This is a genomic window from Noviherbaspirillum soli (assembly GCF_015352955.1).
Classification (GTDB): domain Bacteria; phylum Pseudomonadota; class Gammaproteobacteria; order Burkholderiales; family Burkholderiaceae_D; genus Noviherbaspirillum_A; species Noviherbaspirillum_A soli.
This window is the reverse complement of record NZ_JACYOX010000002.1, coordinates 280127-337797: the sequence shown is the minus strand read 5'-3', so window position 1 is coordinate 337797 and position 57671 is coordinate 280127. Positions and strand designations below refer to the sequence as shown.

47 protein-coding genes and 1 tRNA gene (2 of these 48 running past the window's edge) are annotated in these 57671 nt (G+C 62.0%); 22 read left to right on the top strand and 26 right to left on the bottom strand.

The window, feature by feature from the left end; translation table 11 throughout:
* The 9 genes from IGW04_RS03835 to rfbB form a co-directional block, all read right to left on the bottom strand.
* On the bottom strand, positions 1 to 468 hold the 5' portion of the coding sequence (locus IGW04_RS03835; protein WP_194711694.1) for a glycosyltransferase. The gene continues 261 nt to the left of window position 1, outside the view; 468 of the gene's 729 nt are visible here — the first part of the coding sequence; the start codon lies at positions 466 to 468; the stop codon falls past the left edge of the window.
* A 268-nt stretch (positions 469 to 736) separates the two neighbouring features.
* A complete protein-coding gene (locus IGW04_RS03830) occupies positions 737 to 2695 on the bottom strand; it encodes a glycosyltransferase family 2 protein (protein WP_194711693.1) in 1959 nt (652 codons plus the stop codon).
* Positions 2688 to 5183, bottom strand: coding sequence for a glycosyltransferase (locus IGW04_RS03825; protein WP_194711692.1), 2496 nt, complete (start codon positions 5181 to 5183; stop codon positions 2688 to 2690). The genes IGW04_RS03830 and IGW04_RS03825 overlap by 8 nt, the downstream gene beginning before the upstream one ends.
* A 61-nt stretch (positions 5184 to 5244) precedes the next feature.
* Positions 5245 to 6657: an ABC transporter ATP-binding protein gene (locus IGW04_RS03820; RefSeq protein ID WP_194711691.1), complete on the bottom strand. Its 1413-nt coding sequence runs from the start codon at positions 6655 to 6657 to the stop codon at positions 5245 to 5247.
* Entirely contained in the window at positions 6647 to 7477 is an 831-nt protein-coding gene (locus tag IGW04_RS03815; RefSeq protein WP_194711690.1) for an ABC transporter permease, read from the bottom strand. Before IGW04_RS03815 ends, IGW04_RS03820 begins: the two co-directional genes overlap by 11 nt.
* Before the next feature lie 180 nt (positions 7478 to 7657).
* Positions 7658 to 8527, bottom strand: a complete 870-nt coding sequence (rfbD, locus tag IGW04_RS03810) for a dTDP-4-dehydrorhamnose reductase (protein WP_194711689.1) — start codon at positions 8525 to 8527, stop codon at positions 7658 to 7660.
* Positions 8524 to 9069, bottom strand: coding sequence for a dTDP-4-dehydrorhamnose 3,5-epimerase (rfbC, locus tag IGW04_RS03805; protein WP_194711688.1), 546 nt, complete (start codon positions 9067 to 9069; stop codon positions 8524 to 8526). The genes rfbD and rfbC overlap by 4 nt, the downstream gene beginning before the upstream one ends.
* A 45-nt stretch (positions 9070 to 9114) precedes the next feature.
* Positions 9115 to 10014 (bottom strand): glucose-1-phosphate thymidylyltransferase RfbA, encoded by a 900-nt coding sequence (gene rfbA, locus IGW04_RS03800; RefSeq protein WP_194711687.1) that lies wholly within the window; start codon positions 10012 to 10014, stop codon positions 9115 to 9117.
* Complete coding sequence (gene rfbB / locus IGW04_RS03795; RefSeq protein WP_194711686.1) at positions 10011 to 11093, bottom strand: dTDP-glucose 4,6-dehydratase; 1083 nt, start codon at positions 11091 to 11093, stop codon at positions 10011 to 10013. The genes rfbA and rfbB overlap by 4 nt, the downstream gene beginning before the upstream one ends.
* 194 nt (positions 11094 to 11287) lie before the next feature.
* On the opposite strand from rfbB, the gene IGW04_RS03790 reads away from it, so the two are divergent.
* Entirely contained in the window at positions 11288 to 12106 is an 819-nt protein-coding gene (locus IGW04_RS03790; RefSeq protein ID WP_194711685.1) for a symmetrical bis(5'-nucleosyl)-tetraphosphatase, read from the top strand.
* 40 nt (positions 12107 to 12146) lie between these two features.
* Here the strand turns inward: IGW04_RS03790 and IGW04_RS03785 are convergent, their stop codons facing one another.
* From IGW04_RS03785 to IGW04_RS03760, 6 genes are all read right to left on the bottom strand, one after another.
* Complete coding sequence (locus IGW04_RS03785) at positions 12147 to 12881, bottom strand: lysophospholipid acyltransferase family protein (RefSeq protein ID WP_194711684.1); 735 nt, start codon at positions 12879 to 12881, stop codon at positions 12147 to 12149.
* A gap of 31 nt (positions 12882 to 12912) precedes the next feature.
* Positions 12913 to 14196: a dihydroorotase gene (locus tag IGW04_RS03780; RefSeq protein ID WP_194711683.1), complete on the bottom strand. Its 1284-nt coding sequence runs from the start codon at positions 14194 to 14196 to the stop codon at positions 12913 to 12915.
* An 80-nt stretch (positions 14197 to 14276) separates the two neighbouring features.
* Entirely contained in the window at positions 14277 to 15236 is a 960-nt protein-coding gene (locus tag IGW04_RS03775; protein ID WP_194711682.1) for an aspartate carbamoyltransferase catalytic subunit, read from the bottom strand.
* Positions 15229 to 15735, bottom strand: a complete 507-nt coding sequence (gene pyrR / locus IGW04_RS03770; protein WP_194711681.1) for a bifunctional pyr operon transcriptional regulator/uracil phosphoribosyltransferase PyrR — start codon at positions 15733 to 15735, stop codon at positions 15229 to 15231. The genes IGW04_RS03775 and pyrR overlap by 8 nt, the downstream gene beginning before the upstream one ends.
* Positions 15722 to 16111: a Holliday junction resolvase RuvX gene (gene ruvX / locus IGW04_RS03765; RefSeq protein ID WP_194711680.1), complete on the bottom strand. Its 390-nt coding sequence runs from the start codon at positions 16109 to 16111 to the stop codon at positions 15722 to 15724. Before ruvX ends, pyrR begins: the two co-directional genes overlap by 14 nt.
* A gap of 36 nt (positions 16112 to 16147) precedes the next feature.
* Complete coding sequence (locus tag IGW04_RS03760) at positions 16148 to 16798, bottom strand: YqgE/AlgH family protein (protein ID WP_194711679.1); 651 nt, start codon at positions 16796 to 16798, stop codon at positions 16148 to 16150.
* Positions 16799 to 16909: 111 nt separating this feature from the next.
* Between IGW04_RS03760 and IGW04_RS03755 the strand changes: the two genes are divergently transcribed.
* Positions 16910 to 18406, top strand: a complete 1497-nt coding sequence (locus tag IGW04_RS03755; protein WP_194711678.1) for a cryptochrome/photolyase family protein — start codon at positions 16910 to 16912, stop codon at positions 18404 to 18406.
* 99 nt (positions 18407 to 18505) lie between these two features.
* Positions 18506 to 19816 (top strand): IS4 family transposase, encoded by a 1311-nt coding sequence (locus tag IGW04_RS03750; RefSeq protein ID WP_194711677.1) that lies wholly within the window; start codon positions 18506 to 18508, stop codon positions 19814 to 19816.
* Positions 19817 to 20000: 184 nt separating this feature from the next.
* Here the strand turns inward: IGW04_RS03750 and IGW04_RS03745 are convergent, their stop codons facing one another.
* From IGW04_RS03745 to IGW04_RS03735, 3 genes are all read right to left on the bottom strand, one after another.
* Entirely contained in the window at positions 20001 to 21284 is a 1284-nt protein-coding gene (locus tag IGW04_RS03745; RefSeq protein ID WP_194711676.1) for a TRAP transporter large permease, read from the bottom strand.
* On the bottom strand, positions 21281 to 21850 hold the full coding sequence (locus IGW04_RS03740) for a TRAP transporter small permease (protein WP_194711675.1): 570 nt from the start codon (positions 21848 to 21850) through the stop codon (positions 21281 to 21283). The genes IGW04_RS03745 and IGW04_RS03740 overlap by 4 nt, the downstream gene beginning before the upstream one ends.
* A 102-nt stretch (positions 21851 to 21952) precedes the next feature.
* A complete protein-coding gene (locus tag IGW04_RS03735; protein WP_194711674.1) occupies positions 21953 to 22957 on the bottom strand; it encodes a TRAP transporter substrate-binding protein in 1005 nt (334 codons plus the stop codon).
* 152 nt (positions 22958 to 23109) lie between these two features.
* Here IGW04_RS03735 and IGW04_RS03730 point away from each other — a divergent pair, with 152 nt between their 5' ends.
* The 4 genes from IGW04_RS03730 (at position 23110) to IGW04_RS03715 (ending at position 27445) form a co-directional block, all read left to right on the top strand.
* Positions 23110 to 25131: a sensor histidine kinase gene (locus IGW04_RS03730; RefSeq protein ID WP_194711673.1), complete on the top strand. Its 2022-nt coding sequence runs from the start codon at positions 23110 to 23112 to the stop codon at positions 25129 to 25131.
* 90 nt (positions 25132 to 25221) lie between these two features.
* Positions 25222 to 25812 (top strand): response regulator transcription factor, encoded by a 591-nt coding sequence (locus IGW04_RS03725; protein ID WP_194711672.1) that lies wholly within the window; start codon positions 25222 to 25224, stop codon positions 25810 to 25812.
* A gap of 30 nt (positions 25813 to 25842) precedes the next feature.
* Positions 25843 to 26475 (top strand): HAD hydrolase-like protein, encoded by a 633-nt coding sequence (locus tag IGW04_RS03720; RefSeq protein ID WP_194711671.1) that lies wholly within the window; start codon positions 25843 to 25845, stop codon positions 26473 to 26475.
* Positions 26476 to 26554: 79 nt separating this feature from the next.
* Positions 26555 to 27445 carry an AEC family transporter gene (locus tag IGW04_RS03715; protein WP_194711670.1) on the top strand — a complete coding sequence of 297 codons (891 nt, stop codon included), beginning with the start codon at positions 26555 to 26557 and terminating at the stop codon, positions 27443 to 27445.
* On the opposite strand, the gene queG is transcribed toward IGW04_RS03715, so the two are convergent.
* On the bottom strand, positions 27428 to 28567 hold the full coding sequence (gene queG, locus IGW04_RS03710; protein WP_194711669.1) for a tRNA epoxyqueuosine(34) reductase QueG: 1140 nt from the start codon (positions 28565 to 28567) through the stop codon (positions 27428 to 27430). The two genes, IGW04_RS03715 and queG, sit on opposite strands and share 18 nt — an antisense overlap.
* Positions 28568 to 28575: 8 nt before the next feature.
* Between queG and tsaE the strand changes: the two genes are divergently transcribed.
* On the top strand, positions 28576 to 29061 hold the full coding sequence (gene tsaE / locus IGW04_RS03705) for a tRNA (adenosine(37)-N6)-threonylcarbamoyltransferase complex ATPase subunit type 1 TsaE (protein WP_194711668.1): 486 nt from the start codon (positions 28576 to 28578) through the stop codon (positions 29059 to 29061).
* The gene (locus tag IGW04_RS03700; RefSeq protein ID WP_194711667.1) at positions 29025 to 30380 is read left to right on the top strand and encodes an N-acetylmuramoyl-L-alanine amidase; all 1356 of its coding nucleotides are present in this window, start codon (positions 29025 to 29027) and stop codon (positions 30378 to 30380) included. Before tsaE ends, IGW04_RS03700 begins: the two co-directional genes overlap by 37 nt.
* A 76-nt stretch (positions 30381 to 30456) precedes the next feature.
* Here the strand turns inward: IGW04_RS03700 and IGW04_RS03695 are convergent, their stop codons facing one another.
* Positions 30457 to 31101: a VTT domain-containing protein gene (locus IGW04_RS03695; RefSeq protein WP_194711666.1), complete on the bottom strand. Its 645-nt coding sequence runs from the start codon at positions 31099 to 31101 to the stop codon at positions 30457 to 30459.
* A 134-nt stretch (positions 31102 to 31235) separates the two neighbouring features.
* Between IGW04_RS03695 and mutL the strand changes: the two genes are divergently transcribed.
* The 3 genes from mutL to IGW04_RS03680 all read left to right on the top strand — a co-directional run bounded on the left by mutL (position 31236) and on the right by IGW04_RS03680 (position 34244).
* Entirely contained in the window at positions 31236 to 33137 is a 1902-nt protein-coding gene (gene mutL, locus IGW04_RS03690; RefSeq protein WP_194711665.1) for a DNA mismatch repair endonuclease MutL, read from the top strand.
* A 1-nt stretch (position 33138) separates the two neighbouring features.
* On the top strand, positions 33139 to 34098 hold the full coding sequence (miaA, locus tag IGW04_RS03685) for a tRNA (adenosine(37)-N6)-dimethylallyltransferase MiaA (RefSeq protein WP_194711664.1): 960 nt from the start codon (positions 33139 to 33141) through the stop codon (positions 34096 to 34098).
* Between the two features lie 69 nt (positions 34099 to 34167).
* A tRNA-Met gene (locus IGW04_RS03680) sits at positions 34168 to 34244 on the top strand.
* A 109-nt stretch (positions 34245 to 34353) separates the two neighbouring features.
* On the opposite strand, the gene IGW04_RS03675 is transcribed toward IGW04_RS03680, so the two are convergent.
* Together IGW04_RS03675 and IGW04_RS03670 are read right to left on the bottom strand one after the other, a co-directional pair.
* Entirely contained in the window at positions 34354 to 35745 is a 1392-nt protein-coding gene (locus IGW04_RS03675) for a carbohydrate porin (protein ID WP_194711663.1), read from the bottom strand.
* A gap of 85 nt (positions 35746 to 35830) precedes the next feature.
* Complete coding sequence (locus IGW04_RS03670; RefSeq protein WP_194711662.1) at positions 35831 to 36988, bottom strand: substrate-binding domain-containing protein; 1158 nt, start codon at positions 36986 to 36988, stop codon at positions 35831 to 35833.
* Between the two features lie 123 nt (positions 36989 to 37111).
* Here IGW04_RS03670 and IGW04_RS03665 point away from each other — a divergent pair, with 123 nt between their 5' ends.
* The 4 genes from IGW04_RS03665 to msrA all read left to right on the top strand — a co-directional run bounded on the left by IGW04_RS03665 (position 37112) and on the right by msrA (position 41852).
* On the top strand, positions 37112 to 37894 hold the full coding sequence (locus tag IGW04_RS03665; RefSeq protein ID WP_407672031.1) for a substrate-binding domain-containing protein: 783 nt from the start codon (positions 37112 to 37114) through the stop codon (positions 37892 to 37894).
* 332 nt (positions 37895 to 38226) lie between these two features.
* Positions 38227 to 39015, top strand: a complete 789-nt coding sequence (locus IGW04_RS03660) for an alpha/beta fold hydrolase (protein ID WP_323744805.1) — start codon at positions 38227 to 38229, stop codon at positions 39013 to 39015.
* Complete coding sequence (locus IGW04_RS03655) at positions 39012 to 41186, top strand: bifunctional diguanylate cyclase/phosphodiesterase (protein WP_194711661.1); 2175 nt, start codon at positions 39012 to 39014, stop codon at positions 41184 to 41186. Before IGW04_RS03660 ends, IGW04_RS03655 begins: the two co-directional genes overlap by 4 nt.
* A 60-nt stretch (positions 41187 to 41246) precedes the next feature.
* The gene (gene msrA, locus IGW04_RS03650) at positions 41247 to 41852 is read left to right on the top strand and encodes a peptide-methionine (S)-S-oxide reductase MsrA (RefSeq protein ID WP_194711660.1); all 606 of its coding nucleotides are present in this window, start codon (positions 41247 to 41249) and stop codon (positions 41850 to 41852) included.
* Between the two features lie 67 nt (positions 41853 to 41919).
* Here the strand turns inward: msrA and IGW04_RS03645 are convergent, their stop codons facing one another.
* The 3 genes from IGW04_RS03645 to IGW04_RS03635 form a co-directional block, all read right to left on the bottom strand.
* Complete coding sequence (locus IGW04_RS03645) at positions 41920 to 42603, bottom strand: SDR family NAD(P)-dependent oxidoreductase (protein WP_228526807.1); 684 nt, start codon at positions 42601 to 42603, stop codon at positions 41920 to 41922.
* A gap of 315 nt (positions 42604 to 42918) precedes the next feature.
* On the bottom strand, positions 42919 to 45048 hold the full coding sequence (gene pbpC, locus IGW04_RS03640) for a penicillin-binding protein 1C (RefSeq protein WP_194711659.1): 2130 nt from the start codon (positions 45046 to 45048) through the stop codon (positions 42919 to 42921).
* On the bottom strand, positions 45048 to 50750 hold the full coding sequence (locus IGW04_RS03635) for an alpha-2-macroglobulin family protein (RefSeq protein ID WP_194711658.1): 5703 nt from the start codon (positions 50748 to 50750) through the stop codon (positions 45048 to 45050). The genes pbpC and IGW04_RS03635 overlap by 1 nt, the downstream gene beginning before the upstream one ends.
* Before the next feature lie 119 nt (positions 50751 to 50869).
* Here IGW04_RS03635 and IGW04_RS03630 point away from each other — a divergent pair, with 119 nt between their 5' ends.
* The 6 genes from IGW04_RS03630 to lnt all read left to right on the top strand — a co-directional run bounded on the left by IGW04_RS03630 (position 50870) and on the right by lnt (position 56719).
* Positions 50870 to 51208 (top strand): hypothetical protein, encoded by a 339-nt coding sequence (locus IGW04_RS03630; protein ID WP_194711657.1) that lies wholly within the window; start codon positions 50870 to 50872, stop codon positions 51206 to 51208.
* 6 nt (positions 51209 to 51214) lie between these two features.
* Positions 51215 to 52543, top strand: a complete 1329-nt coding sequence (gene miaB, locus IGW04_RS03625) for a tRNA (N6-isopentenyl adenosine(37)-C2)-methylthiotransferase MiaB (protein WP_194711656.1) — start codon at positions 51215 to 51217, stop codon at positions 52541 to 52543.
* 35 nt (positions 52544 to 52578) lie between these two features.
* On the top strand, positions 52579 to 53622 hold the full coding sequence (locus tag IGW04_RS03620; protein WP_194711655.1) for a PhoH family protein: 1044 nt from the start codon (positions 52579 to 52581) through the stop codon (positions 53620 to 53622).
* Positions 53606 to 54064 carry an rRNA maturation RNase YbeY gene (gene ybeY / locus IGW04_RS03615; protein ID WP_194711654.1) on the top strand — a complete coding sequence of 153 codons (459 nt, stop codon included), beginning with the start codon at positions 53606 to 53608 and terminating at the stop codon, positions 54062 to 54064. Before IGW04_RS03620 ends, ybeY begins: the two co-directional genes overlap by 17 nt.
* A 99-nt stretch (positions 54065 to 54163) precedes the next feature.
* Positions 54164 to 55057, top strand: coding sequence for an HlyC/CorC family transporter (locus IGW04_RS03610; protein ID WP_194711653.1), 894 nt, complete (start codon positions 54164 to 54166; stop codon positions 55055 to 55057).
* Positions 55058 to 55159: 102 nt separating this feature from the next.
* Positions 55160 to 56719: an apolipoprotein N-acyltransferase gene (lnt, locus tag IGW04_RS03605; protein WP_194711652.1), complete on the top strand. Its 1560-nt coding sequence runs from the start codon at positions 55160 to 55162 to the stop codon at positions 56717 to 56719.
* A gap of 575 nt (positions 56720 to 57294) precedes the next feature.
* On the opposite strand, the gene IGW04_RS03600 is transcribed toward lnt, so the two are convergent.
* A protein-coding gene (locus tag IGW04_RS03600) for a tripartite tricarboxylate transporter substrate binding protein BugE (protein ID WP_194711651.1) crosses the window boundary here: on the bottom strand, positions 57295 to 57671 show its final stretch. 595 nt of this gene lie beyond the right edge of the window; 377 of the gene's 972 nt are visible here — the last part of the coding sequence; its start codon lies beyond the right edge, outside the window; the stop codon is at positions 57295 to 57297.

The following is a 57671-nucleotide window of genomic DNA, read 5'->3' as shown; positions in this document are numbered from 1 at the left end:
TACCATGATGAACATGCCGGCAACCCAATCCGGGTTGAGCAACATGGGCCCCACAGATTTCACCCGTTCAATCGCAAGCGTAAAACCAAAAACCTTTCTAAAAAGCTTTTTCATTAGAAACCAAGGCGATGGAAAGCCGCGAGCACTATCTTCAATTTCGCCTTTTGGATTGAGAATTTTAGGCGCGCAAATGGATCGCCCATATTTTTCCAAAACCGCAATAAGCGAATCAAAAGGATCATGCGGCAGCCTGATGTCTGGGTTCAAAAAAACAAAAAAACTGCCTTTAGACGCTCTAAACGCCGCATTATGATTTTCCGCAAACCCTTTTGGCTTATCATTGTAAATTATCGTCAGTGGGAACGCATAAATTTTTAAATCAATATTCCATTCTTCCCGCACATTAAATGTGAGAATTACTTCAAAGTCATTTCTTTCAAACGCGTTCAAATCCTGCAGCAAAGACAAGACATGCCTTAGATGGCCGTGACTAACGATCGAAATGGAAAATTCAGGTAGACTCACTTGGCTATAGCGCTTTCAACTTCGTGCAGATTATTTTATCTGACCTCCGTTGCCATTCAAAAATATAATACTTTTATCCTACTAGCCAGTCAGCATTCAGAAAAACGAGCTAATGCTTCACATTTTTGGGCGGCGCAGATAAATACTTTTAAAATCCTAAAAAATGGCAGCAATGCCCAGCCACTATTGCCGGGCAACATGCAACCACTGATTAACTTTTTTCCTTCAATATTTCATGCGACCAGAGGTAACCAATAAGTGCACTTGGCACCGCCGGATCGCACCAACGAATCGCGTCGAAATAAGAATTAAATTCGCGTATAAAATTCACCGCTGGCAGGTCATGGGATTGCATAAAGTCAAAACAGCATCTCTTTCCCTGCCTCCAAGATTCCTTTAAATCGTCCAGAGACGGGACACTGGAAGAATCAAACCAACGAGTCGATTCTGCGCCATTTTCTTCATTCGAAGAAGGTCGTTGCCAGGATTTCCCTCCGCTCGTCCACAACCATTTTTTTGCAAAAATTCGACGTAATTCATTGGTCTTTCTAAACTGAGATACATGCTCCGACGAGGTCACGGAGTTTTCATGTATTCGATGCCGATATAATGCTTCAGGAAGATAGAAAAAATTGCCGAACTCGGCAATTTTCAGCGCCAGTTCCCAATCTTGACAACCGGTAAATTGAGCACCAGTTCCACCAGCTTCCTGATAAATCCGACGACGAATTACTTTCAGATGCGATGCGATCATTCCGTCGAGCAGATCGGCCCGTACTGGCCTGGCCGCATTGTGGCTTATATTATGATAACCACCATACTTGGCTAATCGGATTACATTTCCGGCGTGGTCGATGTCGTAGCGATCGGTGAACAGATAGTCGATCGTCCCATCCAATTCAAGCTTATCAGCGACTTGTTTGAGAGCATTGGGCACAAGAGCGTCATCACAGTCGAGAAAGGCGATGTATTCCCCTTTCGCGGCATTTACCGCCTCGTTTTGAGTTTCCGAAATCCCAGTATTGACGGAATGATCAATCACGACAAAATTCTTGACGCTTTCAGCAATTTTTCGCAGCAGCGGAGAAATTCTTTGGTCAGTAGATGCATCATTGACACAGACGATTTCTAAGTTATTAATTCCTTGTTTGCCTAGGCTTGTGAGACACTGCAGAAAATGCTCGTAATGGTTATATACAGGAATGACGACTGAAATGGACGGAAGCCTTTCCTCTGCGCCAATGTTGACAAGAGATTTTATAACTGAATCGGCATCGTCGCTGAAAGAAACCGGCAATGGTATGGGCTTATTTATGCCCCCGGATTGCTCGTGCCGGGCACCAAAATTACGAAGCTCTTCGTTGTACAGGGGATTGCTGCGATAACACTGCTGGAACCAGGACAAGGCTGACTCGAAAAAATCAGGGTGTTGCTTGCCGATTATCTGATCAATTTTCAATGCAGCAAAAAGCCATGTTTTTCCCATTGAAACATATGACCTCCTCATGCTGGATGCATGCTGTCGGTAAATTGCAAAATGCCTGTTTATATAAGAGAGCCGTGCTCCGCCGGAAACGATCCTACACCAGAAAAGCCAGTCTTCTTTCGCTCTAGCACTTTCATCGAAGGGATTATTTGCAAGGAGGTCACGTCTGAATAATGCGCAGTGTATAGGAATGACAAATCCACGCTCCCAGCAATAAAGAAAATCTTCAATTTTCAGGGAAAAATTTGCGATTGCTTCGTCTGGCTTGGAGAAAACATCACGCCTATCATCACATAGCAAAAAATTTCCGACTGAGACATCTAGATTTTCCGCAACGAGAAAGTGTGCAACCTGACTGTCAATCTTTTGGGGAACCAGAATATCGTCGCTGTCAAGTAACTGTATAAACTCTCCGGTTGCCAGAGAAATTCCTGTGTTACGAGCACCGGATAAACCGAGATTTTTCTGGCGAACGACCTTGACGAAATCCCCCAAATTTTGCGCCTCTTTCAACCAGCGCTCAATTTTCGGTTCCGTACTGCCATCATCGATGATGATCACCTCAAGCGGGCCTGAATAGGCGAGCTTGGCAGATATAACGGCCTCTGCAAGATAGCTTCCCTGATTAAAGCACGGAATAATTACCGAAACTTTTGGAAGAGGAAAGTTCGCCATATCACGCATATTCGCTGCCGTTTTTATTAAAATATTCGGGAATCTGCTTAGCGGCTTCTTCGAAGGCCGACCAGGAATGCCGCTCTTCAATCAAGGCAAGAAGATTTCTTGCCTTGATTGAAGCAGCAACAGGATCTGCCTGGACTTTTCGCAATGCATCCAGATAGTCTGCTATCGCAGGTCGCTCCGGCAGAGGATATCCAGTCTCGTCGGTAATGAGTTCGCCTACTCCGCCTACGGTAGTAGCGACTACAGGGATCGCAAGTGCGCCAACTTCCAGAAGGATATTTGGCATTCCTTCCCAGCGTGAGGTAAAAATAAAAGCATCGTAAATAGTATTGTCGACAAGTTCTTCGGGCGTACTGAAAGCGCCTTTGTATTGAGCGTTCGGAAATTCAGGAAGCGCCGAATCGCGCGTCATTACACGGTCACCGTACACGTCAAAGTCCGCGAAATCACAATTCCCGATCAACTCAAAAAGCAGGTCAATGCGCTTTTCCTCATCTAACCTTCCAGCCCAAAGGATTTTAAGCCGTCTAGAGCTTTGCCTTGTGGAGATTTCAGCAAGTCGCGCATGAACATCGGGAGACAGACGGGAGCGTTCCACCCTGACCGGATTATATATTGCATGCATTTTCGCCCGATCTGCGTCGGGAAGGGAATATTCGTCCGATGCATCATGAATAAATCGCTTGTTATCACTTAGGAGGCCAGTTAAATGGCGAATCCCGGGCTGCAGAAAGTATGCAGCGTATCCGATCTTGCTTTTTCCGTCTGGAGAGAATTGAAATGCAAAGATGCTGGCAAACAACTTCGTTATTTTTGCAAGACGTTCACCTTTGGATAAATACAAATTCCAAGCGACTTCGCTATTGATATTGTGGGTGACTTTTGGACGCAAAGCAGTTAACAAGTCTTCGAGAAGCTGCTGTTTCTCTGTATAACTACTCTCTCCTTCGAAAAAGGCGTCAAGAACCAGCAATTGAGCGCCGAAGGGCAATATGACTCTATCGCTTACCAGACCCCGGTCTGCTATAACGATCAGGACAGTCGACCCCGGATTGGCATTTCTAGCTGCCTGGGCATAGTTGAGTGCGACCCGCTCAGCTCCGCCAGTGGCAAGAAAAGGCAAAACGATCACATGGCAGACTGGTCCGGAATCTTTAATATTGACGCTGAGTTCACGCAGGGCAGCATCCAGCGCTGCCTCCCTTCGACCGCCCCATCCTAGTTGGTTTCGGCTTTCCTTTAGCGCGGCTACGACTGAAGAAACAGGCCGGCCGTCACTAACATCCATCGCGGCACGCAGAAATGGGCTAACCATCCGCCGGAGTTTCATTTTGTTGGCTGCAGTTAGCGGAAGCGCATGATAAATGCGGCGACCGACCGCATACAATTTTGCCGAACGTTGAACTTGGGCGCTTTCAACAGACGTCTGCGTTAACTCGTGCGCCGACGGCTTTCCTAAGTGGTTGAGCACAGCAGCCTTCACGAGGCCGAATTCACCTCGTGCGATTCTTCCCGTTAGACGTATAGGCTTGGTAACGCGCCAAGATCGCGACTGATAAATTCGCGAAAGTTCAGCTTGTGCGCCGGCAGCATTTCCAGCCATCGCCGCGCCATATTCCCTGGCGAGTGATGCCTGATGCTGCAAGTCTTTTATAGCCGACTCAAAATCACGCGACTGTGCATGCAACTTCTCCTCAACTTCCCTCACACGGTGATTTAGGCACCCTATATATTCATCACGCGCTAAAACCACTTGATTAAGTGCGTTTATTGTCCGATCGCGCTCTGTAATAGTTTCCTGCATGGAAACAACGTGGATTTCCATTTTTTCCAACTTTGACTGCAGTGCAGCGCGCTGTATCTGAAAAGAGTAATCAGTCCTAGCGGGCGACTGCCCAGCCTTTATGCCCCAGAAATAGAGATCATGCGTTTCATTATTGATAGAAAAAGCATATTTTGAAAAAACCGAATCGATGTCGATAATTTCCCGAATATCGCTTTCTTCAAGATTTTTGTAATAGTCTGACCATTCACCGAAGCCTTGGATCAAAGGCGCATCATGTGGCGTGGTACGTCGAGTCCCGTGTTCCGGACGGCCGGTGGTTGCACAACTGAATAAAAACATGCCACCCGGCTTAAGCAGACGAATAATGTTTTTTAGTGTTCGTTCGTAATACTGATCATGTTCAAAACATTCGGTAGACACAATTGTGTCGATACTTTCGTCTGGTAATGCTAGCGCATGTCCTGGCGAAACAAAATCCACATTACGGCCTGGCGCTACATCAACGCCAAGATAAAGGCAGTTGGCGAACAGATACTGGTTATTACCGTTAATATCAAGCGAACCAATGTCGATGACAATACGCTCGGAAAAATAAGTCGGAAAGGTTTTTCTTACGGATAGGCAGAACTCTGCCTGCTGGACATGTGCCATAATTTTACTATGAATTAAACTTGAAATGCGATTCGACGTTATCACTACCATTAAGGCAAAAAGTCCTTAAACAACATCTGCACCAAAACCTCAACATTGAAAACCTTCCCAATCAACCATGTTGAACTGATTGAGGCAATTCATTTTCCTCTACTGCAACGACAATATTTTCCATTGGAATACCAACCAGTCCCGTACTTACCGATGAAGAAATCGACCTAAGCACAACAGCATCGTGAATCCAGTGGTGCTGAACATGATCTTCTTGTGTTCCATCGGCAACTGCTGCGGATATTGTGTAATCACCGGGCGGCAAGATAGGCATTTGAAAACTGAATTCAGCATTGAACACTTTACCGGCCGCTACAGGTATGGGACTGGTTCGAGTGCTAATATAAGTATTATCTCCAAACAAAACCTGCCCTAATCTATCTTTTACGGAAAATCCGACAATAGGGTTAGCAATGTCCGCTAAGGCCAGCACGTTAATGCGTACAATAACGTCTTCGCCACCAATAACATAGGACAATTGCTGGTTTTCACCAACTTGGATGACGTCGACTTTTCTGATCTGGGCAGCGCCGGCACCAAAACTCGAACTGCTATTCGGATCGAATTCAAATACCTCGATATCGTTGCGAAGATTGGAAGCCAATATTTCTTCCAATCGGAAATCAGCTTTGCGCGCTGTTTTTTCTTTTGAAGCACGCGCCGGCACCATTTCCGTTATTTTCTTTTCTGATTTTGGGCTTCCCTCAGTCGAATTGTCATAAAGTGACGCCAGATAAGCTTCAGAAACCTCTTTTGATGGGCCATACGCGCGGGGCACCCCTCTATCAAGCCACAGGGCATTGTCACATAAACCCGTTACTGCTCCAGAATCATGGCTCACAAAAAGCAATGTCCCGTTTTCTTTGAAACGTCGCAGGAAACGCATGCATTTTTGGGTGAACAGCGCGTCACCTACCGCCAAAGCTTCGTCGATAACTAGTATATCGGCATCTACATGTGCCGCTACGGCAAATGCCAAACGTACATACATGCCGCTTGAATATGTCTTGACAGGCTGCTCAATGAATTGGCCAATCTCAGCAAATGCGGCAATACTTTCCAGACGCTCGTCTATTTCAGATTTTGTCAACCCCAGCAAAGTTCCCTGCATGTACACATTCTCAATGCCAGAAAATTCAGGGTTAAATCCTGCGCCTAATTCAAGAAGAGCAGCTATCCTTCCATTGATATTCACTTCCCCAAGAGTTGGCGTCAGCGTTCCGCATAAGACCTGTAACAACGTTGATTTTCCAGACCCGTTCCGACCTATAATTCCTAATGTTTCGCCTTTTTTTACCTGAAACGATATATCTTTCAGCGCCCAGAATTCATCATAATAATTAGTGGTTTGGCCGCCAGCTATTCTTTTCAGCTTGGGAAAGAAAAACTGCTTCAGTCTGTCATGGGGTTTTTTATATATCTGGTAACATTTTCCCAGCCCCGTCACCGAAATAACAACATCGTTAGATGACATCCGAAAACCCCTTTCTTGTTTTCTGGAACCAAGCGTAGCCGAGATATGCAAGGACAACGCTTGCAGCGAGCAAAACACCCAAGTGATCAAAGTTAACCACCTTACCAAAAATCAGGGTATTTCTTCCCTCTTCGATAATGATTGTTAGCGGGTTGATTTTCAGCCATGTTTGGTACTGCGGCGGCAAAGCGGAAATGGGATAAAAAACAGGCGATAAAAATAGCAGCGCAGTAGTGAATATCCCCGTCACTTGGCCTACATCCCGCAAATATACTCCTAAAGCAGCGAGAAACCATGCAATGCCTAGTGTAGCGAATACCAGAGGCAACATCACAAGTGGAAAAAATATTGCTGTCCAAGGAATACTTTTCATGATCAGAAGTTGCGCAGCCAATAAGACAAACAAACTGATCAAACTGTGAAAAAGCGCGGATCCAAAAGCTACAATCGGTAAAATTTCGAGTGGAAAAACCACTTTCTTCACATAATTGACATTCGACAAAATGAGGCTAGGGGCACGATTCACGCACTCAGCAAACAACCCGTGAACAAATAGACCCGCAAAAAGAATAACAGTAAAGTTTCCTTTTGTTTCCTCTACCGTTCCGCCCCAGCGGGATTTGAATACGACTGAAAACACGAACGTGTAGATGAAGAGCATGAACAATGGATTAAAAAAAGACCAAGCCATACCCATGATAGAGCCGCGATAACGACCCAAGACTTCCCTCCTTATCAAGGCTAGAATCAAGCCTTTGTTTCTCCAGAATGAAAGAAACATGCTGTGTGGCGAGGTGCCGATGTTTTGATAGGGGTTCATTTAATTTTCCAAAGTGACATGTGTGTTATTTAAAAACAGCGCATGTCAACCGCGCTAGCGAACACGCGAACCGGAGCGGGAGTATTTAGATGACAACGGATCCGCGCGCGACTTTGCGAATCTGCATTAGACAAACATAGCCGCTAATTTGATAAAGGAGAAAATCTTTTCTTCAAGGCATTACATCATGCATAAATCCAGGGCATCATCCCATTTCGGAAGAGCGCAGAACTTCGTCTTGATTCGCTGACAGTCGAGAAGGGAATTCGCCGGACGCTGGGCTGGTAACGGGTACTCTTTGGTAAAAATTGGATGCACAATCGGACTGGTTTCAGAATTCATGCGAGAAAATATTGCATCTGCAAATCCCGCCCAACTTGTTTGGCCCTGAGCTGCAAGGTGGTAGATGCCACTGTTCTTTTCCCACCATTCTTCAGGAGTTTTACTCGCATAAGCGTGAACCAGTACATTTGCAGTGGTATCCGAAATAGTCCGGCACCATGTCGGGCCACCTATCTGATCACTTACAATACGCAGTTCTTTTTTTTCCTTACCCAACCTCAACATTGTCAGTAAAAAGTTTTTTCCCCGCGTACCGTATACCCAACTCGTTCGAAAGATTAGATGGGGCACACCACTGTCCTGCAGAGCCCTTTCACCAGCCAGTTTTGTTTTGCCATATATATTAATGGGGTTTGGGATGTCCTCCTCGACATAGGAACCAATCTTTGTTCCGTCAAAAACATAGTCTGTCGAATAATGAATAAATTTTGCATTGAGTAATTTTGCCTCTTCCGCCATCACTCCTACAGCTTCTCCATTGATTCGCATCGCCACGTCCGGCTCTTCCTCTGCCTTATCGACTGCAGTGTAAGCGGCAGGATTTACAATAAGATCAGGCTTGATGTCCCGAATAACTTGGCGAATCCGACTTAAATCAGACAAGTCCATCTGCTTGCGATCGACACTGGCCACCGTTCCTAGGCTTTGCAGGCTACGCTCCAGTTCGTACCCGACTTGCCCCGTTTTTCCAGTAATCAGAATCTTCATAAAAAAATCTCTGCATCTTTCAGCAATAAAGCATTTTTGTCTTTTATAGACAGGATGGGAGCATCGGTCAGTGGCCATTCGATAGCAATCTCGGGGTCGTCCCAAGCAATGGACCGCTCATGTTCAGGTGCCCAATAATCGGTAGTTTTGTATAGAAATTCAGCATAGTCGCTCAAAACCACGAAACCGTGCGCGAATCCGACCGGAATCCATAATTGGCGGTGATTGTCAGCCGATAGGTGTACTCCGACTGCTTTGCCGAAAGTAGGCGAACTCCTCCTGATGTCCACGGCGACGTCGAAGACTTCTCCCTGAACTACCCTGACGAGCTTTCCCTGCGGTTGGCGAATCTGGTAATGAAGGCCCCGTAATACATTTTTGGCCGATCGGGAGTGGTTGTCCTGCACAAAGGAAGTTGCCACACCACTCAATTCGGAGAACTTTTTCTGGTTAAAGCTTTCGTAAAAAAAACCACGCTCGTCACCAAATACCTTGGGTTCGAAAATCAGTACGTCGGGAATGGATGTTTTTTGTAGGTGCATGATTTTTTAAAAATCGCTTACGGATATTTCGAGATTTTATATGGCTTAGAAAACGTTATCTTGCAGTAAGCGTAACAAATATTTTCCATAACCATTTTTCTTGTATGTTTGCGCCAAGCGGTCCAGTTGTTCGGCATTGATATAATTGCGCCGGAAAGCAATTTCTTCCGGACAGGCAACCTTCAAGCCTTGACGCTTTTCGATAGTGGCAATGAAATGCGAGGCATCCAGAAGGGAATCATGGGTTCCGGTATCGAGCCAAGCCATGCCGCGTCCCATCAATTCGACAGTAAGCTCGTTACGTTCAAGGTAGATACGATTAACATCAGTGATTTCGAGTTCGCCACGCGGCGATGGACGGATTGAAGCAGCGATGTCGCAGACTTGGTTGTCATAAAAATACAAACCTGTCACTGCGTAATTGGATTTTGGATTTATCGGCTTCTCTTCAATGCTTACCGCTCGCTTGTCATCATTGAATTCAACGACACCATATCTTTCGGGATCCGTTACGTGATAGGCAAATACAGTCGATCCGTTTTCCTTGACAGACGCTTCCCGCAATTGTCCCTCAAAATCATGGCCATAAAAAATATTGTCGCCGAGAATGAGCGCTGAAGGCGAATTGTTCAGGAATTCGCGACCGATAATAAATGCTTGGGCCAAGCCGTCTGGACTGGGTTGCTGAGCATATTGAAGATTGAGTCCCCACTGGCTACCGTCTCCGAGCAATTCGGCGAAACGTGGCGTATCCTGCGGCGTCGAAATAATCAGGATATCTCTGATGCCTGACAGCATGAGTGTTGACAGGGGATAGTAAATCATGGGCTTGTCATACACCGGCAGTAATTGTTTCGAAACTGATGTTGTCACGGGGTAGAGCCGTGTGCCGGAGCCGCCCGCCAAGATAATACCTTTTCGACTCGTTCCGTTCTGTTCTGTCATGCTTGCTCCTCGACATTGTCGCGCTGACTATAGTTGCGCTCCATCCATTTCATGTAATCGCCAGATTGCACACTCCTCACCCAGGCATCATTGTCGAGATACCACTGTACGGTCTTGCGCAGGCCGGTCTCGAAGGTTTCGAGAGGTTTCCAGTTCAGTTCCCGTTCGATCTTCCGTGCATCGATCGCATACCTGCGGTCGTGCCCAGGACGATCAGCCACATAGGTGATCTGTTGACGGTAGCTACCACCGGCAGGACGGGGATCCATTTCGTCGAGGATATCGCAAAGGGCATGAACAACATCAAGATTGGCTTTTTCGTTCCAGCCACCAACGTTATAAGTTTCACCGAAGCGACCGTCCGATAGTACCCGGCGAATGGCCGCGCAATGGTCCTTGACATACAGCCAATCGCGAATTTGCTGGCCGTCGCCATAAATAGGCAACGGTTTGCCAGCACGCGCATTGGCGATCACCAGCGGAATCAATTTTTCCGGAAAATGATACGGGCCATAATTATTCGAGCAATTTGTGGTCAATACAGGGAAGCCATACGTATGGTAGTACGCACGAACCAAATGGTCGGATGCCGCCTTGGAAGCCGAGTAGGGACTATTGGGCTGGTAAGGGTTGGTTTCGCTGAACGGCGGATCGGAAGGGCCGAGTGAGCCATATACTTCGTCGGTCGAAACGTGCAGGAAACGAAACGCATCGCGCGCTTGGCCGACAAGAGTGGACCAATAGGCACGTCCGGCATCAAGCAAGTTGAAAGTACCATTGATGTTAGTCTGAACAAAGGCGGCAGGTCCATGAATTGAACGGTCGACATGGCTTTCAGCAGCGAAATGTACAATTGCACGCGGCCTGTGTTCATTTAAAAGGCGGTCAATCAGTTGACGATCGCAAATATCGCCCTGTACAAACATATGCCGCCCGTCGCCGCGTAACGAAGCAAGATTGTTGAGATTACCCGCATAGGTCAGCTTGTCGAGATTCAGAACGCTTTCGTCTCCGGTGGCCAACCACTCCAGGACAAAGTTGGACCCAATGAACCCAGCACCTCCCGTTACCAAAATCATACTATTGCCCCTATACAATATAACAATATCCTGTGAGGGCCGTATTTTACGTGAATTGCAGTGACCAGTTGCCGCAATGCCCGCCTCCATAGAATTTAAATCCGTAAAAAATGTTTATCTTTTGCATTGATGTTTTTGAGTAATAACCATCGTAACCATCGTCACCTTTGCTTAGATCAAATTAATACAACTCCATGACCACCTACGCCATCGGCGACATTCAAGGCTGCCACGTGCGCGCCATCGATCTGATCCACAGGATTCAATCCCGTACTCCCAACGCCCGCCTCGTCTTCGTCGGCGACGCCGTCAACCGTGGGCCGCAATCCCTTGCCATGCTGCGCCTGGTGCGCGAACTCGGCGACCGGGCCGAAATGGTGCTGGGCAACCACGACCTGCACCTGCTGGCCGTATCTATCGGTATCCGCAAGCCCGGGCGCGGCGATACGCTGGACGATATCCTGGCAGCACCCGACTGCGCCGAACTGCTCGACTGGCTGCGGCACCGGCCGCTCGCGCTGCGCGAGGATAATTATCTGATGGTGCATGCCGGCCTGTTGCCGCAATGGACAGCCGACCAGGCATTGGCCCTGGCTCAGGAGGTGGAAGCAGCGTTGCGCGGCCCAGACTGGAAGGATTTCCTGCGCGGCATGTACGGCAATGAGCCGGCGCGCTGGGACGATCAGTTGCAGGGCGCCGACCGCCTGCGCTGCATCGTCAACGCGCTGACGCGCATCCGCTTCTGCAGCGCCGACGGCACCATGGATTTCCATACCAAGGATGGCACTGGCGAAGCGCCGGCCGGCTTCATGCCATGGTTCGACGTGCCGAGCCGGCGCTCCTCCGACGTGACCGTCGTGGCCGGGCACTGGTCGACGCTGGGACTAGTGGTCCGCCCCGACTTCATCGCGCTCGATACCGGCTGCGTCTGGGGCGGCAAGCTGACTGCGGTGTGCCTGGATGACCGGGAAATCGTACAGGTCGATTGCCCGCAGTACCAGCAGCCGGGTTAGCGCATCGTCGGCCAGCCGACCATGCCAAGCCGAACATGCATTACGCGGTCGCCTTTTCGGCGCCCAGAGAGCCGGCAATCGCATCGTGCGCCGCCGCAGCCAGTTCGCGGCGATGGGCACCGGCGCTTGGCAGCGTCGGCAGCAGCAACAGTTCGGCGCGGATGTCGCGGTGGCGCAGGATGGTCAGCATGCTTTGCACGAAGGTGGTGTCGCCGACGTACTCCACCGCCGGATGCGGCCGGCCGTGGCGGTCCAGGTAGCGTAGCGCGTAGGGCTGCACCGGCACGTCGGCATCGATTGCGGCTTCGAACAGGTTTGCATGGAATGGCAGCACCGTGCCCTGCAGGGACACCGTGCCTTCCGGGAAGAAGGCCACCCGTTCGCCGGCATGGATGCTGTTGACCAGGCCCTGGAAAATCCGCCGCACGTCGCGCTGGCGGCCGCGGGCAATGAAAATCGTACCTGAACGCTCGCACAGCCAGCCGACCAGCGGCCAGTCACGGATGTCAGATTTTGCAACGAAGCGGCAGGGCCGCAGGCTGTTGATGGCAAAGATGTCCAGCCAGGAAACATGGTTGCAGACGATCAGCGCCGGTGTGTCCGACAGCACGCCGCTGACGGAAAGCCGCACGCCACAGATTCCCAGCAGCTTCGCCGACCAGCTGCGTATGCAGCGCTCGCGCAGTGCCGGGCCGGCCAGCGGGAACACCAGCGCACAGGTTGCCAGCCCCTGCAGCAGGTGCAGCACCACCCGCACCAAGTGCAGCGTCTTCATGCCCTGCCCTTTCCCGGCCAGCCGCCTTTGATCATGAGCGGCTGAATACGACCTGGCCGGCGACGATGGTATGCCTAACCTGGCCACGCAGTTCATAGCCGAGGAAAGGCGTGTGCTTGCCCTGGCTGGCCAGCGCTGCGGCCTTCACGGTCCAGCGCGCTTCCGGATCGAAGATGCAGAGATCGGCCGGCGCGCCCTCTTCCAGCCGGCCGCCGGCCAGCCCGGCCAGCTGCGCCGGCGCCGGGCTGATCTTGGCGATGGCCTGCGACAGGCCGTCGCCCTTGCCGTCTTCCTCGGCCCACTTCAGGGCCAGCGACAGCAGCAGTTCCAGCCCGGTGGCGCCAGGCGAGGCCTCGCCGAACGGCAGCAGCTTCTCGTCGTCGTCCACCGGCGTATGGTCGGAGCAGATCGCGTCGACGGTGCCGTCCATCAGCCCCTGGCGCAGCGCATCGCGGTCGCGCTGCGAGCGCAGCGGCGGCGTCAGGCGGGCGTTCGAGTCGAAAAAGCCGATGTCGGCATCGGTCAGGTGCACATGATGGGCGGAAACGTCGCAGGTTAGCCGCAGGCCTTCCTTCTTCGCCGCGCGCACCAGCGCAACGCCGGCGGCGGAGGAAATGCGGCACAGGTGGACCCGGGCGCCTGTCGAGCGCATCAGTTCGAATATCGTGTACAGCGCAATGGTTTCCGCCATCACCGGCACGCCGGACAAGCCCAGGCGCGAGGCGATCGGGCCGCTGTGGGCGATGCCGTTGCGGCCAAGGTGCGCATCCTGGGCGCGCAGCCAGACGGTGTAGCCGAAGGTCTGCGCATATTGCATTGCGCGCATCAGCACCGTGGTGTCCAGGACCGGCTCATCAGCCTGGGAAAAGCCGACGCAGCCGGCATCGGTGAGTTCGGCCATCTCGGTCAGCGACTGGCCCTTCAGGCCGACGGTCAGCGCGCCCAACGGATAGACATGGGCCTGGTTCATGCTGCGGGCGCGGTGGCGCAGCATTTCGACCAGGCCGGGCTCGTCCAGCACCGGGTCGGTGTCGGGCGGGCAAACCAGGCTGGTCACGCCGCCCTGGATCGCTGCCTGCAGTTCGGATTCCAGCGTGGCCTTGTACTCGTAGCCGGGTTCGCGCAGCCGCGCCGACAAATCGACCAGGCCGGGCGCCACCACCAGGCCCTGCGCATCGATGGTCTGGTCGGCCTGGAAGCCGGCCGGCGCGGCGCCGACCGCGGCGATCCTGCCATCGGCCAGGTAGAGGTCGCGGCTGGCGTCTATCCCATTGGCCGGATCGATCAGCCGGCCATTCTTGATATGGAGTTTCATAAGTTCCTAGTTCTGCGGCCAGGCATGGCCTGGCGATCTCTTTTCTTTTGCTCTGCTGTTCTTCGGCGTTGATGCGGGCATCAATTGCCGGCGAGGATGCTCATCACCGCCATCCGCACCGCGATGCCGAAAGTGACCTGCGGCAGGATCACCGCCTGGGCGCCGTCGGCCACCGCGGACTCGATTTCCACGCCGCGGTTCATCGGGCCGGGATGCATCACGATCGCATCCGGCTTGGCCATCGCCAGCCGTTCGGTGGTCAGGCCGTAGCTCTTGAAGTATTCCTGGGCCGACGGCAGCAGCGCGCCGCTCATGCGCTCGTTCTGCAGGCGCAGCATGATGATCACGTCGACATCCTTCAGGCCTTCGCGCATGTCGGTGAAGACCCGCACGCCCAGTTGCTCCAGCCCGCTGGGCAGCAGGGTGCGCGGGCCGATGGCCCGCACTTCCGGCACGCCCAGCGTGGTCAGCGCATGGATGTCCGAGCGCGCCACCCGGCTGTGCAGGATGTCGCCGACGATGGCGACCGTGAGGTTGGTGAAGTCCTTCTTGTAGTGCCGGATGGTGTACATGTCCAGCAGGCCCTGGGTCGGATGCGCATGGCGGCCGTCGCCGGCATTGACCACGTGCACATGCGAGCGGCCGGTGTCGGTCAGGTGCTTGGCGATCAGGTAGGGCGCGCCCGACTGCGCGTGGCGCACCACGAACATGTCGGCATGCATCGCCGCCAGGTTGTCGATGGTGTCGAGCAGCGACTCGCCCTTGCTGGCGCTGGAGGCGGAAATGTTCAGGTTGATCACGTCGGCCGACAAGCGCTTGGCGGCAATCTCGAAGGTGGTGCGGGTGCGGGTCGAGTTTTCGAAGAACAGGTTGAAGACGCTCTTGCCCCGCATCAGCGGCACCTTCTTGACTTCGCGGTCGCTGATGCCGACGAAGGAGGAGGCGGTGTCGAGGATCTGGTTGACGATGGCCCTGGGCAGGCCTTCGATGGTCAAGAGGTGCTGCAGTTCGCCATTCTTGTTCAGTTGCGGATTATGCATGGTCTACGGTGAAGGAAAGTTTGCCGTCGTCGGCGCGTTGCAGTACGAGGCGCTCGCCGGGGGCCAGCGCAAGGGTGTGGGCGACAAAGTCGGCGGCGATCGGCAGCTCGCGCTCGCCGCGGTCCACCAGCGCGGCCAGCATGATGCGCGCCGGGCGGCCATAGTCGAACAGCTCGTTGATGGCCGCCCGCGTGGTGCGGCCGGTGTAGAGCACGTCGTCGACCAGCAGGATGGTCGCGCCGTCCACGTCGAACGGGATCTGGCTGGGCTTCACATCCGTCGGCAGGCCTTTTTCCGCATAGTCGTCGCGGTAGAAGGAGACGTCGATGTAGCCCAGGCGGCCATCGACATCGAGTTCCGTGGCCAGCCGGTCGGCCAGCCAGGCGCCGCCGGAGTAGATGCCGACCAGCGCGACCTTGTCCACATTGGCCAGCGCGTCTTTTACCTGCCGGGCGAGCGCGGCGTACAGCGCCTCGGCGTCGAGTTCATGATGGGGCATATTCGTCAAAGTATTGTTGCAGGATGATTGCGGCGGACTGGTCGTCGATGCGTTCGCCGCGGCGCTGCGACAGCACCGCCGACGAGTAGCGCTCGTCGACCAGCACGGTGTCGACGCCGTAGCGGCCGTGCAGCTGGTTGGCGAAGCGGCGGCAGCGCACCGTCATTTCATGCTCGGCGCCGTCCGGATGGCTGGGCAGTCCGACCACGCAAAGCGCCGGCTGCCATTCGGCGATCAATGCGCCCAGCGCGGCGAACTTGCCGTCATTGGTGGGCGCATCGATGATCGACAGCGGCTGGGCCTGGCGCAGGCCGGTATTGCCTACCGCCACGCCGATTCGCCTGAGTCCGAAGTCAAAGCCGAGCACCGTCTTCACGCGGCCGCCGTGCTCAGCGGCGCCGTACCCGGCGGTTTATGCATGCCCGGCCTCGCCGCTGAGCATCATCGGGTCGATGCCCAGCAGTTTCAGCGCGGCGGAAAAGCGCTCCTCCACCGGCAGGTCGAAGATGACGGCCGGGTCGGCCTTTACCGTCAGCCAGCCGTTGCGGGTGATTTCCTCTTCGAGCTGGCCGGCGCCCCAGCCGGCGCAGCCCAGCGTGACCAGCAGGTGGCGCGGCCCGCCGGTGGCGGCCACGGTTTCCAGCACATCCTTGGAGGTGGTCAGCACGATGTCGTCGGTGACTTTCATCATCGAGGAAAAGTCGCCGAACGGCGCATGCAGCACGAAGCCGCGCTCGACCTGCACCGGGCCGCCGAACAGCACCGGCTTGTCAGCCATCTGGCTGGCGTCGATGTCCAGGGAAAGGTCGATGCGCTCGAACAGCGTCGGCATCATCATGTCGGTCGGCTTGTTGATGATCACGCCCAGCGCGCCGTCTTCATTGTGCTCGCACATGTAGACCACAGCGCCGCCGAAGATCGGGTCGAGCATGGAGGGCATCGCGATCAGGAAGTGATTGGCCAGATGCAGGCCGGGCTCGGCCGCGAAAGCCGCATCGCTGCGCGCCTGTGCCGTGCCGCGCGATCTGGAAGAAGGGTCTGGAGTATCGCTTTGCTTGGCCATAATCCGCGCATTTTATCAGTTTTGCCCAGCCGGATGCCCGATCTGGCATCATGGCAACTCTTTGCGAGGCGACCTGGCCGCCCTGCTCCATTCTCCGCAATTTTCCCCGTCATGAGCTTATTCAACACATCACTCGTCTGGTTCCGGCGCGACCTGCGCACGTTCGATCAGGCCGCGCTGCACGAGGCGCTGAGCCTGTCGGCCACCGTGCACTGCGTCTTCATTTTCGACCGTGAAATTCTCGATCCGTTGCAGGCGCGGGCCAACAAAGCCGACCGCCGGGTCGATTTCATCCACCAGAGCCTGGCCGAACTGGATGCCGAACTGCGCATGCACGGCGGCGGGCTGATCGTGCGCCATGCCCATGCGTCGACCGAGATCCCGAAGCTGGCGGCGCAACTGGGCGTGGAAGCCGTTTTTATCAACGAAGACTATGAGCCGGCCGCGGTGGCGCGGGATGCAGAGGTCGCCGGCGCGCTGATGGCCGATGCCCGCCGCCTGGTTCTCTGCAAGGACCAGGTCATCTTCGAGAAATCGGAAGTACTGACCCAGGCCGGCCGGCCGTTCTCGGTCTTCACGCCCTACAAGAATGCCTGGATGAAAACCCTGATGGCGGCGGCCGATCCGCATGCGGACCATCCCTTGCTGCACAAATATGCAACGGCGCCGGATTATCGCCGCCTGGCCGCTGCGCCGGCGGGCATGCCATCGCTGGCCGACCTCGGCTTTGAAACCAGCGACCTGGCCAGCCTTGGCATTGCCGCAGGCATGAGCGGCGGGCAAGACCTGGTCGACGAATTCATGGACCGCATCCGCGACTACGACACAGCCCGCAATTTTCCGGCCATGCGCGGTACCTCGCACCTGTCGGTGCACCTGCGCTTCGGCACCGTGTCGGTCAGGGCGCTGGCGCGGCGCGCGCTGCAGGCGATGCACAGTGGCGAAGGCGGCCAGGGCGCGGCGGTGTGGCTGTCGGAACTGATCTGGCGCGATTTCTACTTCAGCATCCTGCACCATTTCCCGCATGTGGCAACGCAGGCCTTCAAGCCGGAATACGACCGCATTTCCTGGGAGACCGGGCCGCATGCCGACCAGGCTTACCAGGCATGGTGCGAGGGCCGCACCGGCTACCCCCTGGTGGATGCGGCCATGCTGCAGCTCAACCGCACTGGCTTCATGCATAATCGCCTGCGCATGGTGGCCGCCTGTTTCCTGATCAAGGACCTGGGCATCGATTACCGTCGCGGCGAACGGTATTTCGCCGAGAAGCTCAACGACTTTGATCTTTCCGCCAACAATGGCGGCTGGCAATGGGCAGCGTCTTCCGGCTGCGATGCGCAGCCATGGTTCCGGATTTTCAACCCCGTCACCCAGTCGGAAAAATTCGATGCCGATGGCGTCTTCATCCGCCGCTGGCTGCCGCAACTGGCCAAGCTGAGCGCAAGGGACATTCATGCGCCCTGGAAGGCAGCGCCCGAGGCACTCAAGAGGGCTGGCGTTACCCTAGGCGAGCATTATCCGATGCCGCTTGTGCGGCATGAGGAAGCGCGCGAACTGACGCTGCAACGCTATGCGGTTGTAAAGAAAGAGGCGAAGGAAGCAGCATGAATGAACTGCGAGCATGACGGCACATCGGTTGCTCGTAGGGCGGAATACCCAATAGTGTCCGGTACAACAAATGCTTTGCGGCTCATGTAGGCGTAAATTGTGTCGCTTGGCAGCGATAACCGCGTGCTGGCCGCGAGCAGGCATGATGTATCAGGATCAAATCATTCTCGATGGCTTCCCATTGCGCGGCACCAGGTACCTGGTGCAGATGGCAGCCTGCCTGGCAGGCTGCACAAGGCGGGAACCGCACACGACAAGGCTGACAACCGGCAATTCTTCTGCGATCAGTACGTCGGCTTGTTGCTTCTGTATTTCTTCAACCCGACCGTAAGAACACTGCGCGGCATGCGCAAGCTCACCGACCTGGAGTCCGTGCAGCGCCGGCTGGAATGTCATCGCGTTTCGCTCAGCTCGCTGTCGGAAGCGGGATCAGCCTTCGATGCCGAGCCAGTGCGCGAGATTTTCAGGGAGTTGAGCGCGCAAATGCCGGCAGCGCCCATGTCCAACCAGCACAACGCCTTGCGCACGCTGACTGCCGTCGAAGGCAGCTTGTTGCCGGCCTTGCCGCGCATGACGTGGGGATTGTGGCTCAACGAGCATCACCATGCGGCGAGGCTGCATTTGCATTTCGAAGTGGCACGCGGCATCCCGGCCGATGCCAGCATCACCACCGGACAAGGTTCGGAAGTGCGTCAACTGCGTCAGCATTTCCACGCCGGGCGACTGCATGTGCTCGACCGCGGCTACGCCTGCCAGGACCTGCTGGTCGACATCCAGGCCGCGCGTGCCTCGTACATTGTGCGCACCAAGGAATGCACCGCCTTTACGACAGCGCGCCAATTCCCCCTTCCTGCCAGGGCGAGCGCAGCCGGTGTCGTGCGTGACGTGCTGGTGGACCGCCTGGACAGTAACCATCACAAGCGCACGCCCTTCGAGCCCGTGCGACTTGTGGAGATACAAACCGATACCAGTCGCCTGGTGTTGCTGACGGACCAACTGGAAATGCCCGCCGATCTGATCGCGCTGGCGTACCGATCTCGACGGAGCATCGAGTTGTTCTTCCGCTGGTTCAAGTGCACTCCAGGTTGCCGTCATCTGCTCGGCGAGTCGCTCAATGCCCTGAGCATTCAAGTCTATGCGGGCCTGATCGCCAGCCTGCTGCTATCCATCCGGGCCAATCAGAAGCCGACCAGGCGCACCTTTGAAATGGTGTGCCATTACATGGCCGGATGGGCGAAGGAGGAGGAACTGCAACGGCACCTCAACGAGAACAACAGGCAACCTTCAGGGCCCGGGCAAACAGTGTGCCGGACAGTATTGAGCAGTACCCAGAGCGGGGCGCGGATAAACTCGCTACGCTTAAACAGACGCCGCACCTTATCCGCTTCAGGCATCGCCGGCACGGCGTAATCTACGGGACTTCACTCCAACGGCAACGGCCACTTCAAAAGCAACTGCCACGGCAACCGCAACCGCAACCGCAACCGCGGCCTTCTTCCTCTACAGGCATCGTTCATCCAGCCCCTGCTCAAGCCCAATAAAAAAACCGCCGCTCACAGGAGCGACGGTTCTTGCCTGAGCGTCTCAACGCAACTCAGTTCCCATACAGCAGATTAGGCAGCCACAGCGAGATCTGAGGCACATAAGTCACCAGCAGCAGGAAACCCAGCATGGTCAGCAGCCACGGCATCACTGCCACCGTCAGCTCGCTGATGCCCATCTTGGTAATGCCGGAGGCTACATACAGGTTCAGGCCCACCGGCGGATGGCACATGCCGACCTCCATGTTCACCACCATCATGATGCCGAAGTGCACCGGGTCGATACCCAGCTTCATCGCCACCGGGAACAGGATCGGCGCCATGATCAGCACGATGGATGACGGCTCCATCACGTTGCCCGCCAACAGCAGCAGCACATTGACCACCAGCAGGAAGCTGACCACGCCAAAGCCCTTGTCCATGATCCAGCCGGCCATGGCCTGCGGGATGTTTTCCGAGGTCATCAGGAAGGAGAACAGCACCGCGTTGGTGATGATGTAGAGCAGCATGGCCGACATCGACGCGGAGTCCAGCAGCACCTTGGGCACCTGCTTCATGCCCATGTCCTTGTAGACGAAGACCGCGACGATGAAGGCATACACCGCCGACATCGCAGCCGCCTCGGTCGGCGTGAACACGCCGGTATAGATGCCGCCCATGACGATGACGATCAGCAGCAGGCCCCATGCGCTCTTGCGGAACGCGGTGATGCGTTCGGCCCAGCTCGCCTTGGGCATGCGCGGATAGTTGTGCTTCTTCGCCAGGTACCAGGTGGTCAGGCCCAGCAGCGTGGCCAGCATCAGGCCCGGCACCACGCCGGCCATGAACAGCTTGCCGACCGAGGTGTTGGTGGAGACCGAGTACATCACCATCACGATCGACGGCGGGATCAGGATGCCCAGCGCGCCCGAGGTGGTGATCACGCCGGCGCCGAAGCCCTTGGGATAACCCTGGCGCACCATGGCCGGCATGATGATCGAGCCGATCGCCACGACGGTCGCCGGGCTGGAGCCGGACACCGCGGCAAACAGCGCGCAGGCGACCACGCCGCCCAGCGCCAGGCCGCCGTGCCAGTGCCCCACCATCGCAGTGGCGAAGTTGATCATGCGCCGCGCCACGCCGCCATGGGTCAGGAAGTTGCCGGCCAAAATGAAGAACGGGATCGCCATGATCTCGAACTTCTCGATGCCGGTGAACAGCTTCAGCGCCACCGACTCGATCGGCACCTGGGTCATCGTGAACAGGAAGGTCAGCACCGTGAGGCCGAGCGAAATCGAGATCGGCATGCCGGTCAGCATCAGCGCCAGCAGCAATACAAAGATGATCAGCGCATTCATACCTTGGCTCCCGCGATGTCTTCTTCATTGGGATCGATGCCTTCGACATGGGCATGGTCATGCTTGGGCAGCTCGCCCGTGCGGATGAAGCTCCAGGCCACCTGCAGGAAGCGGAAGCACATCAGGTAGGATCCGAGCGGCACGGCCAGGTAGACCATCCACATCGGGATTTCCAGCACTTCGGAGGTGCTGCTGGTATGGCTGAGCTCGTAGACGAAGGTCGCGCCCAGCGTGCCGACGATGCCGGTGAACAGCGCGCCGGCCAGGAGGCCCAGCACCACGAAGCGGCGGTACCAGGCGCCGCTCATGCGGTTGATCAGCACGTCGACGCCGACGTGGATGCCGGTGCGCACGCCGTAGGCGGCGCCGAACTTGGCCATCCAGACGAACATGTAGATGGTCAGTTCCTGCGCCCAGCTGGTGTTGAGTTGTATCAGCCAGTCCTGCAGGCCCGGTATCGGCCAGCCGGACATATAGCGGTGCACCACCGCCACAAAGACGACGATGGTCGCCGCCGCCATCAGGCTGGCGATCAGCCATTCCTCGAGATGGTCCAGAATTTTCATGGGTGTCTCCTACAGACGCATGGTTGGCCCGCCCGACGCAACGCAGCCTGCCAGCGCAATGCTGGCAGGCCACAGGAGCCTGTTGCAACGGACCGCTTGTAATTACCTGCCGCCGAGCGCGGCCGCTTCCTTGTTGACGGCGTCGATGGTGGCCTTGCCGATGCGGCTTTCCATGTCCTTCTGCACCGGCGCCAGCGCCTTGCGCCACTCGGCCTTTTCCTTGTCGTTCAGAGCATAGATTTCGGTCTTGCCGGATGCCTTGACCGCTGCCATGGCCTTCTCGTTCTCCTGCTGGGCGATCGCGTTGGCGTACTTGGTCGCATCCTTCATCGCCACTTCCAGCTGGGTGCGCACATCCGCCGGCAGGCCGTCCCAGAACTTCTTGTTGACGATGACCGCATAGCCCAGGTAGCCATGGTCGGACACGGTCACATGCTTCTGCACTTCATGCATCTTCTGGGTGTAGAGGTTGGACGGCGGATTCTCGGTGCCGTCCACCACGCCGGTCTGCAGCGCCTGGTAGACCTCGGAGAAAGCCATCACCTGCGGGTTCGCGCCCAGCGCGCGCATCTGCGCATCGAGCACCTTGGACGACTGGATGCGCATCTTCATGCCCTTGAAGTCGGCCGGCACATGCATCGGCTTGTTGGACGACATGATCTTGAAACCATTGTCCCAGTAAGCCAGGCCGGTAATGCCCTTGGGTTCGAGCTTCTTGAACAGTTCCTTGCCGACCGGGCCTTCGGTGACGCGGTACAGCACGTCCTTGGACGGGAAGATGTAAGGCAGGTCAAAGACTTCAAATTCCTTCACGCCCAGCGGGCCGAACTTGGCCAGCGACGGCGCCAGCATCTGCACCGCGCCCAGCTGCAGGGCTTCCATCTCTTCCTTGTCCTTGTACAGCGTGCTGTTCGGGTACACTTCGACCTTCACCCGGCCCTTGGTGCCCTTCTCCGCCAGCTCCTTGAAACGCTCCGCCGCCTTGCCCTTGGGCGTGTCGTTCGCCACCACATGGCTGAATTTGATCACGATGGGCGCCTGGGCAAAGGCCGGTCCGGCCACGATGGCGGCGCCAGCCAGCGCCAGATAGAGGGACTTGAATTTCATGATTTCTCCAGGTGGATAAGAATGTTTCTTGTTTTTCTTGCTGTTAATTAACAGGCAGCACATTCTGTGCAAGTGGTTCCATTGCCACAACTGTGGATAACCACAATAGCCAAAGCCGGACTTAATGTTTCCTAAAAGATACAACCTTTGCCATGCATGCTCCCCTTTTCTTTCCGCTGCCGGGCTTTCCAAGTAGAAAGCATGCCTGGCGCTGGCTGCTGCCGGTGTTCCTGCTGCTGCTGTTCCTGTTTGCGCTGCTGTGGCTTCCCTGGCAGGCGCAGCACATGGAATCGACCGAGCGCCAGGAGCAGCTGATCGCCGACACCCTGTGGGTGGAGCAGACGGTGCGGTTCCAGCTCGGGCGCAACGAGGAGAGCCTGCGCCTGGTAGCCTCCGACATGCTGGCGGGCTACCTGGAAGGCCGCAAATGGAATGACAGGCTGGACGCCCTGCTGCGCAACAGCCGGGAGCTGGCGCGGGTCGCCTGGCTGGATGCCGATGGCAACCAGCTCAATGGCACCGATGATGGCAGCGTGCTGAAGCTGGCCGAGCTGCCGCCGGTCTCGCGCCAGGCGCTGGAAAAGGCCCGCGAAACCCGCACGCCGCAATACGGCCAGCCGGTGCGCTCGGCCAGCGGCGCGATGACGCTGGACTATTACGTACCGCTCTTGCGCGGCAGCGAGTACCGCGGCACCCTGGTGGCGACCTACTCCACCGCCAGCATCCTGGACCAGCTGGTGCCATGGTGGTTTGCGCAGGATAACGAGATCCTGCTCACCGACAGCGACGACACCGTGCTGGACCGGCGCGCCTCCGGCGGCCCCGGCCGCAATGTGTACACCCATACCCGCGCGCTCGACCTGCCGGGCGTGGTATTGAACCTGCGCACCAACAGCATCAAGAGCGCGCCGCGGCTGCTGCCCAACCTGCTGGTCGGATCGGTGATCCTGCTCTCGCTGGGCCTGCTATGGAGCCTGGCGGCGCTGTGGCGCGACATCAACCGCCGGCTGGCGGCCGAGGGCGCGCTGCGCCAGCAGGTCTCGTTCCGCGCCGCGATGGAAAACTCGCTGGTGACCGGCCTGCGGGCGCGCGACCTGGAAGGACGGGTCACCTATGTCAATCCGGCGTTCTGCCAGATGGTCGGGCTGCCGGCGTCGGACATCATCGGCCGCCTGCCTCCCATGCCCTACTGGGCGCCGGAAGCGATGGATGAATACCAGGACCGGTTTTCCCGGGTGCTGGCCGGCAGCGTGACGCCGCGCTTCGAAACGGTGTTCCAGCGCGCCGACGGCGAGCGCTTCCCGGTGCTGGTGTTCGAAGCGCCGCTGCTGGACGATGCCGGCCGCCAGACCGGCTGGATGGGCTCGATCCTCGACGTTTCCGACCTGCGGCGCGCCGAGAACATCAACCGCCAGCAGCAGGAAAAGCTGCAGGCCAGCGCCCGCCTGGCCAGCATGGGCGAGATCGCGTCCACCCTGGCGCATGAACTCAACCAGCCGCTGGCGGCGATCTCCAGCTATGCCACCGGCGCGCTGAACATGCTGGAGCGGGCGCCGGCATCCGGCGTCGACCACGGCATGCTGAGGAGCGCGCTGGAAAAGGCCAGCGCCCAGGCGCAGCGTGCCGGCCAGATCATCCGCAGCGTCCATGCCTTCGTCAGGAAGCGCGACCCGGCGCGGCTGCCGATCGATGTCGGCCAGCTGCTCGAAGGCCTGCTGCCGCTGGTGGAGCTGCAGGCGCGCCAGTTCTTCGTGGCCATCCACATCAACAGCGCGCCCGGCCTGCCCAGGGTGCTGGGCGACGGCGTGATGCTGGAGCAGGTGCTGCTGAACCTGACCCGCAACGGCATCGAGTCGATGCAGACGGCGCAGCCGGCGCGCCGCATCCTGCGCATCCATGCCGCCCTGGACCGGAGCGCGGCCACGCCGATGATTGCCATCTCCGTCACCGACCAGGGCCACGGCATACCGGACGACGTGGCCGAACGGCTATTCTCGCCCTTCTTTTCGACCAAGTCCGAGGGCATGGGCATGGGCCTGAATATCTGCCGCACCGTCGTGGAATTCCATGGCGGCACCCTGAGCCATAGCCATAATCCGCAAGGCGGCACGGTGTTCCGCTTCACCTTGCCGGTCATGACCCGCGCCGCGGATGCGGCGCTGCCGGCGCAATGAGGCGGCGCAGAATGCGCATCGGGAATTTCCGATACACTGCCTTGCCAGAGCCGGCGCCTCTGCCGCCCGCCATCTACCACAGGAACACCGATGCTGCACATTGTCGATGACGAGGAAGTGATCCAGGACGCGCTGTCCTGGCTGGCGCAGTCGCGCGGCATTGCCGCGACTGCCTACGACGGCGCCGACGCCTTCCTCGCCGCGCTGGATACCCGGCCCGGTTTCGACGAAGGCGGAGAATGCCTGCTGCTGGACATCCGCATGCCCGGCACCAGCGGCATCGCGCTGTTCGAGACGCTGGACGCGCGCGGCCTGACGGCACGGCTGCCGGTGATCTTCCTGACCGGCCACGGCGACGTGCCGATGGCGGTCAGCGCCCTGAAGCGCGGCGCCTTCGATTTCTTCGAGAAACCGTTCAACGACAACAGCCTGATGGACCGGGTGGAAGAGGCGCTGGCCGCCTCGCGCAGCGCGGGCGCCTCCGCCGCCATCCATGACCGTCTGGCGGCGCTGTCGGTGCGAGAGCGCGAAGTGCTGGACCTGATCCTGGAAGGCAAGATGAACAAGGTGATCGCCGACTGCCTGGGCATCTCGATGCGCACGGTGGAAGTGCACCGGGCGCACATCTTCGACAAGATGAACGTCAAGACCGCCGTCGAACTGGCTCGGTTGCTGAAGTAAGCCGCGCAGCATGAAAGGCAGGAACGGCGCGTGAAGCACAGGCTTGCGGTATTCGACTTCGACGGCACGCTGGCCGACTCGTTTCCCTTCTTCCTCGCCAGCTTCGGCGAACTGGCCCGTGTCCACGGATTTCGCCCGCTGGACCGCGGCAGCCTCGACGAGTTGCGCCGGCTCGACGCCAGGCAACTGATGCGCCATGTCGGCCTGCCGCCATGGAAGGCGCCGCTGGTGGCAATGGATTTCCGGCGCCTGATGGCGGCCAGGACGGCGCAGATCCCCCTGTTTGACGGCATGCCCGCCCTGCTGCGCGACCTGGCCGACGCCGGCGTCGAGCTGGCGGTGCTGAGTTCGAATTCGCGGGACAACGTGCAGGGCGTGCTCGGCCCCGCACTGAGCGGGCTGATCCGCCATCTCGATTGCGGCGTGTCGCTGCTGGGCAAGAAGCGCAAGCTGCGCGCGCTGCTGGCCCGCACCGGCTTTTCGCCGGGCCAGACCGTGTGCATAGGCGACGAGATTCGCGATATCGAGGCCGCCCGCGGCGTGCGGGCGGCAGCGGCCGCGGTCGGCTGGGGCTATACCCTGCCGGATGCGCTGGCGGCGCACCGGCCGGACACGCTGGCGCACACGGTGGCGCAGCTGCGCGACTACCTGGAACTGGCCTGACATCGACTGCCGCATCCGGCACAGGCTTTTCATCCGGTAACATGTGGCCTTTCGCCGCACGGCAAGACAGCGCCCCTCCATGTCCATCGCATCCATTCTTCTGCCCGATTTTTCCCTGATCCTGCTTGGCGTGATCCTGATGCGCATCACACGATGGGGCAGCGAATTCTGGGCCGGGCTGGAAAAGATGGTGTATTACGTGCTGTTCCCGGCGCTGCTGTTCTATTCCACCTCGCGCACGCCGCTGGACTTTTCCGCCACCGGCAGGCTGATCCAGGCGGCGCTGCTGCTGGTGCTGGGCGGCGTGGCGATGGGCTGGCTGGCCAAGCCGCTGTTCAAGGTCGGGCCGATGAGCTTCGAGTCGGCGCTGCAGACTGCCTTTCGCTTCAATTCCTATATGGCGCTGGCGATTGCCTACCGCCTGGGCGGCGAAAACGGCACTTCGATGATGGCGCTGATCATCGGTTTCGCCGTCCCGCTGTGCAATATGGCGGCGGTCCATGCGCTGGTCCACAAGAGCGGCGGCCTGGCGAAGGAACTGGCGAAGAATCCGCTGCTTTTGGCCACCGCCAGCGGCGTGCTGTTCAACCTGTCGGGCCTGCCGATGCCGGAGGTGGCCGGCGTGCTGCTGTCGCGCATGGGCAATGCGTCGATCGCGCTGGGCCTGATCCTGGTCGGCGCCGGCCTGCGGCTGTCGGGGCTGTCGGAAGGAAAGGCGATGTCGACCTATTTCATCGCGGTCAAGCTGCTGGCGATGCCGGCCCTGGCGATGCTGCTGGGCCGCCTGTTTGGGCTGCCCTGGCTGCAGCTGCAGATCCTGGTGATGTTCGGCGCCCTGCCCACCGCGTCCAGCGCCTATGTGCTGGCGGCGCGGCTGGGCGGCAATGCGCCGCTGGTGGCCTTCATCATCTCTGCCGGCACGCTGGTGTCGATCGCCACCCTGCCGCTCTGGCTATACCTGTCGCGCTAACGCATGGCGCGCCAGCGCCCAGGCCACATGCTCCCGCACCAGGGGCGAATCATCCGCCGCGCGCGACTGCAGCGCGGCGACGATGCCGGCATCGCCGGCCAGCCCTGCATCGGCTGCATTGCCCAGGCCGACGGCGATGTTGCGCAGCCAGCGCTCATGGCCGATGCGGCGAATCGCGCTGCCCTGCAGGCGCTGGTCGAATTCCTGCTCGGTCCAGGCGAACAGTTCCGCAAGCGTTGCCTGGTCCAGGCCGTTGCGCACGTCGAAATCCGGCAGGCTGGCGCGCTGCGCGAACTTGTTCCACGGGCAGACCAGTTGGCAGTCGTCGCAACCCAATACCCGGTTGCCGATCAGCGGCCGCAAGTCGAGCGGTATGCTGCCTTTCAGCTCGATCGTGAGATAGGAAATGCAGCGTCGCGCATCCATGCGCTGCGGGCCGAGGATGGCCTGCGTCGGGCAGGCCGTGATGCAGGCCTGGCAGCTGCCGCAATGGGCGCTGACCGGCGCATCGACCGGCAGCGCCAGGTCGGTATAGATCTCGCCCAGGAAATACATCGAGCCGGCGTCGCGGTTGAGCAGCAGCGTGTGCTTGCCGCGCCATCCGAGGCCGGACTTGTCGGCCAGCGCCACTTCCAGCACCGGCGCCGAATCGGTGAAGACCCGATAGCCAAAGGCGCCGGCTTCCGTCTCCACCCGCTGCGCCAGTTGCTGCAGCCGGCTGCGCAGCACCTTGTGATAGTCGCGGCCGCGGGCATACACCGACACCACCGCAGCCCGCGGATCGGCCAGGCGCGCCGCTTCCTCCTCGCGCCAGCCGGGACCGGCGTCGCGCGGCAGATAGTCCATGCGCGCAGCGATCACGCGCCGGGTGCCGGGCACCAGTTCCGCCGGGCGGGTACGCTTGCTGCCGTGGGCTGCCATATAATCCATCTCGCCATGGAAGCCGGCCGCCAGCCAGGCCTCGAAACCCGGCTCGCTGGCCGACAGGTCGGCATCGGCGATGCGCACATCGGCAAAGCCAAGCTCGCGGCCCCAGGCCTTGATGGCCGCGGCCAGCGCGTCAAGGTCGATAGCGCTTTCGTGTTGCACAATGTTCAATCCCGTTTTCTCTGAGCCAGCCATTTTAAAAGATGCAGCATTTCGAAGCAGAACTGAAGGATGAAGCCGGCACCCTGGCTCTGGGCGCGGCGCTGTCGCGCGCGCTGGCGCCGGGCCTGACGATCTACCTGCACGGCGACCTCGGCGCCGGCAAGACCGCGCTGACGCGCGCGCTGCTGCATGCGGCCGGCCATCCCGGCCATGTAAAGAGCCCGACCTATACCCTGGCCGAGCCCTACACGGTGGAGCTGGCCGGGCAGCCGGTGGACGTGGTGCATTTTGACCTGTACCGCATGGCCGGCCCGGACGAGTTTCTCGACGCCGGCTTCCGCGACTACTTCAACCACCGCACCGTCTGCATCATCGAGTGGCCGGAAAAGGCGGAGGGCGTGTTGCCCCCGCCCGACATCAACGTCTTCCTCACCATGCACGGCACAGGCCGTAAGGTAGAATTACAGGCCCTGTCTCCCCACGGTTCCCAATGTCTCGAACGCCTGCACTTCGCGCCCAACCTGTAACGTCGCGCAACCGCCGCGTGTTGCTCAAGGCCGGCGGCACCCTGCTGCTGTCGATGATGGGCCCGGCGCCGGCGTGCGCCGCGCAGATCGTCGGCGTGCGTGTCTGGCCGGCCGAGGAATATACCCGCGTCACGCTGGAAAACGACAGCGACCTGAAGACCACCCACTTCCTGGTGAAGGACCCGGAGCGCATGGTGGTCGACATCGAGGGCCTGGACCTGAGCCCGGCCTTGAAGAGCCTGGTGGCCAAGATCCAGTCCAACGACCCTTATATCCGCCAGGTGCGGGTCGGGCAGAACCGGCCCGGCGTGGTGCGCCTGGTGTTCGACCTGAAGGAAGAAGTGCGGCCGCAGGTGTTCGTGCTGCCGCCGGTGGGCAGCTATCAGCACCGGCTGATCTTCGACCTGTACCCGGTCAATCCGCCCGACCTGATCGCCGCGCTGATCGAAAAGGGCGACTGGATGAAGGAGTTGCCCAAGGGGTCATCCCGGGAACTGCCGCCGGAATTCGGCGCGCCCGCGCTGGAAAACCGGCCGCTGCCAAAACCGCAGCCGTCCGAGCCGCAGATCGCGAGGAAAGAGCCGCAGGAAGACGCCCCGTCCAACCTGAACCGCATGATCACCATCGCGCTCGACCCCGGCCATGGCGGCGAGGACCCGGGCGCGGTCGGCGCTTCCGGCAGCTTCGAGAAGGACGTGGTGCTGGCCATCGCCAAGCGGCTCAAGGCCAAGATCGAGCAGCAGCCCAACATGCGGGTGATGCTGACCCGCGACGCCGACTATTTCGTGCCGCTCCAGGTGCGGGTGCAGAAGGCGCGCAAGGTGCAGGCCGACCTGTTCGTGTCCATCCATGCCGATGCCTTCGTCGAGCCGACCGCCCGTGGCTCATCGGTGTTCGCGCTATCGGAAAAAGGCGCCAGTTCGACTGCCGCGCGCTGGCTGGCCAACAAGGAAAACGCGGCCGACCTGATCGGCGGCGTCAACCTGCGCGGCCAGGACAGGCAGCTCGCCAGCGTACTGCTGGACCTGTCCACCACCGCCCAGATCAATGACAGCATGAAGCTGGCGCGCGCGGTGCTCAATGAAATCGGCGGCATCAACCGGCTGCACAAGCGTTCGGTGGAACAGGCCGGCTTTGCGGTACTGAAAGCGCCGGACATTCCCAGCATCCTGGTCGAAACCGCCTTCATCTCCAACCCGGAGGAAGAAGCGCGCCTGACCGACAACGGCTACCAGGACCAGATGGCGGAGGCGCTGATGACCGGCATCCGCAAGTACTTCTCGAAGAATCCGCCGCTGGCCAGGAACAAGCTGACCTGAGCGGCGAGCGCGCCGGGCGGGTCGGCGCGCTAATGGATTAACTGCGCGCATTAACTGTGCGCATTAACTGCATGCATCAACCGCGGGCAAACCGGCGGTAGAACTTCAGCATCACGCCCAGCGCCACCGGAATCACCGCGGCGCCGACGCCGATCAGCACGATCGTGGTCAGGTGGTCGCGGATGATGGGGATATTGCCAAAGAAGTAGCCGGCCGCCACCAGCCCCACCACCCAGAGCAGCGCGCCGGTCACGTTATAGAGCTGGAACTTCGCAAAGCTCATGTTCGACACGCCGGCCACGAACGGCGCGAAGGTGCGCACCACAGGCACGAAGCGCGCCAGGATGATGGTCTTGCCGCCGTGGTTCTCGTAGAAGGCATGGGTTTTTTCCAGCGCCGCGCGGTCCAGCCAGCGGTAGTCATGGGTAAACACCTTCTGGCCGATGGCGTTGCCGATCAGGTAGTTCACGGTATTGCCGGCAATCGCGGCAAACAGCAGCAGGCCCATCAGCAGCCAGACATTCAGTTCGCCGGTGGCGGCAAAGGCGCCGCCGATGAACAGCAGCGTGTCGCCGGGCAGGAAGGGAAACACGACCAGGCCGGTTTCGGCAAACACGATGGCGGAAAGCACGCCATAGACCATCTGGCCATATTCGGCGATGACCTTGCCGAGAGACTTGTCGACATGCAGGATCATGTCGACGAGTTGCATGAAATCCATTGTTTTCCTTGTAAAAATGTTAAAGAAAGGCCGCAAAATCATACACTACGACTTGCCGGACCGACCATCCTCCCGGGGCGTTAAACGCTCGACCGCGCGCAAGCCCGGTGTTCGTGGAAGGCTATAATCGCTGTATGAATGCACAGATACAGCAGGCGCGACGCGCCATCCAGCCGCTTTCCGACCAGCTCATTTCCCAGATCGCCGCCGGTGAAGTCATCGAGCGCCCCGCCGCGGTGGTCAAGGAGCTGCTGGAAAACGCGCTCGACGCCGGCGCCACCCAGATCACGATCAAGCTCGACCAGGGCGGCGTCAAGCGCATTGCCATCTGCGACGACGGCCGCGGCATTCCGCCCGAGGAAATGCCGCTGGCCCTGGCGCGCCATGCCACCTCCAAGATCGCCTCGCTGTCCGACCTGGAAAGCGTGCTGTCGCTGGGCTTTCGCGGCGAGGCGCTGGCCTCCATCGCCTCGGTGGCCCAGGTCACGCTGACCTCGCGCACGCCCGACGCGGCGCATGCCTGGGAAATCGCGCCCGGCGCCCGCGAGCCGGCGCCGGCATCCGGCGCGATCGGCACCACGATCGATGTGCAGGACCTGTATTTCAATACGCCGGCGCGGCGCAAGTTCCTGAAGTCGGAACAGACCGAATACGGCCACTGCGTGGAAGTGGTGCGCCGCATCGCGCTGGCGCGGCCGGACGTGGCCTTCACCCTGAGCCACAACGGCCGCACCGCCGAGCACTGGACCGCCTGCGAGATGGACAAGCGCAGCGCCCAGCTGCTGGGCGACGACTTCGCCCGCGCCAGGCTGCCGCTGGAGGAAGCCAGCGGCGTGCTGCGCATCCACGGCTTTGCCGGCCTGCCCACCGCTGCCCGGCTGCGCGCCGACGCCCAATACTTTTATGTCAACGGCCGCTTCGTGCGCGACAAGCTGTTGACGCACGCGGTGCGAGCCGCCTACCAGGACGTGCTGCATGGCGACCGCTATCCGTCTTATGTCCTGCGGCTGGACCTGGACCCGACCCTGGTCGACGTGAACGTCCATCCGTCCAAGATCGAGGTGCGCTTCCGCGACGGCCGGGCGGTGCACCAGTTCGTGTTCCACGCCGTGAGCCGGGCGCTGGCCCAGACCTCGGCCACCGCCGCCGGCGCCGCGCCGGCGCCGCAGCCGGCCGCCACGCTGGCGGGCACGGCGCCCTGGCGGCCGCAGCCGCAGCAGCAGGCCACGTTCGCGTCGCAGTTCACGCCGCGCTTCGGCGATACCGGCAGCGGCGGCGGCGTGGCCCAGTCCACCGCCAGTTACGGCGCGCTGTTCGCGGACCTGAAGCCGGCCGGCGACGCCAGGCCAGCCAGCCTGTTCGACGCCGGCGACCTGGCCGCCATCGCGCCGGCGGCCTTCGCCGCGCCTGCCGCCCATGCCCAGTCCCAGGCCGGGAATGCGGATGCCGAGGAATTCCCGCTGGGCTTCGCGCTGGCCCAGCTGCACGGCATCTTCGTGCTGGCGCAGAATGCGGCCGGCCTGGTGCTGGTGGACATGCATGCGGCCCATGAGCGCATCCTGTACGAGGAATTCAAGCGCTCGCTGGACGCGGACGCGGTGCAGGTGCAGCCGCTCCTGATCCCGGTGACCTTCTTCGCCGACCCGGTCGAGGTCGGCGCCGTCGAGGAAAACCGCGAGACGCTGGAAGCGCTCGGCTTCGACATCGCGGTGATGTCGCCCACCACGCTGGCGGTGCGGGCGATTCCGGTATTGCTGAAGAATGCCGACGCCCAGGGCCTGGCGCGCGACGTGCTGCGCGATCTGCGCGAATACGGCGGCTCGCGGGTGCTGGTCGAGCGCCGCAACGAACTGCTGGGCACGCTGGCCTGCCATACCGCGGTGCGCGCCAACCGGGCGCTGACGGTGCCGGAAATGAATGCGCTGCTGCGCCAGATGGAAGCCACCGAGCGCGCTGACCAGTGCAACCACGGCCGGCCAACCTGGGTGCAGCTCGGCCTGTCCGAGCTCGACCGCCTGTTCCTGCGCGGCCAATAGCATGAGCGCCCCGACAAGCCAGGCGCTGCCGCTGGCGGTGGCCATCATGGGTCCGACCGCGTCCGGCAAGACCGGCGCGGCGCTGGAGATCGCGCGCCGGCGGCCCTGCGAAATCATCTCGGTCGATTCGGCGCTGGTCTATCGCGGCATGGACATTGGCACCGCCAAGCCCACGCCCGGGGAACTGGCGGCCGCGCCGCATCACCTGATCGACATCATCGACCCGGCCCAGAGCTATTCGGTGATGCAGTTCCGCGATGACGCGCTGCGCCTGGTGCGGGAAATCCAGGGCCGCGGCGCGCTGCCGCTGCTGGTCGGCGGCACCATGCTCTACTTCAAGGCGCTGCGCGACGGCCTGGATGACCTGCCGCGCGCCGACCCGGCGCTGCGCGCCGAACTCGACCGCGACGCCGCTGAACTCGGCATGCCGGCGCTGCACGCCCGCCTGGCCGAGCTCGATCCGCCAACCGCGGCCCGCCTGAAGCCCAATGACAGCCAGCGTATCCAGCGTGCGCTGGAAGTCATCCGCCTGACCGGCCAGCCGATGTCGGCCCTGCTGGCCAAGGCGCCGCCCGCCGCCCTGCCCTTCCGCCTGCTGCCGATTGCGCTGGAACCTTCCGACCGCGCCCAGCTGCATGCGCGCATCGCCGCGCGTTTCGATGCGATGCTGCAGGCGCCGGGCGGTGGCCTGCTGGAAGAAGTGCGCCGCCTGCGCGCCCGGGGCGACCTGCATCCCGAGCTACCGTCCATGCGCTGCGTCGGCTACCGCCAGGCCTGGGAATACCTGGATGGCGAGATCGACCAGGCAGCGCTGCGCGACAAGGGCATCGCCGCCACCCGCCAGTTGGCCAAGCGGCAGCTGACCTGGCTGCGCTCCATGCCCGATCGCATCGTGGTGGATTGCCTGCAGGCGGCGCCTGCGGAACGGATATTGGAACAGATCGACGCGGCACAGTCCTGATTTTGCATCCCTGGTGCAACTTATGGCTTGACAGTTCCAGCCGAACCGGTCAGAATCTCGTGCTCGTTTGGTGATATAGCTCAGTTGGTTAGAGCACAGCACTCATAATGCTGGGGTCGGTGGTTCAAGTCCACCTATCACCACCAGAAATACCAAGGCCGCTGATTCGCAAGGATCAGCGGCCTTTCTGTTTTCGGCAGAGTTAAAGGCCGGGCCGGGCCGGGCCTGACGGCCGCGGCGGGCTTCTACAGCCTTTCAGAACTCCAGGTGCACCCTCGCCGAGGCCACCGATACCGGCCCCCTGTCCCGGTTGTAGCCGGGGTTGATGATGCGCTGGTAATCCAGGCTGAGCCAGGCGCTTCTGGCCAGGCGCAGGCTGTAGTAGATCTCGCCGATACGCTCGCGGCCATAGTTCAGCGCGCCGTCGCCCAGGAAGGCGCCGAGGCCGCCGGCGGCCAGGTAGCGCTGGTGGGCCGAACTCAGGCCATTGAAGGCCACCGCCATTCCCAGCGTGTCTTCCGCCCGCGACCATGCGCGTCCCTTGATCGATACGCCGGTCGACACCGACTGGTCGATCTCGGTAAAGGCATAGGTTTCGGTGCGGCCGTCATGCCTGCTTGCGCGGGCGAAGATGCCGATGTCGTCCCGCACTTCCTGCTCGAACGCCAATGCCACGCCGCGCTTGGACTGCTCGCGCCGCACCGCGGACAGGTCGGGGATGGCGCCGGCGGCGCTGGCGATTGCGTCGTCGAATGCGCCCATCCGGACATGATTGCGAAACAGCAGCAAGCGCGTTTGCCCCGGCCGGCCGGCCAGCTGGTGGGCATGCTCGATTTCGATCTGGTCGCCGTAGCGGCGTCCGATGCGCCTGTCCAGCGCCAGGCCGTTGGACTGGGCGGGCTGCATGAAACGGCCGGCCCGGAATGCCCAGTCGTCCCGGTAGTACTCCAGCGCCGCGCCCCAGGAATAACCGCGCGCATCGGCGGCGAAATCGTAGGCGCCATGGGTCAGGAAGGCCCAGTTCATGAACTGGGTGCGGGCGTCGTGCGCATAGCTGCTGGGGTCGAACACGTCGGTGACGGCCAGGTTGCCGGCGGTGAGCACCAGGCGTTCCTGCTTCGTTGTCATGGAGAACTGGTTCGCCTCGCCTTCCACCGGAAGATCCTCGCCGCCCAATGCCCAGGTCTTGCGCAGGAACAGTCGCGACCGGTACAGGGTCGGATTCGGGCCGCTGACCTTCTGCTGCTCGCCATTGGGAAAGCCGCCAAAGCCGTGCAGGCCGGAAAACGCCACGCCCTGCACCAGCTCGGGGTTGAACCAGATTTCCAGGTCGGATGCCGGGCGCCAGCCAAGATAGGCAGTGCTGCTGAAGGTATAGGCTTTTTCCCTGCCGGGCAGCAGGCTGTTCGGACCGCTGTAGGCCGCCCTGAACGAGGGCTTCTGCTGCCAGACATAGGTGGCCTGGAACCGGGCATCCCAGCGCTTGTCCTGGTCCGCTTGCTGGTCCGGTTTCTGATCCGCTTGCTGAGCGTGGACGGCGCAGGCGCCGAAGCTCAATGCCAGGGCGGCGACGGCCCTGACCAGGTGCCGTTTGCGTGTCGCAGGCGTCCCGCCACGATGTTGCTCACAAAATTTCCGCCGATTCATGTCCGCACTGCGCTCCTGCCCCATCGGCAAACGCCATGCCGGGCTGTTCGTGATTCTTCTTCATCCGGCACGAGGCTGGCGCATGTCACTGCATGGCCGGGCCGTATGCATCCGCCGGGGCCTGGCCGCCAGCGCCGGCGGCGGTTTTTCCCCTCGGCTTGCGGAATGCATACCAGGGCAATGCCTTCCTGAGAGCCGCCACCTCCCCGCTGGACTGCGCATTGTATCCCGGCATGTTGGCGATCGCTTCCAGCCACTGCTGCTGCCGCAGCAGTTCGCGCAGGCGGATCACGGCCGGCGTGTCCAGCGTCTCCTTCAGGCAGGCGAAATAGTACTGTTCGCGGCCGAGCGGAATGAAATCCAGCCCGAACTGCGCGGCGGCGGCCTCGATGCCGATGCCGACATCGGCCGCGCCGCTGGCCACCGCGGCGGCGACGGCAAGATGGGTAGTCTCGGTGTTGTCGTAGCCGATGACCGAGCCGCTGTCTATGCCTTCTCGCGCCAGCATCTGGTCGATTTCCAGCCGGGTGCCCGATCCGGGCTGGCGGTTGATGAAGCGCACGCCGGCGCGCTTCAGGTCGGCCAGCCCGGCAATGCGCCCGGGATTTCCGGCGGCCACCATCATGCCCTGCTGGCGGGTCAGGAAATTGATCAGCTTGTGCTTGCCGGGCTTGAGCAGTTTCTTGAACGCCTTCTGGGTCAGGCTGCCGGGCGCGCGGTCCTCGCTGACGTGAAAACCGGCCAGCAGGCATTCGCCGCGCGACATTGCCTCGATCGACGCCATGCTCGGGCAAAAGTGCAGGTTCAGATGCAGCCTGGCTTCGCGCTCGGTGTACTGCTTCAGCCTCGACAGCGCCAGGTCATGGCTGGCATGCAGCGACAGCACATGCACTTCCGGGTCGAAGGCCAGCGCGAATTCCCGCTCCATGCCGGCGCGCAGGTTCTCCAGTTCCGGCAGCGCCCGCGCCTTGGCCCGCTGTTCGGCAAACAGCAGCTTTTCGCCAAAGCCGGACAGGCGCGCGCCTCTGCCCTGGTTCCACACCACCAGTTCGGAACCGAGCTGGCCCTCCCATTTGCGCAATGCTCCCCAGACATGCCGGTACGACAGCTTTAGCCGCTGCGCGGCCTGCGCCACCGAGCCGGTCTGGTGTATGGCGGCCAGCATGTCGAACAGCGGGTTGTCGAGCTGGGTCTGGGTGCTGGTTTCCTGCACCAGGGTGTAGGCCATTTTTATGCGTAACATAGGAAAACCCGTTCATATTGAGAGCTTAATTTTCGATGCGTAACATAGCACGGTGCCCGAAAGCGGCGATCATCCCAGGGAGAAAACATGCAGAACATGAAACGACGCGTGCTGGTTTTTGCAATGACGGCAACGGTGGCAGCGGCGGCGCTGCCGGCGATGGGCCAGGAAGTGATCCGGCTCTCCACCACCACCAGCACCGAGAATTCCGGCCTGCTGCAATACCTGCTGCCAGTCTTTGAGGGCAAGACCGGCAAGCGGGTGCATGTGATATCGGTTGGCACCGGCAAGGCGCTGGAAATGGCCAAGAACGGCGATGTGGACGTGACGCTGGTGCATGCCCGCCCGTCCGAAGACAAGTTCGTCGCCGAAGGCCACGGCGTCAACCGCCGCGACGTGATGTACAACGACTTCATCCTGGTTGGCCCGCCAGCCGACCCGGCCGGCATCAAGGGCAGCAAGGATGTGCTCAAGGCGATGCAGAAGATCGCCGACAGCAAGGCAAAATTCATTTCCCGCGGCGACAATTCCGGCACCGACCAGATGGAAAAGGCGTACTGGAAGCAAGCCGGCGCCAAGCCCGAAGGCAGCGCCTATGTGTCTGCCGGGCTCGGCATGGGCGAAGTGCTGAACATGGCGGCGGAAATGCAGGCCTATACCCTGACCGACCGCGCCACCTATGGCGCCTACAAGGCCAAGACCGGTCTCGCCGTCGAGGTAGAAGGCGACCCGAAGATGTTCAATCCGTACGGGATCATCGCGGTCAACCCGGCGCGCCATCCGGCGGTGAACTACAAGGGCGCAATGGAGCTGATCGAATGGATCACTTCCGCCGAAGGACAGGCCAGAATCGCCAGCTTCAAGGTGGATGGCCAGCAGCTTTTCTTCCCGTCAGCAAAAAACTGAGCCTTTCACAACACTGGCCGACCAGAGTGCACCTTTGGTCGGCGCCGGTATTTCGCCTGCCTCCCGCCGCATTACCCTTCGATAATCCGCTTTTGTGCGAGATTATTTGCGAAGCGCATAGACAATTTCCTTGAAGAAAAATATTTACCACCCGCAACCGAAAGTAGTTACCATGTATCACCTTGTAGTTGACATGGGATAGCGGTCCCCCTGGCCGGCAATCGATCTTGCATCTCGTGCAACACAGGTGATAGCAAATCAATGCGGGCGCCGCGCTTCCAGGCGGCAGCGGCGGCAGCAAGGCCGCATCAGTGTAAAAGGCAGCGAAAATCGTGTCGGTCCTGAAGAAAAACAATGTCCGCATTCTCGGCGACGGGCCGAAAACCATGGTCTTCGCCCACGGTTACGGATGCGACCAGAATGTGTGGCGTTTCATCACGCCCGCCTTTTCCTCGCAATACCGCATCGTGCTGTTCGACCATGTAGGCGCCGGCAATTCCGACCTGGTGCAATACAGCACCCGGCAATACAGTTCGCTGCAGGCCTATGCCAGCGACCTGCTTGAAATTCTCGAAGAACTCGGGATCGAGTTGGCCATCTACATCGGGCATTCGGTAAGCGCCATGATCGGCATCCTCGCCGCGATCCGCGCGCCGGAACGGTTCGACCGACTGGTGCTGGTCGGCCCCTCGCCCTGCTACATCAATGACGGCGACTACACCGGCGGCTTCACGCGGGCAGACATCGACGAACTGCTGGAGGTGCTCAGCGCAAATTACCTTGGCTGGTCGTCCAGCATGGCGCCGTTGATCATGAACCAGCCCGGGCAGCCGGAACTGGCGGACGAGCTTTACAACAGCTTCTGCCGCACCGACCCGCAAATCGCCAGGCAGTTCGCGCGGGTCACCTTCCTCGGCGACAACCGGGCCGACCTGCGGCTGCTGACCCGGCCTGCGCTGATACTGCAATGTTCCGACGATGCGATCGCGCCGGTTGCAGTAGGCAATTACATGCATCGCCAGATGCCGCAAAGCACGCTGATGCGGATGGAGGCGGCGGGCCATTGCCCGCACATGTCCGCGCCGCAGGAAACCATCGCCGCGATCCGTTCCTTCATATGAAATCCGCCGACGCCCCCGATCAAGCAGGCAAGCGCCAGCTCGGTCCCGCCTTGCTGGAAGAAAGCGTCGAAGAAATCTACGAGCATGCCTCATGCGGCTACCTGTCCACCGGCCCGGATGGCAGGATCATCAAGGTCAACCAGACCTTCCTCGACAGCACCGGCTATGCCCGCGACGAAGTCCTGGGCAAGAAGCGCTTCGAGGACTTCCTGACACCCGCGGCGCGCATCTTTTTCCAGAGCCAGTCCTGGCCGTTGCTGCATCTGCAGGGCCGCATCGACGAAGTGGCTTACCAGATCGTCACCCGCAACGGCGAACGGCTGCCGACGCTGGTCAATATCCGTCAAAAAAATGATGATCATGGATGCGCGGTGGTGCGGCGCATTACTGTCTTCACCGCCGCCGACCGCTGGCGCTACGAGCAGGAACTGCTCATGGCGCGCCAGACCTCCGAACAGTCCAGCCGGCAGCTCGAGACGCTGAACCAGCAGCTCATGGATACCAACGCCGCGCTGCATGCGCAGGGCGAAAGGCTGCGGGTCATCCTCAATTCCATCACCGACGGCGTGATTGCCACCAACGTGGCCGGCCAGGTCACCTATCTCAACCCGGTGGCCGAAGCCATCACCGGGAGGCGCCGCAACGAGGCCAAGGGCAAGCTGCTGGCCGAAGTCTTGCCGATCGGCGAGGCGCAGGCAGCGGCACTGCTGGCGTCGGCCAACAGGCGGGCGCAAGGCCAACTGGACTACAGCATGGCCCAGCTGCATCGTCCGGCTGGCGGAACCGCCCATGTAACGCTGTCGGCGCAGTCGATGCACGATGCGGCGGGCAAGCTGGTGGGCGCCGTGATTGCGATCCGTGACGTCACCGAAGCGCAGGAATTGCAGGCCCGGCTGCATTTCCAGGCCACCCATGACGCACTGACAGGCCTGACCAACCGCAGCGAGTTCGAGCGCAGGCTGACAACGCTGCTGGAGGCGCCAGCCAGGGGCTGCGACATGCTCCTCTATCTTGACCTCGACCAGTTCAAGATCGTCAACGACACCTGTGGCCATGCCGCGGGCGACGAACTGTTGCGCCAGGTGGCCACCATCATGCAGGGCGACCTGCGCGACAACGACACGCTGGCCCGGCTGGGCGGCGACGAGTTCGGCCTGATCCTGCGCCGCGCCACGCCCGAACAGGGAATGACGGTGGCGCAGCGGTTGCGTGAAACCGTGTCCGACTTTCATTTCGTCTGGTCCGACAAGGTGTTTCCCATCGGCGTGAGCATCGGCGCGGTGCTGCTTGCGCCGGGGCGGATGTCGATCACCGACGCGCTGCGGGTGGCCGATGGGGCCTGCTACATCGCCAAGGAAAGAGGCCGCAACCGGGTTCACCTGTCAGCGGTGGACGACCATGCAATCCAGCAGCGCGAAGGCGAGATGAACTGGGTCAGCCGGATCCACGAGGCGCTGCGCGAACAGCGCTTCGTGCTCTACACCCAGCGTCTGCAGGGCCTGGGACCGGACAATGGCGCGGACGACCATCATGAAGTGCTGGTGCGCATGCTGGACCAGGGCGGCGGACTGATCGCGCCGGGCGCCTTCATTCCAGCGGCCGAGCGCTACGGCCTGATGCCGCAGATCGACCGCTGGATCGTCGGCACCGTGCTGGCGCATGCCGCTGCCGGATCCGCGACCTATGCGATCAACCTGTCCGGCGCCACTGTCTGCGACGACACCTTCCTGGCCTTCGTGCAGCAAAGCCTGCGCGAGCACGGCGCCGATCCCACGCGGATCTGCTTCGAGATCACCGAGACGGCGGCGATCGCCAATTTGCGCCAGGCCACTGCGCTGATCCGGGAACTCAAGGTCATGGGCTGCCGGTTTTCGCTGGACGATTTCGGCAGCGGCATGTCGTCCTTCGCGTACCTGAAGCACCTGCCGGTGGATTACCTGAAGATTGACGGCAGCTTCGTCAAGGACATGCTGGACGATCCGGTCGACCGCGCGATGGTGGAATCGATCAACCATATCGGCCATGTGATGAAGCTCAAGACCGTGGCCGAGTTCGTCGAGAACGACGCGGTGCTCGATGCGCTGCGCTCGATTGGCGTAGATTATGCGCAGGGTTACGGCGTGCAGAAGCCGGTGCCGATGGGCACCCGCGGCTGGCAGGCCGTGGCCTGAGGCGGCAGCCGGCACCCGGCGCCGCCATTCCCTATACCTTTCCGGACAAGGAGGCATGCGATGAAGCACATGATCGCCAGCATTCTGCTCGTAGCGAGCCACACGATGGCCGCCGCCGACAGCCCTGCGCCGCCGGCGGGCCAAAGCGCGACGGCGATTTTCGCCGGCGGCTGCTTCTGGTGCGTCGAAGCGGACTTTGAAAAACTGCCCGGCGTGATCGACGCCGAATCCGGCTACACCGGCGGCGCGGAAAAGAACCCGACCTACCAGCAGGTCAGCGCCGGCCGTACCGGCCATGCCGAGGCGGTGCGGGTCCGTTACGATCCGGCGCAGATCAGTTACGGGCAACTGCTGACGCACTTCTGGCGCAATATCGACCCGACCGTGAAGAACAGGCAGTTCTGCGACAGCGGCGCACAGTACCGCACCGCCATCTACTACCAGGACCAGGCGCAGCGCGAAGCGGCGCTGGCCAGCAAGGCGGCGCTGGAAAAGGAAAAACGCTTCGCACGGATCGAGACGGAAGTCACGGCAGCCGGGGCGTTTTACCCGGCCGAGCAATACCACCAGGACTACTACAAGAAGAATCCGGTGCGCTACAAGTTCTACCGCTACAACTGCGGCCGCGATGCACGGCTCAGGGAGTTATGGGGCGAGCCGCATTAGATCGGGCTCCGCCTGGCGCAAGCGCCGGCCGGGCGCTCCAGCCCCATGCCGATGTTCATGACGGGCGCTACCGCGCCACCCAGCCGCCGCACACAGGAAACACCTGCCCCACGAAACACGCGGCCGCGTCGCTGCACAGGAAGGCGGCGAACAGCGCATCCTCGCGCGGCGATACCAGCCTGCCCAGCGGCACTTCCCGGCGCAATCGTTCCTGGAATGCCGCCAGCGCCTGCACCTCGGGCGGAAAGTAAGTCGGGTTGTCGACGAAGTTCTGGGCGATCGCATTGACCTGCACATTGTGCGGCGCGACTTCCACGCCCACCGCCTGTATATAGGACAGTTGCGCGCCACGGGCAGCGCTGTAGCTGGAGGTGCGCTTCATGCCGCGCAGGGCCGAGGCGCTGCCCATCAGCAGGACCTTGCCGGCGCGGCGGGCAATCATCGCCGGCAGCGCGCCGCGCACCAGCCGCGCCATCGGGTCCACCATGTGGCCGAATACGTGCGCCCATTCCTCGTCGGTGGCGTCGGTGACGCTGGAAGTCGGCGCCGGCACTGCAAGGTTCAGCAGCAGCACATCGATATCGCCAGCCTCGGCCAGCGCCGCCGCCGAGGCCTCGGGCAGCCAGAGCGACCGCGTGTCCGCCACCACCTGCGCACCGAGTTCGGCGAACACTTCGCACAGCGTCGGCCCCATGAAGGCGTCGGCCTGGGTGATCAGCACCCGCTTGCCGGACAGGTCGGGCATGGTCATGAGGAATTTCCTTTTCAGGTCAGCAGAACATCAGCGCCAGCATGGCGGCATCGTCCACCACCATCATGGTCAGCGTGATGGACCAGCACATCAGGTGAGCGCGGAGGTTTGCCAGTGAAAGTGCATGCATGTCGGGCGGTGATCGGTTTTTTCTGTCGCAGTGTAGCAAAACCGGGATCGATACAGGGACATGGAAACCGCTTGAAACGCGCAGAAAAAAATGCCCGCCAGAATGGGCGGGCTGAAAACAACATTGGAGGAGACACCAAGTCAATCACGGCCGCCAGCCGGGAAACTTGATGCACCTGCACAAAATTATTTCTTCATAGAAATTTTAGCAAGCGCACCGCGCACCTCGAATTCCACCTTGTCCAGCACCCTGCCCTGCCGGTCGAGCAGTTCCAGGCGATGCCGGCCTGGCCACGGCGCCCATGCATGGCCGTCGCGCCCATCGGCAAGCGGCTTGCCGTCCATGCGCCAGCGCGGCTGCGCCACGCCCTGCGCCGAGAGCCGGATGCGCTGGCGCGCCGGTGGAATGTCCGGATCGAGCGCCACCACCATGCCAGGCGTCGGATAGCGGATCGCCGGCGCCAGCGCCTCCTGTTCGACGGCGACGACCAGCGCCTGGCCGGTGCCGGGCAGGAAATACTCGGTGCGGGACGCCTCCTCGCCGTGGCCGTAGCGGATCTCGCGCGCTGAAACGCCGGCTGGCCGGGCCGGCGCGGCGGACGGCGCGCCGGCATGCAGGTAATGCATGATGTCCTGCCAGACCGGGGCCGCGCCGGTCACGCCGGAGACATTCCACATCGGCTCGCCCGAGGCATTGCCGACCCAGACGCCCACCGTGTAGCGGGCCGAATAGCCGATGCACCAGTTGTCGCGCATGTCCTTGGAGGTGCCGGTCTTGACCGCGCTCCAGAAACGGGTGGACAGCGGGCTGTCCAGGCCAAAGGTGCGGGCACGGGCGCTGTTGTCGGACAGGATGTCGCCGATGATCCAGGCGGCGCTGCCGTCCATGACCTGCATCGGCGGCGCCACCGGCGCGCCCGGCACGGTGCGCACCGGCTGGCTGCGCCCGCCCGCGGCCAGTGCCCGGTAGGCATTGGTCAGCGCCAGCAGGCTGACGTCGGCGCTGCCCAGCGCCAGGCTGTAGCCATAGAAGTCGCCCGATTCCGGCAGCTTCACGCCCAGCGCCTGCAGCCGCTGGAACAGGCGCTCGGGCGTGACCAGCACCAGCGTGCGCACGGCCGGGATGTTGAGCGAGGACGCCAGCGCGGTGCGCAGGCTGACCGCGCCCTTGTATTGCTGGTCATAGTTCTGCGGCATGTACAGGCCGGACGCGGTGGCGAGGTTCAGCGGGCTGTCGTCCAGCAATGAGGCCGCCGTCAGCCAGCGCTCTTCCAGCGCCAGGCCGTACAGGAAGGGTTTCAGGGTAGAGCCGGCCTGGCGCGCCGCCAGCACGGCGTCGACCTCGCGCGCGTCCGACAGCGCGCCGCTGGAACCCACCCAGGCCAGCACCTCGCCACTGGCATTGTCCAGCACCAGCACGGCGCCATCCTCGATATTGCGGCCGTCGAGCGCGGCCAGGTGCCGCTGCAGCGCGTCGCGCGCATGGCGCTGCAGGCCGGCGTCCAGCGTGCTGGCGACCTGGCCGCCGGCCGCCTTCACCAGGCGCCGGCCGAGATGCGGCGCCAGCTGCGGCGCGCTGGCGACTGCGCGGTCGGGTCCGGCCAGGCGCGCCAGCCGCAGTTGCGTGATCCCTTCCAGCCCCTGGCACAGCGCCGGCGCGCCCTGCTCGGTGACGATGGCGCAGGCGCGGCGCGCCACCACGGCCGCACTGGCATTGGGGCCGCGGATCAGCGCCACCGCCAGCGCCGACTCGACCTGGTCCAGCCCTTCCGGATGCTTGCCGAACATGACCCGTGCCAGCGCATGCACGCCGACCAGTTCGCCGCGGAAATTGACCAGGTTCAGATAGGCTTCCAGGATCTGGTCCTTGCGCCAGGTACGCTCCAGCGCCTTCGCGGTCAGGGCCTGTTCCAGCTTCTGGCTGCCGCTGCGGGGCGCCGCGCCGCGCCGCAGGCCGTCGTCGAGCAGGCCGGCCAGCTGCATCGTGATGGTGGAGGCGCCCCGGGTACGGCTGTGCCACACGCTGCCCCAGGCCGCGGCGGCCACCGCGTTCCAGTCGATCCCGGCATGCTGGTAGAAGCGCTTGTCCTCGGAAGCGATCAGGGCGTTGCGCATCGCCGGCGAGATGTCGGCCAGCGACACCCAGGCCAGGCGGCGCGCGCTGGCATCGATGCGCACCTGCTGCAGCGGCGCGCCGTGCCGGTCGAGCAGCAGCGCGTCCGACGGCTGGAAGGCGGCGCGCACGTCGTCATAGGTTTGCATTGCCTGGACGGCGGATGCCGCGCACAGCAGCAGCAGGGGCAGCCAGCGCCGCATCACTTCACCTCCAGCGGCGCATTCGGCGCCATGCCATGCATTTCCGGCGCATACATCGCTTCCACCCGGGTCGGCGGCAACTGGAAGCGGCCGGGGTTGTTCAGGCGCACCGTGTAGCTGATGGTGCTGACGCCCTTGGGCAGGTAGCTGTAGTAGGCGCGGAAGCTGTCGAAGCTGCGCTCCTCGAAGGCCAGCCAGCCGTTGCCGGCGGATGGGGCATTGCCGGCGCTGGCGATGGCCGAGTCGCGCCCCAGGCCCGAGCCCAGGATGGTGGCGCCGGCCGGCACCGGGTCGGCCAGCACCACCTGGCTCATGTCGGCCTGGGCATCGACTTCCACCGTGATGCGCATCACGTCGCCGCGGCTGATGACGCCCTCCGTCTGCCGCTCCACCATCTCGGTCCTGCGCGTGATCCGGTAACCGCTGGAGAACGGCGCCTTCAGCGGCACCGCGGCCAGGCTCTGCAGCGTGACCCAGGGCTTGCCAGCGCCCTGCTGGGTCAGGGTGACAGCGTCGTCGGACCTCGGCGCCGCCGCCTTCCACGGCAGTTCGATCTTTCCGGCGCCGCCGCTCCAGGCATGGCTGGCCGTCCGTTCGGCGCCGCCCTGGCGCAGCAGCGCGCGGGTGACGCCGGCCGGCGCCTGCGCCTCGAACCGGGCCGAGAACTTGCGCAGCGCCAATGTGCCCCAGGCATTGGCGGTGGTGGTGTTCCAGTGGCCGCGCTGCTGGCGGCCGATGGCGCCGGTCAAGAAGCGCGGCAGGTCTTCGCGCCAGGCGGCATCGTCCAGCGACGCCAGCACCATGCGCACCGCGTTGGCGTCGGCGCCGGCCATCTGCCACCACCAGTAGTCGCTGGCCTCGGTGGAAAAGCCCATGCGGCTGCCCTGGAAGTTCAGGCGTGCGCGCAGTTCCTGCCCGGCGTCCTGCAGCCGGCGCGCATGGTTGGGCAGGCCGGGCGTGCGGCGCAGGATGGCGATCCAGTCCAGCAGCGCCGAGGTCGGCCAGAGGCCGGGCTGGACCTGGATCGCATCCAGCCCGCGCGTCGGCATGCGGCCGTAGCGCGACATCGCTTCCAGCGCCGCCAGCCGCCGCACGTCGCCATCCTTGCGCGGCGTCCAGTCGCGGCTGTCGATGCGGCCTTCGACATAGGCCTGCAGGCCCAGCAGCATGCGCTCCCGGCTCTGCTCCGGCAGCGCCAGGCCGGCTTCATGGCTGATCGCCAGCAGGTAGCTGGTCAGCACGGTGCTGCCATGGGCATCGGCGCTGGAGGAGGGGTAATAGCGGGCCAGGCCGTCGGTATCGAGGTACAGCGGCAGTTCGGCCATCAGGCGCTGCCAGGCCGCCTGGTCGTCCAGGCCGATCGCGCGCGAGGTCTTCTGCTCCAGGCAGGAATAGGGATACGCGCGGAAATAGCGCCGCAGGCCATCGGCCGCGCCGGCCAGGCTGGGCGAGAGCGACACCGCGATGCCGCCGCGCCCCGGCAGCGCGTCGGCGGCCTGGGCCAGCGCGATGGTGCGGCTGCCGTCCAGCTGGAACAGGCTGGCCTGCTGCACCGTGACCGGCACCGCCGGCACCAGCTTTTGCTCGACCTTCAGCGCGTCGGCGGCGCGCACGCCGCCGCTTTCCTGCGCCTTCAGTTCCCATGTCACCCGCTCGCCGTCCGCCGGCGCCGTTACCTCCCAGCGCAGTTCCTGGGCCTGGCCGGCCGCCAGCGTCAGCTTGCGCGGCGCGGCATCGAGCGCCAGGCCGTCGACCAGCGCACTGACCGACAATTCCATGCTGCGCTCGGCGCCGTTGCGCACCGTGGCCATGGCGCTGTAGCGGTCGCCCTGGCGCACCAGCGGCGGCAGGCCGGCGATGAGCTGCACGTCCTGGGTGCTGCGGATGCTGGTCTGGCCGTAGCCGAACAGCGCGGCGCCGCTGGTGGCCACCGCGACGATGCGAAACGAGGAAAGCGCATCGTTGAGCGGCACCTCGACCACGGCGCTGCCCTGCCCGTCCAGCCGTAGCGCCGGGCGCCACAGCAGCAGGGTGTCGGTCAGCTCGCGGGTGGCGGCGCGGCCGCCGCCGCCGCCGGCCGGCATGGCCTTGCGGCCGAAATGGCGCTTGCCCACCACCTGCATCTGGGCAGTCGCCGTCTGCACGCCATAGCCGCGCCGCTGCAGCATGGCCGGCAGCAGGTCCCAGCTGTCGTTGGACTGCAGTTCCAGCAGCGCCTCGTCCACCGCGGCCACGGCCACATCGGCGCCAGCCGCCGGCCGGCCATCCGGCAGCGTGGCCCTGATCGTCACCTGCGCCTTGCCGCGCACCGGATAGGCCGACTGCGCCGCATCGACCTTCACCTCCAGCTTGTGGCCGGCGGTGCCCACCGCGATCTCGGCAATGCCGAAGCGGAAGGCCGGCTTGGCCAGGTCCACCATCGGCCCCGGCGCCTTCCAGGTGCGGAAGTCCGCCAGCCAGCTGCGCGGCTCGCGCCAGCCCCAGGTGAAGAAGGAATACCACGGCACCTCGCGCAGCCGGCCGCGCACCGCCAGCACCGACACATAGACATTCGGCGCATGGGCCGCCGTCACCGGCACCCGGATCACCGGGTCGCGGCCGTTCAGCTGCACCACCCGGGTTTCCAGCACGCCCTCGCGCTCGATCGCCACCAGCGCGGTGGCCTGGCGGAACGGCATGCGCGCCTGGAACACGGCGGTTTCGCCGGGCTGGTACTGCTTGCGCTCGGGCAGCAGGTCCATCCGGTCCTGGTTGCCGGCGCCGAACCAGACATCGTCGGCGCCGCTGACCCAGACCGTGGTCGATGCCCGCGAATGCCGGCCCTTGTCATCGCTGGCCTGCGCGGTCAGCTCGACCTCGCCGGCCTCGCCCAGGTCCGCCTCGCAGACGAACAGGCCGCGCTCATCCGACTTGCCGCTGCACAGCCGGCCGAGTTCATTGCTGACGGTCTCGTTTTCATAGGCGTAGAAACCGCCGACCATGCGCTTGCGATGGGCATTGCGGCTGTGGCGCACGCCGCTGATTTCCATCGCCGCATTGGCGCGCGGCCGGCCTTCCAGGTCCAGCGCGAGCGCGGTCAGCCGGCTGCGCCTGCCGGCCGAGACCCAGTCTTCCTTCCTGATGCCGGCCACCACCGCCGCCGGCCACAGCGGCACGATCTGCGACACCGTCTGGATTTCGCCGTTGGGGTCGGCAAAGCGCATCTCCGCCAGCAGTTCGGCCGCGCCGGTGACGGCCGGGAATTCGCGCACCGCGGTGCTGGCGATGCCGTTGCGGTCGAGCCGGATGGCGAGCTTGTCGGCGACGATCTTCTGCTCCTCCTCGTTCTCGGCGTTCCTGCCGGAGAAGCGAAACGCTTCATAGCCGGGAAAGGATGGCGTGCGATTGCGCATCAGCGCCGTCAGCTGCACCGGCAGGCCGGCCGCGCCGCCGCCGTTGAGGTAGTTCAGCTGCACCGTGAGCGGCACTTCCTTCGGCGCCACCTGCGGCGACTTCGGCGGCGCGATGCGGCCCTGCAGCACCGGCAGCCGGAATTCCTCGACCCGGAAGCTGCCGCTCGGGTAGCGGCGGCCGTGTCCGTCGTCGCCATCGCCATCGGCATTGTCGCCGCCAGCCTTGACCGGCCCGCTGTCGAGCATCACGTCGTAGCGGCCCAGCCTGGCCTGCGCCGGAATGGCGAAACTGGTCTCGGCGCTGCCTTCGCCGCGCCAGGCCAGCGGAAAACGGAATTCCTGGCCGCTGCCCTGGTGCATGATGCGGACCCGGTTGGGCAGGTCGCCGGCCGGCGGCAGCGACAGGCCCTTGCCGGTTTCCACCCGCATCAGATGCTTCATCGACACCGTCTGTCCGGCGCGGAACAGGGTGCGGTCGAACATGGTATGGGCGCGCCTGGTGGCTGCCGCATCGGTGTCGACCGGCAGATTGAAGCGGAACGGCTCGATGCCGTCATTCCAGGAAGTCAGCGCAAAGGCCATGTCGGGCTTGCCGCGGGCATCGGGCGCGCGGGCGCTGACGAACAGGCCGTCGACCAGCCGGTTGTCCCAGCGCGCGTTGTTGCACTGCGCATCCATCTGGCGCGGCACCGGCGCCACGCCGTCGGCGCCGGTCCTGCCGCGCCACAGCTCCTTGCCGACGCAATCGGAAATGCGCACATCGGCGTCGGGCACCGGCTTGCCCGCATCCAGCGTGGTGACCCAGACCGCGCCATTCTCGCGGCCCACCTTCACATGCACCGCCAGGTTGGTCACCAGCGCACTGGTGCGCACATACATCGGCGCCGGCTTGTCCAGCAGCGCCGTGCCCAGCCGGGTCGAGGCCAGTTCCATCACATAGAAACCCGCGCCCGGCATCGGGATGCCGAGCACCTCGAACGGGCGTCTGGCGCCGCCATCGACATGCGGCCCGGGCAGCGCGGTCCTGCGGGCGTTCGGCTCCTTGTCCAGCAAGGCCAGGCTGCGTGTCTGCACATCCTTGCCGTCAATCTCCACCGTGCTTTCATGGTAGCGGTTCAGGCGCTTCATCCAGGCCATGATGGCGGCGTCGCCCTCCACCCGCAGGCTGGCCAGCATGGGCGCGGCCGCGGCCTCGATGCCGCGCACCGTGACCGGCACCGCCGGCGCATCGTCAAGCTCGACGATGCCGAACGGCGCGGTGGCGAACTTGGCCAGCGGCGGATAGGCCGCCATGGTCAGGTGCATCGGAAACAGGCTGGCGTTGGCAAGCGGCCGGCCGGCATCGTCGGCCAGCCGGTGCGGCAGTTCCAGCACCAGCCGGGCGTTTTCCGGGAAATTGGGCTTGAAGGTCAGCATCGTCACCATGTCGTCGCCTTCATCGCCTTCGATGATCGGTGTGTATTTCCTGCTGCTGCCGCCCAGCACGATTTTCCGCGCCATCTCGCGCTTGATCGGGGCGCTGAAGGACAGGGTCAGCGGCGACAGCGGCATGCAGCCGGCGCGGGCGTTTTCCCGTTCGCAGGAAAAGCTGGCGGTGAATGCGCGGCGCACCTTGTAGTCGAAGCGCTGCGGCCCGGTGGTGGCCATGCCGCTGGGCGTGGCGACGCCCTTGTCCCAGACCAGACGCACCGCCGCGTCGTTGGGCAGGCGCTGCGCGCATTGCAGCGTGGTGATGCGCTCGGGCGGCGTTTTCTGCGCGAACCGCTTGACCAGCGCCTCGCGCGCCGGCCCCGTCACCAGTTTCACCGGGATGCGTTCCTGTATGCCCTCCGCCTCGCAATGGACATGGGCAAGCAGGCTGGCCTCGGTGGCCTGGCCGTTCTGGATGGCCAGAAAGACCTGCTCCTCTTCCACCGGCATCCACTCCTCCGGAGCGATGCGCTGCACCACCGGGCCGCCGGTGCTGAACTGGAAACCGGTCGCGCCCTGCACCGGCGTGCCGGACAGCAGCCTGAAGTCCTTCTTTAATAGAAAACGGCAACTGACGCCGGCCGGCAGGTCGCGCTCGAAGTCATACACCCAGTTGCGCTCGTCGGCCCAGCGGCCGCTGCCGGCTTCGCTGCACTGGATGTCGAACGGCGCCGGCGCGCGCGGATCGCCGGCCTTCACCGCCGGTTCGGAAAACGTGGCCCGCACCTGGCGCGCCTTGCTGACCGTGCCCTGCGGCGAAAACTGGCTGATGCTTCCTGCCTGAGCCAGCACGGCCCAGGCCAGCAAGGCCAGGCCACACAGCCGACTGCGCTTACCCATATGCACTCCCTGTTGTTATTAAAGGCACAAAGCGACCCGTGGAAATTGCACCCGTTCCGGCGGCGCAGCCTCCCCGATTACGATAAACTCCTGATTTTTCATGATTTCGGATCCTGTTCATGGGCGCTAAACGCATCCTTTCGACCCTGGCAATCGGCGCGGTGCTGGCCGCCAGCCTGCCCGCGCAGGCGCTGGAACGGCTGTTTCCGCCCAACATCAAGCGCGGCACGATGTCCAATGTCGACTTTCCCAGCGTCAGCGTGAATGGCAGCCAGCGCAGGCTGGCGCCGGGCGCATGGATCAGGAACGAAAACAACATGATCGATATGCCGGTAACGCTGCGTGGCCGCGAGTTCACCGTGAACTACACCGAAAACCCGCAGGGCGACATCGACCGGGTCTGGATCCTGACTCCGGCCGAAGCCAGCGCGCCGCTGCCCAAACCGTCTCAGCAATAACATTCCATGCAAAAGAAAGTATTCATCAAGACCTTCGGCTGCCAGATGAACGAGTACGACTCGGACAAGATGGCCGATGTGCTCAACGCCGCCGACGGCTATGTCAAGACCGACACGCCGGACGATGCCGACATCATTCTCTTCAATACCTGCTCCGTGCGTGAAAAGGCGCAGGAAAAGGTGTTTTCCGACCTTGGCCGGGTGCGCGAGCTCAAGCGGGCAAACCCGGATCTCGTGATCGGCGTGGGCGGCTGCGTGGCCTCGCAGGAAGGCGAGGCCATCATCAAGCGCGCGCCCTATGTCGACCTGGTGTTCGGCCCGCAGACCCTGCACCGCCTGCCCGACATGCTGCACAAGCGGCGCGACAGCGGCCGCTCGCAGGTGGACATCAGCTTCCCGGAGATCGAGAAGTTCGACCACCTGCCGCCGGCGCGGGTGGAAGGCCCGACCGCCTTCGTCTCCATCATGGAAGGCTGCAGCAAGTACTGCAGCTATTGCGTGGTGCCCTATACCCGCGGCGAGGAAGTGTCGCGCCGCTTCGACGACGTGCTGGCCGAAGTGGCCGGCCTGGAAGCCCAGGGCGTGAAGGAAATCACGCTGCTCGGACAGAACGTCAATGCCTATCGCGGCGAAATGGCCGACGGCGAGATCGCCGACTTCGCGCTGCTGATCGAATACATCGCCGAACTCGACGGCATCGAACGCATCCGCTACGTCACCAGCCACCCCAAGGAATTCACCCAGCGCCTGATCGACGCCTATGCCCGCGTGCCCAAGCTGGTCAATCATCTCTACCTGCCGGCCCAGCACGGCGCCGACAAGATCCTGGCGGCAATGAAGCGCGGCTATACCGCGCTGGAATACAAGTCCATCATCCGCCGCCTGCGCGAAGTGCGGCCCGACATTGCGATCTCCTCCGACTTCATCGTCGGCTTTCCGGGCGAGACCGATGCCGACTTCGAGGCCATGATGAAACTCATCGGCGACATCGGCTACGACAACAGCTTTTCCTTCATCTTCAGCCCGCGCCCCGGCACGCCGGCCGCCAACCTGGCCGACGACACGCCGCATGAAGTCAAGCTGGCCCGCCTGCAGCGCCTGCAGGCGGCGATTGCCGACAACACCAGGCGCTACAGCGACCGCATGGTGGGCAGCGTGCAGCGCATCCTGGTCGAAGGTCCTTCCAAGAAGGACCCGCAGCAGCTGCAGGGACGCACGGAAAACAACCGTGTTGTCAATTTTGAAGGCGATGCGGAACTGATCGGCCAGATGATCGATCTTCGTATTACCGAGTCCTTTGCCTATTCGCTGCGCGGCGAACTGATACCCGATTGAAACCCTTTCTCACAGACAAGAAGCAAACCCCCGACTTGAAGAACAAGCCCCTGCAACCCATGCATTTCGAGCCCCAGCCGGTAGACAACAACCGGCTGGCCCACCTCTGCGGTCCGATGGATGAAAACCTGCGCCAGATCTCCGCGGCGCTGGACGTCACGCTGTTCCGGCGCGGCGAAAAATTCATCGTCTCCGGCGCCAATGCCGAGCGCGCGGTCGACATCCTGCAAAAGTTCTATGCCCTGGCCGACCGGCCGGTGTCGGTGGAAGACGTGCAGCTGGCGCTGGTGGAACAGCGCGCCACCCTGGCGCAGGCGGTCGAGAAGCCGGCGATCCTGGCCAAAAAGACCGAGATCGATGAACAGCAGCCGCCGGTGGACATGCCGGTGCTGAAAACCCGGCGCAACGACCTGCGCGGCCGCACGCCGCACCAGAATCATTACCTGAAGGCCATCCTGGAGCACGACGTCACCTTCGGCATCGGCCCGGCCGGCACCGGCAAGACCTACCTGGCGGTGGCCTGCGCGGTGGATGCGCTGGAGCGCGACGCGGTCAAGCGCATCGTGCTGACCCGCCCGGCGGTGGAAGCCGGCGAGCGCCTGGGTTTCCTGCCCGGCGACCTGGCGCAGAAGGTCGACCCCTACCTGCGCCCGCTGTACGACGCGCTGTACGACCTGATGGGCTTCGACCGGGTGCAGAAGATGTTCGAGAAGCAGGCCATCGAGATCGCGCCGCTGGCCTACATGCGCGGCCGCACGCTGAACCACGCCTTCATCATCCTGGACGAGGCGCAGAACACCACGCCCGAGCAGATGAAGATGTTCCTCACCCGCATCGGCTTCGGCAGCAAGTCGGTGGTGACCGGCGACGTGACGCAGATCGACCTGCAGCGCAACCAGAAATCCGGCCTGATCGACGCGATGAATGTGCTGAAGGACGTGCGCGGCATTGCCTTCACCCACTTCACCAGCGCCGACGTGGTGCGCCATCCGCTGGTGGCGCGCATCGTGGACGCCTATGAATCGGCCAGCGAAGTCAGCGCGGCCACAGCCAGCTTCAAAGATGCCATCAAAAAATAAGCTGACGCTGTCCCTGCAGTTCGCCGACCCGCGCGCCCGCGATCAGCTGAATCGCTCCGACGTGCGGCGCTGGGCACAGGCCGCGCTGTTCGCGCCGGCCGAACTCACCATCCGTTTCGTCGACGCCGAGGAAGGCCGCACCCTGAATCGCGACTACCGCGGCAAGGACTACGCCACCAACGTGCTGACCTTCGCCTATACCGAGGATGAAAGCGCGCCGGTCACCGAGGCCGACATCATTCTCTGCACCGACGTGCTGGAACGGGAAGCGGCCGAACAGGGCCTTGAAATCGGCGCCCATGCCGCCCATCTGATCGTTCACGGCGTGCTGCATGCCCAGGGCTACGACCATGAGGACGAGGTGGAAGCGGCCGAAATGGAAGCCCTGGAAACCGAGATCCTGGCCACGCTGGGCATTGCCAATCCCTATGCCGAACGCTGAACGCCGAACTGCCGTGGCGCAAGGCCGCATCCGTTTTTCGTGGCCTTCCTGCCAACTGTTGTATCCTATCTCCCTTTAAAACGACGGCATTACGCCACTATGCAAGACTATCCCAGTAGCGTTAAGCATCCTGACGCCAAACCCCACCGGTCACTGCTGGAACGCCTGACCGCCCTGATTTCCCCCGAACCAGAAAACCGCGCAGAACTGCTGGAAATTCTGCACGACGCCCATGAGCGCAACCTGATCGACGCCGATGCGCTGTCGATGATCGAAGGCGTGTTCCAGGTTTCCGACCTGTCCGCCCGCGACATCATGGTGCCGCGCTCGCAGGTCGACATGGTCGACATCAGCAAGCCGATCGAGGAATGGATGCCGCTGGTGCTGGAAACCGCGCACTCCCGCTTTCCGGCCGTGGATGGCGAACGCGACAAGGTGATCGGCATCCTGCTGGCCAAGGACCTGCTGCGCTATTACGCGGAAGAATCGTTCGATGTGCGCGGCATGCTGCGTCCGGCGGTGTTCATCCCCGAATCCAAGCGCCTGAACGTGCTGCTGCGCGACTTCCGCGCCAACCGCAACCACATGGCGGTGGTGGTCGACGAATACGGCGGCGTGGCTGGCCTGATCACCATCGAGGACGTGCTGGAGCAGATCGTCGGCGATATCGAGGACGAATACGATTTCGACGAGGAAGAGGACAACATCCTCGCGCTGAAGGACGGCCCGCTGGGCCCGCGCTGGCGGGTCAAGGCGCTGACCGAGATCGAGCAGTTCAATGACGGCATCGGCACCCATTTCAACGACGACGGCGTCGACACCATAGGCGGCCTGGTGGCCGGCCACCTGGGCCGCATGCCGCGCAAGGGCGAAGCCTTCGACCTGGCCGGACTGCGCTTCGAGGTCCTGCGGGCAGACGCCCGCCAGGTGCATGTGCTGCTGGTGGAAAAACTCCCGCCCGCACTGCCTTCCAGGGACGAAGACAATCTCTGAACCGAAGCAGCCGCAAGCCGCCTCATCCCGGCGCCACCCGCCTTCCCAGGGCGGCGGCGCCGGACTGCCTGACATCAATCAATAACAAGAAACAAGACGCGGATGCCTTCCGATTCCCTTTCCCCCGCACTTTCACGCTGGGCGCCGCTGTGGGCGCTGCTGGCCGGCGCCTTTGCCGTATTTTCCTTTGCGCCACTGTCATGGTGGCCGCTGCAGATCGTCAGTCTGGCGCTGCTGCTGTGGCTGGCGCTCGGCCAGAACCGCCCGCGCCGCAGCGCCCTCATCGGCTGGTGCTTCAGCCTCGGCTGGATGGTGGCCGGCACACACTGGCTGTACATCAGCATGCACGACTATGGCGGCATGCCGGCGCCGATCGCGGCCGCGGCCGTGCTGCTGCTGTCAGCGGCGATGGCGCTGTATGCGGCCCTCGCCATGGCAACCGGAACCTGGCTGCGGCTGCGCTGCTCGCTGTCGCCGGCAACCACCCTGCTGCTGGTCTATCCGCCGCTGTGGGCGCTGGGCGAATGGCTGCGCAACTGGGTAGCCACCGGCTTTCCGTGGATCGTGTCCGGCTATGCCCATGTCAGCAGCCCGCTGGCCGGCTATGCGCCGGTGCTGGGCGTCTACGGCATCGGCTGGCTGGCGGTGCTGCTGGCCGCCTGCCTGGTGCTGGCGTTCGGCCCGCGCCGCAAGCTGGCATTGACGCTGGGCGCGGCGGTGATGGCGCTCGGCATCGGCCTGAACCAGCTGGCCTGGACAGAGAACAATGGCGGGCCGATCTCGGTGCGCCTGCTGCAGGGCAACGTGCCGCAGGAAATGAAGTTCAACCCGGAACGCACCAATGACACCCTGGCGCTGTACCACGAGATGCTGACCGAGGCGCGCGCCGACCTGATCGCCACGCCCGAGACCGCGCTGCCGCTGATGGCGCATGCGCTGCCGCCCGACTACCTGGAACTGCTGTCGTCCTTTGCCCGCCAGTCGAAAAGCAATCTGCTGGTCGGCGTGCCGGTCAGCGACCATCCCGGCGCCTATGCCAACAGCCTGCTCGGCTTCAGCGCCGCCGGCGCGCCCCAGCCCTACCGTTACGACAAGCACCACCTGGTGCCGTTCGGCGAATTCATCCCGCCGGGATTCCGCTGGTTCGTCGAACTGATGAACATCCCGCTGGGCGACTTCACCCGCGGCGCGCCGGTGCAGGCGCCGTTCGAGGCCGCCGGCCAGTGGGTATTGCCCAACATCTGCTATGAAGACCTGTTTGGCGAAGAGATTGCCGACCAGATCGCGGCCAGTTATTTTTCCGGCCAGCCGCAGGCCACCATGATGCTCAACGTGTCCAACATCGCCTGGTTCGGCGATTCCATCGCGCTGCCGCAGCATCTGCAGATCTCGCAGATGCGCGCGCTGGAAATGCGCCGGCCCATGCTGCGCGCCACCAATACCGGCGCCACCGCCGTGGTGGATGCGCGCGGCCGGGTGCAGGCGCAACTGGCGCCCTTCACCTTCGGCGTGCTGAGCGCGCAGGTGCAGGGCATGCGCGGCTGGACGCCCTACATCCTGTTCGGCAACACGCTGGTGCTGACCGCGGCGCTGCTGGTGCTGGGAGGGGTCTGGTATGGCGCGCGGAAGCGCCGCAGGGAAAGTGTAGAGCCCGTGGCGTGAAACTGAAGGTCGCTGGATGATGCCCGGCAAAGGACAGCGTGTCCTGACCTGGATGAACCGGGCTTGGTAGGGTGCAATACCCGAAGGGCATTGCACCGCCGACGGCAGCGCAAAGAGGCATCCGGTTCTGCTTGATCAGCCGGCCTTTGCCCTTGCTTTTGAAGAACGGGTGCGGCGGCGTGTGCGACGCGGCGGAATGCCCCTTCGGGGTATTCCGCCCTACGCCTGAATGGTGCCCCGCACAGGACAGCGTGTCCTGACCTGGATGAACCGGGCTTGGTAGGGTGCAATACCCGAAGGGCATTGCACCGCCGACGGCAGCGCAAAGAGGCATAGCGGTTCTGCTTGATCAGCCGGCCTTTGCCCTTGCTTTTGAAGTCCACTTGCTCGCGCCGGACAGCGGCGCCTGAAGCGGAACGGGTGCGGCGGCGTGTGCGACGCGGCGGAATGCCCCTTCGGGGTATTCCACCCTACGACTGGCATGGCGCGCGGAAGGTGCAATGCCGGCGGTGTGAAAGCGCCGGCTTTTCAGTGATGAGAGACCGTGGCGGCCAGGCCGCCACGGCCGTTGCTGATCAAGAGTTCTCGAACTTGATGTTCTGCTTCTTGACCACCGATTTTGCCTTCTCCAGCTCGTACTTGATCTCGGCGGCATGCTGGGCCGGCGTATTGGCGGCCGATTCGGCGCCGTTCTGCTTGAGCTTGTCGCGCACGTCCGGCAGGGCCAGGACCTTGTTGGCCGCGGCGTTGAGGCGGGTGATGATGGCTTCCGGCGTCTTGGCCGGCGCCACCAGGCCATACCATGCCGGGTCGTTCACTTCCTTCAAGCCCAGCTCGGCAAAGGTCGGCACATTCGGCAAGACTTCCAGCCGCTTGGGCGCGGCCACCGCGATCGGACGGATCTTGCCGCTCTGAATATGGCCCATCGACGAAGGCAGGTTGTCGAACATCA

What these genes read in the sequence shown, in the direction of transcription:
- IGW04_RS03735 (WP_194711674.1), bottom strand. Translation starts at nt 22,957, where the DNA reads ATGAAATTCAAGTCCCTCTATCTGGCGCTGGCTGGCGCCGCCATCGTG.
- IGW04_RS03665 (WP_407672031.1), top strand. Translation starts at nt 37,112, where the DNA reads ATGACGGCAACGGTGGCAGCGGCGGCGCTGCCGGCGATGGGCCAGGAA.
- IGW04_RS03790 (WP_194711685.1), top strand. Translation starts at nt 11,288, where the DNA reads ATGACCACCTACGCCATCGGCGACATTCAAGGCTGCCACGTGCGCGCC.
- IGW04_RS03700 (WP_194711667.1), top strand. Translation starts at nt 29,025, where the DNA reads ATGTCTCGAACGCCTGCACTTCGCGCCCAACCTGTAACGTCGCGCAAC.
- IGW04_RS03785 (WP_194711684.1), bottom strand. Translation starts at nt 12,881, where the DNA reads ATGAAGACGCTGCACTTGGTGCGGGTGGTGCTGCACCTGCTGCAGGGG.
- IGW04_RS03775 (WP_194711682.1), bottom strand. Translation starts at nt 15,236, where the DNA reads ATGCATAATCCGCAACTGAACAAGAATGGCGAACTGCAGCACCTCTTG.
- pbpC (WP_194711659.1), bottom strand. Translation starts at nt 45,048, where the DNA reads ATGCGGCGCTGGCTGCCCCTGCTGCTGCTGTGCGCGGCATCCGCCGTC.
- IGW04_RS03670 (WP_194711662.1), bottom strand. Translation starts at nt 36,988, where the DNA reads ATGTTACGCATAAAAATGGCCTACACCCTGGTGCAGGAAACCAGCACC.
- tsaE (WP_194711668.1), top strand. Translation starts at nt 28,576, where the DNA reads ATGCAGCATTTCGAAGCAGAACTGAAGGATGAAGCCGGCACCCTGGCT.
- IGW04_RS03695 (WP_194711666.1), bottom strand. Translation starts at nt 31,101, where the DNA reads ATGGATTTCATGCAACTCGTCGACATGATCCTGCATGTCGACAAGTCT.
- IGW04_RS03715 (WP_194711670.1), top strand. Translation starts at nt 26,555, where the DNA reads ATGTCCATCGCATCCATTCTTCTGCCCGATTTTTCCCTGATCCTGCTT.
- IGW04_RS03725 (WP_194711672.1), top strand. Translation starts at nt 25,222, where the DNA reads ATGCTGCACATTGTCGATGACGAGGAAGTGATCCAGGACGCGCTGTCC.
- IGW04_RS03815 (WP_194711690.1), bottom strand. Translation starts at nt 7,477, where the DNA reads ATGAACCCCTATCAAAACATCGGCACCTCGCCACACAGCATGTTTCTT.
- IGW04_RS03760 (WP_194711679.1), bottom strand. Translation starts at nt 16,798, where the DNA reads ATGGCCAAGCAAAGCGATACTCCAGACCCTTCTTCCAGATCGCGCGGC.
- IGW04_RS03655 (WP_194711661.1), top strand. Translation starts at nt 39,012, where the DNA reads ATGAAATCCGCCGACGCCCCCGATCAAGCAGGCAAGCGCCAGCTCGGT.
- IGW04_RS03820 (WP_194711691.1), bottom strand. Translation starts at nt 6,657, where the DNA reads ATGTCATCTAACGATGTTGTTATTTCGGTGACGGGGCTGGGAAAATGT.
- IGW04_RS03610 (WP_194711653.1), top strand. Translation starts at nt 54,164, where the DNA reads ATGCAAGACTATCCCAGTAGCGTTAAGCATCCTGACGCCAAACCCCAC.
- miaB (WP_194711656.1), top strand. Translation starts at nt 51,215, where the DNA reads ATGCAAAAGAAAGTATTCATCAAGACCTTCGGCTGCCAGATGAACGAG.
- rfbB (WP_194711686.1), bottom strand. Translation starts at nt 11,093, where the DNA reads ATGATTTTGGTAACGGGAGGTGCTGGGTTCATTGGGTCCAACTTTGTC.
- IGW04_RS03635 (WP_194711658.1), bottom strand. Translation starts at nt 50,750, where the DNA reads ATGGGTAAGCGCAGTCGGCTGTGTGGCCTGGCCTTGCTGGCCTGGGCC.
- msrA (WP_194711660.1), top strand. Translation starts at nt 41,247, where the DNA reads ATGAAGCACATGATCGCCAGCATTCTGCTCGTAGCGAGCCACACGATG.
- IGW04_RS03675 (WP_194711663.1), bottom strand. Translation starts at nt 35,745, where the DNA reads ATGAATCGGCGGAAATTTTGTGAGCAACATCGTGGCGGGACGCCTGCG.
- IGW04_RS03825 (WP_194711692.1), bottom strand. Translation starts at nt 5,183, where the DNA reads ATGGTAGTGATAACGTCGAATCGCATTTCAAGTTTAATTCATAGTAAA.
- IGW04_RS03630 (WP_194711657.1), top strand. Translation starts at nt 50,870, where the DNA reads ATGGGCGCTAAACGCATCCTTTCGACCCTGGCAATCGGCGCGGTGCTG.
- IGW04_RS03780 (WP_194711683.1), bottom strand. Translation starts at nt 14,196, where the DNA reads ATGAAACTCCATATCAAGAATGGCCGGCTGATCGATCCGGCCAATGGG.
- IGW04_RS03645 (WP_228526807.1), bottom strand. Translation starts at nt 42,603, where the DNA reads ATGACCATGCCCGACCTGTCCGGCAAGCGGGTGCTGATCACCCAGGCC.
- pyrR (WP_194711681.1), bottom strand. Translation starts at nt 15,735, where the DNA reads ATGCCCCATCATGAACTCGACGCCGAGGCGCTGTACGCCGCGCTCGCC.
- ybeY (WP_194711654.1), top strand. Translation starts at nt 53,606, where the DNA reads ATGCCATCAAAAAATAAGCTGACGCTGTCCCTGCAGTTCGCCGACCCG.
- rfbD (WP_194711689.1), bottom strand. Translation starts at nt 8,527, where the DNA reads ATGAAGATTCTGATTACTGGAAAAACGGGGCAAGTCGGGTACGAACTG.
- rfbC (WP_194711688.1), bottom strand. Translation starts at nt 9,069, where the DNA reads ATGCACCTACAAAAAACATCCATTCCCGACGTACTGATTTTCGAACCC.
- mutL (WP_194711665.1), top strand. Translation starts at nt 31,236, where the DNA reads ATGAATGCACAGATACAGCAGGCGCGACGCGCCATCCAGCCGCTTTCC.
- miaA (WP_194711664.1), top strand. Translation starts at nt 33,139, where the DNA reads ATGAGCGCCCCGACAAGCCAGGCGCTGCCGCTGGCGGTGGCCATCATG.
- IGW04_RS03755 (WP_194711678.1), top strand. Translation starts at nt 16,910, where the DNA reads ATGAGCTTATTCAACACATCACTCGTCTGGTTCCGGCGCGACCTGCGC.
- rfbA (WP_194711687.1), bottom strand. Translation starts at nt 10,014, where the DNA reads ATGACAGAACAGAACGGAACGAGTCGAAAAGGTATTATCTTGGCGGGC.
- queG (WP_194711669.1), bottom strand. Translation starts at nt 28,567, where the DNA reads ATGGCTGGCTCAGAGAAAACGGGATTGAACATTGTGCAACACGAAAGC.
- IGW04_RS03740 (WP_194711675.1), bottom strand. Translation starts at nt 21,850, where the DNA reads ATGAAAATTCTGGACCATCTCGAGGAATGGCTGATCGCCAGCCTGATG.
- IGW04_RS03830 (WP_194711693.1), bottom strand. Translation starts at nt 2,695, where the DNA reads ATGCGTGATATGGCGAACTTTCCTCTTCCAAAAGTTTCGGTAATTATT.
- IGW04_RS03745 (WP_194711676.1), bottom strand. Translation starts at nt 21,284, where the DNA reads ATGAATGCGCTGATCATCTTTGTATTGCTGCTGGCGCTGATGCTGACC.
- IGW04_RS03730 (WP_194711673.1), top strand. Translation starts at nt 23,110, where the DNA reads ATGCATGCTCCCCTTTTCTTTCCGCTGCCGGGCTTTCCAAGTAGAAAG.
- lnt (WP_194711652.1), top strand. Translation starts at nt 55,160, where the DNA reads ATGCCTTCCGATTCCCTTTCCCCCGCACTTTCACGCTGGGCGCCGCTG.